This is a genomic window from Pseudomonas sp. LAIL14HWK12:I7 (genome assembly GCF_000483465.1).
Classification (GTDB): Bacteria; Pseudomonadota; Gammaproteobacteria; order Pseudomonadales; family Pseudomonadaceae; genus Aquipseudomonas; species Aquipseudomonas kermanshahensis.
The window spans coordinates 112,702-170,372 of the sequence record NZ_AXYZ01000013.1; the positions used below are offsets into that span (position 1 = coordinate 112,702).

At 59.6% G+C, this 57,671-nt stretch carries 49 protein-coding genes and 1 tRNA gene; 20 read left to right on the forward strand and 30 right to left on the reverse strand.

What is annotated here, in order from left to right:
• Positions 1–60 precede the first annotated feature (60 nt).
• From mksB to mksF, 3 genes are read left to right on the forward strand one after another with little or no spacing between them, the layout of a single operon-like run.
• A complete protein-coding gene (gene mksB / locus D886_RS0113915) occupies positions 61–1,350 on the forward strand; it encodes an Mks condensin complex protein MksB (RefSeq protein WP_027594514.1) in 1,290 nt (429 codons plus the stop codon).
• Positions 1,340–2,047, forward strand: coding sequence for an Mks condensin complex protein MksE (gene mksE, locus D886_RS0113920; RefSeq protein WP_027594515.1), 708 nt, complete (start codon positions 1,340–1,342; stop codon positions 2,045–2,047). Before mksB ends, mksE begins: the two co-directional genes overlap by 11 nt.
• Entirely contained in the window at positions 2,044–4,875 is a 2,832-nt protein-coding gene (gene mksF / locus D886_RS0113925) for an Mks condensin complex protein MksF (RefSeq protein ID WP_027594516.1), read from the forward strand. Before mksE ends, mksF begins: the two co-directional genes overlap by 4 nt.
• 123 nt (positions 4,876–4,998) lie before the next feature.
• Here mksF and D886_RS0113930 read toward each other — a convergent pair whose 3' ends face one another.
• The 5 genes from D886_RS0113930 to rplU form a co-directional block, all read right to left on the reverse strand.
• Positions 4,999–5,454, reverse strand: coding sequence for a CreA family protein (locus D886_RS0113930; RefSeq protein ID WP_172960338.1), 456 nt, complete (start codon positions 5,452–5,454; stop codon positions 4,999–5,001).
• Positions 5,455–5,464: 10 nt separating this feature from the next.
• Positions 5,465–6,583 (reverse strand): glutamate 5-kinase, encoded by a 1,119-nt coding sequence (proB, locus tag D886_RS0113935; RefSeq protein ID WP_027594518.1) that lies wholly within the window; start codon positions 6,581–6,583, stop codon positions 5,465–5,467.
• Positions 6,584–6,668: 85 nt separating this feature from the next.
• Positions 6,669–7,895: an Obg family GTPase CgtA gene (gene cgtA, locus D886_RS0113940; RefSeq protein WP_027594519.1), complete on the reverse strand. Its 1,227-nt coding sequence runs from the start codon at positions 7,893–7,895 to the stop codon at positions 6,669–6,671.
• 188 nt (positions 7,896–8,083) lie between these two features.
• Positions 8,084–8,341 carry a 50S ribosomal protein L27 gene (gene rpmA, locus D886_RS0113945; RefSeq protein WP_008092023.1) on the reverse strand — a complete coding sequence of 86 codons (258 nt, stop codon included), beginning with the start codon at positions 8,339–8,341 and terminating at the stop codon, positions 8,084–8,086.
• Between the two features lie 38 nt (positions 8,342–8,379).
• Complete coding sequence (rplU, locus tag D886_RS0113950) at positions 8,380–8,694, reverse strand: 50S ribosomal protein L21 (RefSeq protein WP_003247466.1); 315 nt, start codon at positions 8,692–8,694, stop codon at positions 8,380–8,382.
• A gap of 244 nt (positions 8,695–8,938) precedes the next feature.
• On the opposite strand from rplU, the gene D886_RS0113955 reads away from it, so the two are divergent.
• From D886_RS0113955 to D886_RS0113965, 3 genes are all read left to right on the forward strand, one after another.
• Positions 8,939–9,907 (forward strand): polyprenyl synthetase family protein, encoded by a 969-nt coding sequence (locus D886_RS0113955; protein WP_027594520.1) that lies wholly within the window; start codon positions 8,939–8,941, stop codon positions 9,905–9,907.
• A gap of 183 nt (positions 9,908–10,090) precedes the next feature.
• On the forward strand, positions 10,091–10,432 hold the full coding sequence (locus tag D886_RS0113960) for a zinc ribbon domain-containing protein YjdM (RefSeq protein WP_027594521.1): 342 nt from the start codon (positions 10,091–10,093) through the stop codon (positions 10,430–10,432).
• Positions 10,433–10,583: 151 nt separating this feature from the next.
• Positions 10,584–10,829: a hypothetical protein gene (locus D886_RS0113965; RefSeq protein ID WP_010951938.1), complete on the forward strand. Its 246-nt coding sequence runs from the start codon at positions 10,584–10,586 to the stop codon at positions 10,827–10,829.
• A 117-nt stretch (positions 10,830–10,946) separates the two neighbouring features.
• Here the strand turns inward: D886_RS0113965 and D886_RS0113970 are convergent, their stop codons facing one another.
• From D886_RS0113970 to D886_RS0113990, 5 genes are all read right to left on the reverse strand, one after another.
• Positions 10,947–11,564 carry an FKBP-type peptidyl-prolyl cis-trans isomerase gene (locus tag D886_RS0113970; protein WP_027594522.1) on the reverse strand — a complete coding sequence of 206 codons (618 nt, stop codon included), beginning with the start codon at positions 11,562–11,564 and terminating at the stop codon, positions 10,947–10,949.
• An 85-nt stretch (positions 11,565–11,649) separates the two neighbouring features.
• Entirely contained in the window at positions 11,650–11,955 is a 306-nt protein-coding gene (locus D886_RS0113975; protein WP_027594523.1) for a DUF6482 family protein, read from the reverse strand.
• 112 nt (positions 11,956–12,067) lie between these two features.
• On the reverse strand, positions 12,068–12,556 hold the full coding sequence (locus D886_RS0113980) for a TIGR00645 family protein (RefSeq protein ID WP_016501546.1): 489 nt from the start codon (positions 12,554–12,556) through the stop codon (positions 12,068–12,070).
• A 245-nt stretch (positions 12,557–12,801) separates the two neighbouring features.
• Positions 12,802–13,140: a hypothetical protein gene (locus D886_RS0113985; protein ID WP_027594524.1), complete on the reverse strand. Its 339-nt coding sequence runs from the start codon at positions 13,138–13,140 to the stop codon at positions 12,802–12,804.
• Between the two features lie 162 nt (positions 13,141–13,302).
• A complete protein-coding gene (locus D886_RS0113990; protein ID WP_027594525.1) occupies positions 13,303–15,741 on the reverse strand; it encodes a Lon protease family protein in 2,439 nt (812 codons plus the stop codon).
• 256 nt (positions 15,742–15,997) lie between these two features.
• Here D886_RS0113990 and D886_RS0113995 point away from each other — a divergent pair, with 256 nt between their 5' ends.
• From D886_RS0113995 to D886_RS0114010, 4 genes are all read left to right on the forward strand, one after another.
• Positions 15,998–16,486 (forward strand): DUF3015 domain-containing protein, encoded by a 489-nt coding sequence (locus tag D886_RS0113995; RefSeq protein ID WP_027594526.1) that lies wholly within the window; start codon positions 15,998–16,000, stop codon positions 16,484–16,486.
• Positions 16,487–16,561: 75 nt separating this feature from the next.
• On the forward strand, positions 16,562–18,415 hold the full coding sequence (locus tag D886_RS0114000) for a DUF4105 domain-containing protein (RefSeq protein ID WP_027594527.1): 1,854 nt from the start codon (positions 16,562–16,564) through the stop codon (positions 18,413–18,415).
• A 78-nt stretch (positions 18,416–18,493) separates the two neighbouring features.
• Positions 18,494–18,850 (forward strand): hypothetical protein, encoded by a 357-nt coding sequence (locus D886_RS0114005; protein WP_027594528.1) that lies wholly within the window; start codon positions 18,494–18,496, stop codon positions 18,848–18,850.
• Between the two features lie 66 nt (positions 18,851–18,916).
• On the forward strand, positions 18,917–19,414 hold the full coding sequence (locus D886_RS0114010) for a GreA/GreB family elongation factor (RefSeq protein ID WP_027594529.1): 498 nt from the start codon (positions 18,917–18,919) through the stop codon (positions 19,412–19,414).
• A gap of 202 nt (positions 19,415–19,616) precedes the next feature.
• On the opposite strand, the gene gdhA is transcribed toward D886_RS0114010, so the two are convergent.
• The 3 genes from gdhA to D886_RS0114025 all read right to left on the reverse strand — a co-directional run bounded on the left by gdhA (position 19,617) and on the right by D886_RS0114025 (position 23,620).
• Positions 19,617–20,957 (reverse strand): NADP-specific glutamate dehydrogenase, encoded by a 1,341-nt coding sequence (gdhA, locus tag D886_RS0114015; protein WP_027594530.1) that lies wholly within the window; start codon positions 20,955–20,957, stop codon positions 19,617–19,619.
• A 323-nt stretch (positions 20,958–21,280) separates the two neighbouring features.
• Entirely contained in the window at positions 21,281–22,948 is a 1,668-nt protein-coding gene (gene ettA / locus D886_RS0114020; RefSeq protein WP_027594531.1) for an energy-dependent translational throttle protein EttA, read from the reverse strand.
• Positions 22,949–23,209: 261 nt separating this feature from the next.
• Positions 23,210–23,620, reverse strand: coding sequence for a hypothetical protein (locus D886_RS0114025; RefSeq protein ID WP_027594532.1), 411 nt, complete (start codon positions 23,618–23,620; stop codon positions 23,210–23,212).
• 270 nt (positions 23,621–23,890) lie between these two features.
• On the opposite strand from D886_RS0114025, the gene D886_RS0114030 reads away from it, so the two are divergent.
• From D886_RS0114030 to D886_RS0114060, 7 genes are all read left to right on the forward strand, one after another.
• The gene (locus D886_RS0114030; protein WP_027594533.1) at positions 23,891–27,721 is read left to right on the forward strand and encodes a bifunctional diguanylate cyclase/phosphodiesterase; all 3,831 of its coding nucleotides are present in this window, start codon (positions 23,891–23,893) and stop codon (positions 27,719–27,721) included.
• Between the two features lie 301 nt (positions 27,722–28,022).
• Positions 28,023–29,276 carry a serine hydroxymethyltransferase gene (glyA, locus tag D886_RS0114035; RefSeq protein ID WP_027594534.1) on the forward strand — a complete coding sequence of 418 codons (1,254 nt, stop codon included), beginning with the start codon at positions 28,023–28,025 and terminating at the stop codon, positions 29,274–29,276.
• Positions 29,277–29,419: 143 nt separating this feature from the next.
• Complete coding sequence (locus D886_RS0114040) at positions 29,420–30,010, forward strand: hypothetical protein (protein ID WP_027594535.1); 591 nt, start codon at positions 29,420–29,422, stop codon at positions 30,008–30,010.
• A 70-nt stretch (positions 30,011–30,080) separates the two neighbouring features.
• Complete coding sequence (locus D886_RS0114045; protein WP_027594536.1) at positions 30,081–31,040, forward strand: arsenic resistance protein; 960 nt, start codon at positions 30,081–30,083, stop codon at positions 31,038–31,040.
• A gap of 99 nt (positions 31,041–31,139) precedes the next feature.
• Positions 31,140–31,673, forward strand: coding sequence for a sigma-70 family RNA polymerase sigma factor (locus D886_RS0114050; RefSeq protein ID WP_027594537.1), 534 nt, complete (start codon positions 31,140–31,142; stop codon positions 31,671–31,673).
• A complete protein-coding gene (locus D886_RS0114055; RefSeq protein ID WP_027594538.1) occupies positions 31,666–32,634 on the forward strand; it encodes a FecR domain-containing protein in 969 nt (322 codons plus the stop codon). Before D886_RS0114050 ends, D886_RS0114055 begins: the two co-directional genes overlap by 8 nt.
• Before the next feature lie 78 nt (positions 32,635–32,712).
• Positions 32,713–35,142 (forward strand): TonB-dependent siderophore receptor, encoded by a 2,430-nt coding sequence (locus D886_RS0114060; RefSeq protein ID WP_050580754.1) that lies wholly within the window; start codon positions 32,713–32,715, stop codon positions 35,140–35,142.
• Positions 35,143–35,213: 71 nt separating this feature from the next.
• Here D886_RS0114060 and D886_RS0114065 read toward each other — a convergent pair whose 3' ends face one another.
• From D886_RS0114065 to D886_RS0114080, 4 genes are all read right to left on the reverse strand, one after another.
• Complete coding sequence (locus tag D886_RS0114065) at positions 35,214–35,630, reverse strand: hypothetical protein (RefSeq protein WP_027594540.1); 417 nt, start codon at positions 35,628–35,630, stop codon at positions 35,214–35,216.
• Positions 35,627–36,109: an ImmA/IrrE family metallo-endopeptidase gene (locus tag D886_RS0114070; RefSeq protein ID WP_027594541.1), complete on the reverse strand. Its 483-nt coding sequence runs from the start codon at positions 36,107–36,109 to the stop codon at positions 35,627–35,629. The genes D886_RS0114065 and D886_RS0114070 overlap by 4 nt, the downstream gene beginning before the upstream one ends.
• Positions 36,110–36,272: 163 nt before the next feature.
• A complete protein-coding gene (locus tag D886_RS0114075; RefSeq protein WP_027594542.1) occupies positions 36,273–37,202 on the reverse strand; it encodes a malate dehydrogenase in 930 nt (309 codons plus the stop codon).
• Between the two features lie 142 nt (positions 37,203–37,344).
• Complete coding sequence (locus D886_RS0114080) at positions 37,345–37,572, reverse strand: hypothetical protein (protein ID WP_027594543.1); 228 nt, start codon at positions 37,570–37,572, stop codon at positions 37,345–37,347.
• A gap of 585 nt (positions 37,573–38,157) precedes the next feature.
• On the opposite strand from D886_RS0114080, the gene D886_RS0114085 reads away from it, so the two are divergent.
• The 3 genes from D886_RS0114085 to D886_RS0114095 all read left to right on the forward strand — a co-directional run bounded on the left by D886_RS0114085 (position 38,158) and on the right by D886_RS0114095 (position 40,189).
• A complete protein-coding gene (locus D886_RS0114085) occupies positions 38,158–38,793 on the forward strand; it encodes a hypothetical protein (protein ID WP_027594544.1) in 636 nt (211 codons plus the stop codon).
• A complete protein-coding gene (locus D886_RS0114090; protein ID WP_027594545.1) occupies positions 38,790–39,497 on the forward strand; it encodes a nucleotidyl transferase AbiEii/AbiGii toxin family protein in 708 nt (235 codons plus the stop codon). The genes D886_RS0114085 and D886_RS0114090 overlap by 4 nt, the downstream gene beginning before the upstream one ends.
• A gap of 92 nt (positions 39,498–39,589) precedes the next feature.
• The gene (locus tag D886_RS0114095) at positions 39,590–40,189 is read left to right on the forward strand and encodes a hypothetical protein (RefSeq protein ID WP_256215086.1); all 600 of its coding nucleotides are present in this window, start codon (positions 39,590–39,592) and stop codon (positions 40,187–40,189) included.
• A gap of 432 nt (positions 40,190–40,621) precedes the next feature.
• Here the strand turns inward: D886_RS0114095 and D886_RS0114100 are convergent, their stop codons facing one another.
• The 13 genes from D886_RS0114100 to D886_RS0114160 all read right to left on the reverse strand — a co-directional run bounded on the left by D886_RS0114100 (position 40,622) and on the right by D886_RS0114160 (position 57,600).
• Positions 40,622–40,867: a hypothetical protein gene (locus D886_RS0114100; protein WP_033694201.1), complete on the reverse strand. Its 246-nt coding sequence runs from the start codon at positions 40,865–40,867 to the stop codon at positions 40,622–40,624.
• Positions 40,868–41,342: 475 nt separating this feature from the next.
• Positions 41,343–43,457, reverse strand: a complete 2,115-nt coding sequence (locus D886_RS0114105; protein WP_027594548.1) for a family 16 glycosylhydrolase — start codon at positions 43,455–43,457, stop codon at positions 41,343–41,345.
• A 24-nt stretch (positions 43,458–43,481) separates the two neighbouring features.
• Positions 43,482–44,315: a glycosyltransferase family 32 protein gene (locus D886_RS0114110; RefSeq protein WP_027594549.1), complete on the reverse strand. Its 834-nt coding sequence runs from the start codon at positions 44,313–44,315 to the stop codon at positions 43,482–43,484.
• 102 nt (positions 44,316–44,417) lie between these two features.
• Positions 44,418–45,977 (reverse strand): carbamoyltransferase C-terminal domain-containing protein, encoded by a 1,560-nt coding sequence (locus D886_RS26975; protein ID WP_256215079.1) that lies wholly within the window; start codon positions 45,975–45,977, stop codon positions 44,418–44,420.
• Positions 45,978–46,745: 768 nt separating this feature from the next.
• On the reverse strand, positions 46,746–47,660 hold the full coding sequence (locus D886_RS0114120; RefSeq protein ID WP_027594550.1) for a CFI-box-CTERM domain-containing protein: 915 nt from the start codon (positions 47,658–47,660) through the stop codon (positions 46,746–46,748).
• 734 nt (positions 47,661–48,394) lie between these two features.
• Positions 48,395–50,080: a class I SAM-dependent methyltransferase gene (locus tag D886_RS28215; RefSeq protein ID WP_155951422.1), complete on the reverse strand. Its 1,686-nt coding sequence runs from the start codon at positions 50,078–50,080 to the stop codon at positions 48,395–48,397.
• Between the two features lie 519 nt (positions 50,081–50,599).
• Positions 50,600–51,412 (reverse strand): HNH endonuclease, encoded by an 813-nt coding sequence (locus tag D886_RS0114135; protein ID WP_027594552.1) that lies wholly within the window; start codon positions 51,410–51,412, stop codon positions 50,600–50,602.
• A 161-nt stretch (positions 51,413–51,573) separates the two neighbouring features.
• Positions 51,574–51,861, reverse strand: a complete 288-nt coding sequence (locus D886_RS27850; protein ID WP_081717498.1) for a hypothetical protein — start codon at positions 51,859–51,861, stop codon at positions 51,574–51,576.
• Positions 51,858–52,838: an integrase domain-containing protein gene (locus tag D886_RS0114140; protein ID WP_027594553.1), complete on the reverse strand. Its 981-nt coding sequence runs from the start codon at positions 52,836–52,838 to the stop codon at positions 51,858–51,860. The genes D886_RS27850 and D886_RS0114140 overlap by 4 nt, the downstream gene beginning before the upstream one ends.
• 877 nt (positions 52,839–53,715) lie before the next feature.
• On the reverse strand, positions 53,716–54,870 hold the full coding sequence (locus D886_RS0114145; protein ID WP_027594554.1) for a Fic family protein: 1,155 nt from the start codon (positions 54,868–54,870) through the stop codon (positions 53,716–53,718).
• A 249-nt stretch (positions 54,871–55,119) separates the two neighbouring features.
• Positions 55,120–56,541: a group II intron reverse transcriptase/maturase gene (ltrA, locus tag D886_RS0114150; protein WP_027594555.1), complete on the reverse strand. Its 1,422-nt coding sequence runs from the start codon at positions 56,539–56,541 to the stop codon at positions 55,120–55,122.
• Between the two features lie 502 nt (positions 56,542–57,043).
• Positions 57,044–57,119 (reverse strand) — tRNA-Thr (locus D886_RS0114155).
• Positions 57,120–57,189: 70 nt separating this feature from the next.
• Positions 57,190–57,600, reverse strand: coding sequence for a pilin (locus D886_RS0114160; protein WP_027594556.1), 411 nt, complete (start codon positions 57,598–57,600; stop codon positions 57,190–57,192).
• Positions 57,601–57,671: the final 71 nt, after the last annotated feature.

The following is a 57,671-nucleotide window of genomic DNA, read 5'->3' on the forward strand; positions in this document are numbered from 1 at the left end:
AATCCTCCCCCCTGGATGCAGTACAATCGCCCCCTTTTTCTTGGCAACGAGTCGAAGCCAATGATCGAACCCAAGCGCGTCCTGCGCGCCCTAGCCGAACACTGGGCCCTGATCGAGCCACTGTGCGAACGTTTCGACCAGGGCACCCTGAGCCTGGTCGAACTGCGCCAGCATGTGGCCCGCCAGCAGGTCGAAAGCACCCCGCAGGACATCACCCAGCTGCTCGACGTGTGGATCCGCCTGGATATCCTGGTCCCGGTGGCCAAGAGCCCGAACCGCTTCGAGCTCAACGCCCAGATCCACGACTTCCTCGCCTACCTGCGCCGTGAACACCGCTTGGGCCTGTGCCTGGAGATCGAAGCCTACCTGCGCCACCTGGAGCGCCTCGCCGGGCACATCCAGGACGCCTTCGACAACCGCGACAGCGACGACCTGGCGCGCCAGCTGCGCCTGCTCGACATGCGCGTGCGCGATGTGCTCAAAAAGCTCGACAACGACGAGCAGGCACTGGTGGCCGTGGCCGAACGGGCCAAGACCAGCAACCGGCAGATCCCGCTGCGCCAGCGCTACGCCGAAGTCCTCGCAACCTGGGACGAATACGTCGAGCCGATGATCCAACTGGTCAACGCCGACGGCGCCTTCGAACAAGGCGTGCGCAAGGTCGAGACCGTGCTGCTGCGCCTGCTGGGCGAACAGGCGCGCCTCGGCCACCTGGTCGACGACGACATGCTGCTGCGCACCCACGCGCGCATTCTGGAAATGCAAACCAGCGCCCAGCTGACCCTGCGCCACGCCCGTGAATTGCTGCTGCCCCTGCGCGAAGAAGCGCGCCGGCACAACGCCGTGACCCGTGGCGCTGCGTTGGCCCTGTCGGTGATCCGCCGCAAGGGCATCGATGCCGTGCCGCAAGCGGCCATGCCGATGTTCACTCGGCCGCAGAGCACCTTCCTCGGCAGTGCCAGCCAAGTCGAGGCTTATGTTTACGCCCTGGCCCGTTTCGAGCCCAAGCCTGCGCGCTTCCCCAAGGCGCACAAGACCGACAAAGACCCGCTGCCGCGCGCGCCACGCACGGTCAAGGAAATGCTCGAACGCTGCGAGCAGGCCCTGCCGCTGCCCGACCTGATGGTCTGGCTGCTGGACCAGGAGCCCGAAGGCGCCACCGACGAACTGCTGTACTGGTTCTCGCGCCTGTCCCGAGAAAAGCGCTTCAAGCGCGAGCGCCTCGAGCGCCGCGACTACACCACCCACGAACACCTGGTCAGCCTGCGCTCGTTCGCCCTGACGTCCAGCCGTGAAGACGTCGCCCGAACGACTGCCGAATCCAACGCGAGCCCAGCCAATGCATCTTGATCTTTCCGAACTGTCCCAGCTCGCGCCGATCTTCCGCGAGCTGTTCAAAGGTTTCCACGTCAGCCGCCGTGACCCGGAGCTGTACGCTCAGCTGTCGAACTTCCAGGACCAGTACCGCACCCTGTTCAAGGCCCTGGGCTTCGAGCTGGTGTGCGACACCCGTGGCTTCTATTACTTCGTGCCCGAGCTTGCCGCCGCGCAGGTCAACAAGACCGCCCAGCGCCTGTCGTTGTTCACCTTCATCCTGGTCGAGCACCTGGCCGACCAAGGCCGCGACCCGATGGCCGTGCTCGACGGCGGCAGCATCGGCCGCGACGAACTGCCCTCGCTGCTGGACAAGTACCGCGACCTGTTCCTGCAGGCCGAGGTGCAAACCGTCGACGAACTCGAAGAGAAGATCCTCCGGCGCATGACCCAGCTCGGCTTCGCCCACGAGGAAGGCGGCATCTACCGCTTCCTGCCGCCGATGCACCGCTTCCTCGATGTGTGCCTGTCGGTCCAGCAGGACCGCGACCTGGCTGCCACCCTGCACAGCGACCTGCCCTTGCCGACACCGGTACTGGTCGAGGAAGAAAGCCCGGAACAACTCAACCGCACCGACGACCCACTCGACCTGTCGCCGTTCGAAGGCGACGAGAGCGAGGAGGACGCCCTGGCCCGGGCCATCCGCGAAGAGCAACAGGAGATTGACGCATGAGCCAGGAACGCTACGGCATCCGCCGCTTTGCATTGCTCAACACCGCCGGTTACAGCCTCGGCCTGTTCCCGCTGGAACACCCGCTGTCGGTGTACGGCGCCAACAACCTGGGTAAATCGGCGTCGATCAACGCCCTGCAGTTCCCGATTTTGGCGCGCATGTCTGACATGAGCTTCGGCAAGTACAGCCTGGAGCAGTCGCGTCGTTTCTACTTCGCCAGCGATACCTCGTACATTCTCTGCGAACTGAACCTGCCCCACGGCCCGCACGTGATCGGTGTGGTCGGCCGCGGCCCGGGTGGCGGTTTCGGCCACCAGTTCTTCGCCTACAAAGGCGAGCTGGACCTGGCCCACTACCAGAAGAACGACACCTGCCTGCGCCAGAAGGAGCTGTTCACCAACCTGGAGCGCCTGGGCCTGAAGGCCTACGAGCTCAAGCCCGATGAACTGCGCCGGCTGCTGGTCGGCGGCCACACCTCGGTGCCGCTGGACCTGACCATGATCCCGCTGCGCTCGACCAGCGAGCAAAGCCTGAAAACCTTCCGCGCGCTGTTCATCAACCTGCTGCACATGCGCGAAATCACTGCCGCCAAGCTCAAGCAGCTGTTCCTCGACGCCTTCGAGCACAGCCTGCGCTCGGGCAGCGTCGACTACATCGCAGCCTGTGAAGAAGCCTTCCGCGACGTGCGCCGCATGGAGCAGGACTACAACGCCCTGGTCGCCGCCGGCCCACTGGTAGAGGCCCTGGCCGGTGGCGTGGCCCAACGCGACATCCTGCGCGGCAAGCTGCACCGCCTTTCGCCACTGCTCGACAACCTGCTGGGCACTTGGCAGGAATACGCCATGGCGCGCAAGGAAGAGCTGGTCATCCAGTCCGAGCACTACCGCGGCGAACAGGACCGGTTGCAGAACGACCAACGTGGCGGCACCCAGGAACTGATGCGCCTGGAACGTGAAATCACCGGCATCCAGCGCTGGCTTGGCGAGTTGTCAGTGCTCAAGCACCGCTTCGCCCTGGTCGATGACGTCAAGGTGCTGGAGCAGCAGTTGCTGGCCGCCAAAGACGCCCACGACGAACTGGCCGGCGCCCTGGCCCAATCGCGGCAGTTCTCGGCCGAAGACCTGGACGAGCGCGTACGCGACCTGGAAAAACGCCTCAAGCAGGTCCGCCAGCAGCTCGACCACGCCGACAACAACAGCTACGCCCGCCTGCGCGAAGAATTCTCGCAGCAGGATGTCGACCGCCTCATGCGCCTGTTCAACGGCGCCCTGTTCAGCCTGCCGCTGGGCGAGCGCGGTATCGAACTGGACGACAGCGACCTGTGGGTAAAGTCGCTGGAAGCCGTGCTCGATGGGTTCAAGGGCGAGCGTTTCGAAGCGCCCGGCCTGTCCATCGACCTGTCGCACATCGACCCACCGGCCCTCCAGGCCCTGGCCGACCGCGCCGCCCTTCGCGACCAGAAAGAGCGCCTGGAAAAAGAACTCAAGCAGCTCAAGACCCAGCAGGCCGTGGCCGCTGACCGCTCCGCCTCCAAGGCGCAGACCGAAACCCTGTACCAAGCGGTACTGGACGCGCAAAAAGCCCTGGAAGACTTCCGACGTAGCGAAACCCTGGCCGCCGAAGAGCCCGAGAAACTGGAGCAGCTGTCGCAACTGGAAGCCGCCCAAGACGAGCTCAAGCGCTCCAGCGACGCCTTCACCGAACGCGTCCAGCAACTGTCGGCCAAGCTGCAACTGGTCGGCCGGCAGATCGGCGACCTCGAATCCAAGCAACGCACCCTGGAAGACGCCCTGCGTCGCCGCCAGCTGTTGCCGGCCGACCTGCCCTACGGCACGCCGTTCATGGAAGCGGTCGACGACTCCATGGACAACCTGCTGCCGATGCTCAATGACTACCAGGACAGCTGGCAGGGCCTGCAGCGGGTGGATAACCAGATCGAGGCGCTGTACGCCCAGGTTCGCCTCAAGGGCGTGGCCAAGTTCGACAGCGAAGACGACATGGAGCGCCGCCTGCAACTGTTGGTCAACGCCTATGCGCATCGTACTGACGAGGCCCTGACCCTGGCCAAGGCACGCCGCGCGGCCGTCACCGACATCGCCCGGACCCTGCGCAACATCCGCAGCGACTACGACAGCCTCGAGCACCAACTGGCCCTGTTCAACCGCGAGATCAACAAGCGCCAGGTGTCCAACCTGGAGAGCTTCCGCGTGGTGCTGGCGCCGAACAAAGAGGCGCTCAAGCACATCGACCAGATCATCCACAGCGCCGGCCAGTACGAGGAAGGCGAGACCCTGTCGGTGTTCGACCTGACCCAAAGCTCGGACCAGGACCACAAGAACGAAGAAGCCAAGGAGTACCTGGCACGGCTGGTGGCGGCCAACCACAACCAACTGGGCCTCAAGGACTTGTTCGAGCTGGCGTTCGAGATCACCAAGGTCAATGGCCAGCCGGTGATCCACGCCGACATCGACGGCGCCGCGTCCAACGGCACCACCATGACCATCAAGGCGCTGACCAACATGTACTTGTTGCTGCACCTGATGGACCGCGACCTGGCCGGGCGCATTCGCTTGCCGTACTACCTCGACGAGGCGGCAGACATCGACGAACGCAACCAGGCGGCACTGCTGGAGACCAGCTTGCAGCTGGGCTTCGTGCCGATTCTGGCGAGCGTGAAGCCGCAGGTGTCGGCCAAGGTGGCGATCGACCTGGAAGGTGGCAGCGGGCCGAATGGCATCTACATCGACGAGGCGGACTGGAAGTTCATCAGCCGGCTGGATGAAGTGAAGGCGGACGTGCGGGAGGATCAGGCTGAGGCGTTGGCCTGATTGTTGTGAACGGGGGCCGCTTTGCGGCCCTTTCGCAGCACAAGGCTGCTCCTACAAAATCTCTGTAGGAGCAGCCTTGTGCTGCGAATGGAGGCCAAAGGCCTCCCAGTATCTACCAGGCTATCAGTGAGCCCAAGGCAAGATCGGAATCGCCGTCACCGCATTCTGCGGGCTGCCTTCGATCATGCGGTCGCTGTACACCAGGTACACCAGGGTATTGCGCTTCTTGTCGAGAAAGCGCACCACCTGCATGGTCTTGAACACCAACGAGGTGCGTTCCTTGAACACTTCCTCGCCATCTTTCAACTCACCCTTGAAGTTGATCGGCCCCACCTGACGGCAGGCAATCGACGCCTCTGCCCGGTCCTCGGCCAGGCCCAAGCCACCCTTCACGCCGCCGGTCTTGGCCCGCGACAGGTAACAGGTCACACCCTCGACCTTGGGGTCATCGAATGCCTCGACCACGATGCGGTCGTTCGGCCCGACGAACTTGAACACGGTCGACACCTGGCCGACCTCCTCGGCACCGGCCAGCATCGGCAACGCCAACGCTGCCACGGCGATCATCCTTTTCAACATGCCCACGCCCTCAGACCAGAACCAGGTTGTCACGGTGCACCAGCTCGGGCTCCGCGCTGTAGCCCAGGATGCTTTCGATGGCATCGGACGGCTGGCCAATGATTTTTTGCGCCTCAAGGGCGCTGTAGTTGGCCAAACCGCGGGCCACTTCCAGGCCATCAGGGCCGACGCACACCACCATCTCGCCACGACGGAAACTGCCCTGCACGGTCTTCACGCCCACCGGCAGCAGGCTCTTGTTGGCCTGGCGCAGCGCCTGCACGGCACCGGCGTCCAGCACCAGCGTGCCACGGGTTTGCAGGTGCCCGGCCAGCCACTGCTTGCGCGCTGCAAGCATGCCGCGCTCAGGCGACAGCAAGGTCCCCAGGCGCTCGCCCGTCTTGAGGCGGTCGAGCACGCGCTCGATACGGCCACCGATGATGATGGTGTGGGCGCCGGAACGTGCCGCCAGGCGCGCCGCGCGCAGCTTGGTCTGCATGCCGCCACGGCCCAGGGCACCGCCGGTGCCACCGGCCACAGCGTCGAGCGACGGGTCGTCGGCGCGAGCTTCGTAGATCAGCTGGGCTTCGGGGTTGTTGCGCGGGTCGGCGTCGAACATGCCGTCACGGTCGGTGAGAATCACCAGCAGGTCGGCTTCCACCAGGTTGGCCACCAGCGCGGCCAAGGTGTCGTTGTCGCCGAAGCGGATCTCGTCGGTGACCACGGTGTCGTTCTCGTTGATCACCGGCACCACGCCCAAGTCGACCAACGTGCGCAGGGTGCTGCGAGCGTTGAGGTAACGCTTGCGGTCAGACAGGTCGTCATGGGTCAGCAGAATTTGCGCGGTGTGCTTGCCGTGCTCGCCGAAGCTCGACTCCCAGGCCTGCACCAGGCGCATCTGGCCGATCGACGCGGCCGCCTGCAGCTCGTTCATCGCGCTCGGTCGCGAGGTCCAGCCCAACTGGCTCATGCCAGCTGCCACGGCCCCCGAAGAGACCAGCACCAACTCCACGCCTGCTTCACGCAGCGCGACCATCTGCTCGACCCAAACGGCCATTGCGCCGCGGTCAAGGCCCTTGCCATCGGCGGTCAACAGAGCACTGCCAATCTTCACGACCCAGCGCTTGGCGCCCGTCACCTTGCTTCGCATCTTCTTCCAACCTATGTCGAATCTGTAGAGACCGTAGATACAAAAACGCCGCTCCAGAGAGCGGCGTTTAGTGTACTGCAACCGGTCAGTCGCGCACGTAAATGATTTCTGGGCCGTCTTCGTCGTCCTCGAAATCATCATCCCAACCGTCATCGTCGCCGATGTCGTGGACGCTCTTGACGCCAGTGCGACGCAGGGTGCGGGCGTCGTCCAGGGCCTGCAGCTGAGCACGGGCTTCGTCTTCGATGCGCTGATCGAGGTCGGCCAGCTCTTCGGCGTAGGCCGGGTCGTTGGCCAGGCGATCGGCGCGGTCTTCGAGGTAGCGCATCAGGTCGTGGCTGAGCTTGTCGGTGCCCTGCTTGGAGATCGCCGAGATCACGTAGACCGGGCCTTCCCACTGCAGACGCTCGACCACTTCCTTGACCCGCTCGTCGCGCTCGTCTTCCATGACCATGTCGGCCTTGTTCAGCACCAGCCAGCGCTCACGCTCGGCCAGCGACGGGCTGAAGCGGGTCAGCTCGTTGACGATCACTTCGGCGGCATCGGCCGGGCTGCTTTCGTCCAGCGGCGCCATGTCGACCAGGTGCAGCAGCACACGGGTACGTGCCAAGTGCTTAAGGAAGCGGATACCCAGGCCGGCACCGTCGGAAGCGCCTTCGATCAGGCCGGGGATGTCGGCGATGACGAAGCTCTTCCAGCGGTCGACGCTGACCACACCCAGGTTCGGCACCAGGGTGGTGAACGGGTAGTCGGCGACTTTCGGCTTGGCGGCCGACACCGAACGGATGAAGGTGCTCTTGCCAGCGTTCGGCAGGCCGAGCAGGCCGACGTCGGCCAGTACCTTCATTTCCATTTTCAAGTCGCGCTGATCACCCGGCTTGCCTGGAGTGGTCTGGCGGGGCGCACGGTTGGTGCTGGACTTGAAACGGGTGTTGCCCAGGCCGTGCCAGCCGCCTTGGGCGACCATCAGTTTCTGGCCGGGGGTGATCAGGTCACCGATCACTTCCTGGGTGGTGGCGTCGATCACCGTGGTGCCGACCGGCACGCGCAGGAACAGGTCTTCACCCTTCTTGCCGGTGCAGTCGGTGCTGCCACCGTTGGCGCCACGCTGGGCCTCGTGGTGACGGGTGTAGCGGTAGTCGACCAGGGTGTTGAGGTTTTCGTCGGCGACCATGTAGACCGAACCGCCGTCACCGCCATCACCCCCGTTAGGGCCACCGTTTTCGATGAATTTTTCGCGACGGAAGCTCATGCAACCGTTACCGCCGTCACCGGCTTTGACTCGAATCGATACTTCGTCAACAAACTTCATTAAAACCGCCTCTCGTCGGCAGACGAGCTGAATACTTAAAAAACCTGAGGCTCTTGCAAAAATGAGCGCGGCGGCCCCGTACGACCGTAGAAACCCACGCCGGCAGCCCATACAAACAGCTTTGCAAGAGGCTCACCACAAACGAAAAAGCCCCGTCGCATGACGGGGCTTCTGGAGCGACGTCGCGATTAAGCGGCGACGATGCTCACGTAACGGCGGTTGAACTCGCCTTTCTTCTCGAACTTGATCACGCCTTCGATCTTGGCGAACAGGGTGTGATCCTTGCCCATGCCAACGCCGTAACCGGCGTGGAACTGGGTGCCGCGCTGACGGACGATGATGTTGCCGGCCTTGACGACCTGGCTGCCATACATCTTCACGCCAAGGCGTTTCGATTCTGAGTCGCGACCGTTACGGGTACTACCACCAGCCTTCTTGTGAGCCATGGTTCAATTCTCCAAATAAATTCAGGGGATCTAGGGGATTAAGCCTGGATGCCGGTGATTTTGATCTCGGTGAACCACTGGCGGTGGCCCATACGCTTCATGTGGTGCTTACGGCGACGGAACTTGATGATGCGGACTTTATCGTGACGGCCTTGCGAAACGACTTCTGCAACAACTTTAGCGCCAGCGACGACTGGTGCGCCGATGGTGACTTCTTCACCGTTGGCAACCAGCAGAACGCGATCGAAAGTCACGGATTCGCCAGTGGCGACTTCCAGTTTTTCGATCTTGAGGAATTCACCTTCAGCGACTTTGTACTGCTTGCCGCCGGTAACGATTACTGCGTAAGACATGGTATTTCTCCGATAATCCTGCTCACCCAGCGCTTTATATATTGAGTATTGGCTGGCATGGCTGCATGGGGCTGGAACGGCCCGGTGCAATTGCGTAAGGCAGGTGCTGCCCAGGAAGTTAGGGTGCGCGATTGTACGCAACCCCGGTTTTGCTTGCAAGTACCGCCCCGGTGGCGCTGGCACCGCGCCTTGACACACCGGGACCCGCGACCTAGCATGCCGCGCAACGTCAATGGAGCAGCCGATGCAACCCCAAACCTTCTACCGCGCGGTGGCTGATGATTTCAGCGCCGTCGACGAGATCATCAAGAAGCAGCTGACCTCGCGCGTGCCGCTGGTATCGAAGATCGGCGACTATATCACGTCGGCCGGTGGCAAGCGCCTGCGTCCCCTGCTGGTCCTGCTCTGCGGCAAGGCCCTGGGCCGCGAAGGCGACGACTTGCGCCTGCTGGCAGCGACCATCGAATTCCTGCACACCGCCACCCTGCTGCACGACGACGTCGTCGACATGTCGGGCATGCGCCGTGGCCGTTCCACCGCCAATGCGCTGTGGGGCAACGCGCCAAGCGTGCTGGTAGGTGACTTCCTTTATTCGCGCTCGTTCGAAATGATGGTCGAACTGGGTTCGATGCCGGTCATGCAGATCCTCTCCAAGGCCACCCGCGTCATCGCCGAGGGTGAAGTGCTGCAGCTGTCGCGTGTTCGCGATGCCAGCACCACGGAAGAGGTGTACATGGAGGTCATCCGCGGCAAGACCGCCATGCTGTTCGAAGCCTCGACCCACAGCGCCGCCGCGCTGGCCGGCGCCAGCGAAGCACAGCGCGAGGCCCTGCGCACCTTTGGTGACCACCTGGGCGTGGCCTTCCAGCTGGTCGACGACCTGCTGGACTACAAGGGCGATTCGCAGACCCTCGGCAAAAACGTCGGTGACGACCTGGCCGAAGGCAAGCCGACCCTGCCGCTGATCTACACCATGCGCGAAGGCACGCCTGAACAGGCTGCACTGGTGCGCAAGGCCATTCAGAAGGGCGGCCTGGAAGACCTCGAGCAGATCCGCGTAGCGGTCGAAGCCTCGGGCGCGTTGGACTACACCGCGCAGATGGCACGCGACTACGTGGCCAAAGCCATCGAGTGCCTGGAAGTGCTGCCGGCCAGCGAGTATCGCGATGCATTGATCGAGCTGAGCGAGTTTGCGGTAGCGCGTACGCACTAAGACAGCGTCGCCCTCTTCGCGGGACAAGCCCGCTCCCACAGGTACACCACTGCCCTTGAGCTGGGTGGAGAACCTGTGGGAGCGGGCTTGTCCCGCGAATGCTTTTGTACGGACAAAAACACTTCCCGCTTAAAACCTTATACAATATGGGCCTTTAACCGCCTGTCTGTTTAAGGAACCGAAGTGAGCACTCTGCCGCCCTGCCCCAAATGCAATTCCGAATACACCTATGAGGATGGCAGCCAGCTGATCTGCCCCGAATGCGCCCACGAGTGGTCGGCCAACGGCGAAGCCGAAGCCGCCAGCGATGACGTGGTGAAGAAGGATTCGGTCGGCAACGTCCTGCAGGACGGCGATACCGTCACCGTGATCAAGGACCTCAAGGTCAAGGGCTCGTCCCTGGTGGTGAAGGTCGGCACCAAGGTCAAAAATATCCGCCTGTGCGACGGCGACCACGACATCGACTGCAAGATCGACGGCATCGGCGCCATGAAGCTGAAGTCCGAGTTCGTACGCAAGGTCTGACAACGCTGTGCGACGGGGCTGCCTTTCAGGCGGCCCTGACAGATCCTGCAACAGGGTCACTGCACCATCCGGCAAAAATACGCCAATAGCCCCTTGCTATTTTGATAATAAGAATTATTCTCATTGGAATTGCTGTCCAAGGAGAATAGCCATGACTTATCTGATCGACGCCTGGCTCGAACGCCCTCACCCTTACCTGCGCATCCTGCATCGCGAGACTGGCGAAGTCTGTGCCGTGCTTGAAGAAGAAGCGCTCGATGAACTGCGAGACCAGGGCGACCTGGACATGAGCGGGCTGAATTCGAGTGAGCCTGGGGTGCTCAAGGAGCTGGTGCGGAATTTGTTTCTGTTTTGCTATGCGCGGGCGTTGCGCCCTGGGGGGACAGACTGGAATTGATGTTTGCAGGCCCGACGCATTCGCGGGCAAGCCCGCTCCCACAGGTTGATCACTGGCCTTGAGTGCCGTGGCGACCCTGTGGGAGCGGGCTTGCCCGCGAATGGGCTTGAGCAGGTCTTACAGTACGTCGAGCAGCTCGACGTCGAACACCAGGACGCTGTGCGGCGGGATGCTGCCAACGCCTTGGGCGCCGTAGGCCAGCTCGCTCGGCACGTACAGGCGCCATTTGCTGCCAGCGTTCATCAGCTGCAGGGCTTCGGTCCAACCGGCGATCACGCCGCCAACCGGGAATTCAGCCGGCTGGCCACGGTCGTACGAGCTGTCGAACACGGTGCCGTCGATCAGGGTGCCGTGGTAGTGAGTGCGCACGTTGCTTTCGCGGGTCGGCTTGGCGCCTTCACCTGCGGTCAACACTTCGAACTGCAGGCCGGAAGCCAGGGTGGTGATGCCTTCGCGCTTGGCGTTTTCGGCGAGGAATGCCTTGCCAGCGCCAGCAGCGGCTTCAGCCTTGGCTGCAGCTTCGGCTTGCATGATGTCGCGGATGACTTTGAAGCTGGCCGACAGGTCGGCTTCGCTGACGCGGCTGTCGGCGCCGTTGAAGGCGTCGGTCAGGCCGGCCAGGATGGCGTCCAGGCTGACGCCTGGTGGCGGGTTGTCACGCAGTTGGCCACCCAGCTGACGGCCGATGCCGTAGCTGACGCGGGTTTCGTCGGTAGACAGGTTGAGTTCGGACATTGTCGTGCTCCACTGCAGGGCGCAGTGCAGCCGCGCCCTTGATGAAAAGGGCGAGCAGCCTAGCACACTGGGGCGCCGCGAGCAGCTACCAGGCCGAACGCTGGGAAATCGGCACTTTCAGGTCTTCTTCCGGGTGCGTGCCCATGCCACACATTTCGTCCTGCACAGACCAGTGCAACAGGTTCAGCGAGAGCAAGGGAAGGTCCTTGAGCAGGCTCCGTGCCTCTTCCACGGAGTGCACGCGCAAGCGTTGCCCACGGCTGTCGGAAAGCGGATGCGCACGGCCCTTGACCCGGGCCTCAAGCAGATAATCACCACCTTCGATGGCAATCAGGTTGAGTTCGTCGACATGGCCGACCCTGGCCTCGGTATTGAGCTGATGCAGGTTCATGAGAGCACCTCGCAGCGGGAACCGCGTGAGTGCTCATTTTTTGTACAAGGCTTGCGAATACACAAGGTAAAACTGACGCCACTGGTCAGTTTTACCCTCAAGCCGCGTGGGCTCAGTGCTTGGTGAGCTTGTCCAGGTAGCCCATGCAGAAGGCCGACACCACGAAGGTCATGTGGATGATCACGTACCACATCAGGTAGTCGGTGGAGATGTTTTGGGCATCCATGAACACCCGCAGCAGGTGAATGGACGAAATGGCCACGATCGACGCAGCAACTTTCATCTTCAGCGACGAAGAGTCCATTTTGCCGAGCCAGTTGAGCTTTTCTTTGCTGTCGTCGATGTCCAGTTGCGAGACGAAGTTCTCGTAGCCGGAAATCATCACCATCACCAGCAGGCCGCCCACCAGCGACATGTCGATCAACGATAGGATCACCAGGATCAGGTCAGCTTCGCTCAAGGCAAAAACGTTGGGCAGGACGTGGACGACTTCCTGGAAGAATTTCAGGGCCAGGGCCAGCAGGCCGAGCGACAGGCCGAAGTAGATAGGGGCGAGCAGCCAGCGCGAGGCATACATCGCGTTTTCGAGAATACGTTCCATGGAGGGTAAGGGACTCGTCAGGTGACTAAAAAAGCGACGGCGAGTATAGCCAGCCACCCGCTGCAGCAAAAGCCCGGGGCTGCCGTGCAGCCCAATCGCCGGCAAGCCGGCTCCCACCCGACTGTGTAGCCTCAAAGGCAAGCGCCGCACCTGTGGGAGCTGGCTTGCCAGCGATGAGGCCGGCACAAGCACCACAAGGCAGTTGCTCCCACAGGGACCGCGTCCTGTAGGGTCACCCGGCCTGTTCAGCTTTCAGGATGAAACTGATAATCCCCCAGGTTGCGGCAACGCTCGCCATTGATGCGACGCAACTGCGCTTGCAGGTGCAGGCACCAGATCTGCGGGTCTTCGGTCACTTGATAGCCATGCAGCGTGAGGCTGTCGACGATGGCATTGAGCACCGATTCGGCAACCAATGGCCCGTGGAACGGCCCCTGAGCCTTGATGGCCGAGGGTTGCTCACCGGCCATGCCGGCGGCGAACAGCAGCGTCCACATGCCGTTGTCACCGGCGAGTGGGCGAATGCTGCATTCAATGCGGGTCACCAGGCCCAGGCACTGGCGAGTAAGGCTGAGGTTGCGCATGGCCGCGTCCCCTCCAATGAGCCCTGTTCAGCCTGAAACCCTCAGGCTGTTTCCATCCTGAACCCTGATTGCTCCCTAAGTTCCAGCATAGAAGAACAACTCAGAAAGTTGGAAAACCGGCGCTGAACGGTAGCACATCGCCGCCAGCGCCGATTTATTGACTCAGGCGGGTTTAGCCTGCGCAATCATCTCTTCCAGGCGTTCCTTTTCCGCCTCTTTGATGTCTTCTTCGCTGATCATTTCGGCGATTTCCCGCAGGCGCTCCACCACGCGGGCATTGACGCTGCCCTCGGTGAACTCGCCCTTGTCATCCGCCACACCGGCCTCCTCGCCTACCAGCAGGCTAAGCGCTTCGTCAGCCTGGCTGACCGCGTAAACGTGGAACTGCCCGGCTTCGACCGCCTGCAGCACGCGTTCGTCGAGCATCAGGGTGGCCACGTTGGCCCGTGGAATGATCACCCCTTGGTCGCCGGTCAGGCCGCGCGCATCGCAGAGCCGGAAGAAGCCCTCGATCTTCTCGTTGACCCCGCCCACCGCCTGCACTTCACCGAACTGGTTGATCGAGCCGGTGATGGCAAAGCATTGCTTGAGCGGCGTGCGCGACAAGGCCGAGATCAGTGTGCAGACCTCACCCAGCGAGGCGCTGTCACCGTCGACGTAGCCGTAGGACTGCTCCAGGGCGATGCTCGCCGAGATAGCCAGCGGGAACTCCTGCGCGTAGCGACTGCCCAGGTAGCCAGTCAGAATCATCACCCCCTTGGAGTGGATCGGCTGGCCCAGGTTGACCTCACGCTCGATGTCGACGATGCCGCTGCCACCGGGGTAGACGCTGGCAGAGATACGCGCCGGCATGCCGAACGCCGAATCGCCCACTTCCAGCACCGTCAGGCCGTTGCACTTGCCGATGGCCGCGCCTTCGGTGTCGATCAGGATGATGCCGGCGAGCATGTCGTCCAGCACCCGCTGCGACACACGCCCGGTACGGGTGGCCTTGGCCTTGAGTGCGCGTTCGATGTGGCCGGCATCGGTCATCTCGTCGCTGGCCAGTTGGCGGATGAAGTCGGCCTCGCTGACCAGCTGGAACAGGTCACCGATGCGCGCCGACAGCCGCGATTGGTTCTCTGCCAGCCGGGCACTGTAGGTGGCCAGGCGCGCCACGGCGTCGCTGGTCAGCGGCGCCATGCCTTCTTCGTTGGTGCGGGTACGCAAGAGCTGGGCGAACTGCTCCAGGTTCTCGTCGACCATGGGCATGTCTTCGTCGAAGTCCACCAGCACTCGGAACATTTCCTGGAAGTCCGGATCATGGTCCTGCAGCGCGTAGTAGAGCTGACGCGAGCCAATGATCACCAGCTTGACGTTGAGCGGGATCATCTGTGGCGTCAGGCTGACGCTCGCCACCCGGCCCAGTTCACCCAGCGGCGACTCCATCTTCAGCTTGCGCGACTGCAGCGCACGCTTGAGCGCATCCCAGACGAAGGGCTCGCCAAGCATCTTCTCGGCTTCAAGAATCAGGAAGCCGCCGTTGGCCCGGTGCAAGGCGCCCGGGCGCAATTGGCGATAGGAGGTGTACAGCGCGCCTTGGTCGGTGCTGTATTCGATCCGGCCGAACAGGTTGTCGTAGGTCGGGTGCGGCTCGAACACCACTGGCGCGCCGCCATCGTGGTGATGGCCGACCACCAGGCTTGGGGCGTATTGCTCTTCGAGCATCTTGCGCGCCACGGCGTCGGTCTTGCTGTCATCGACCAACTGCTCGACCACGGTGCGCAGCAGGTTCAGTTGCACCGACTGCAGGTAGGCGCACACCGCAGCGTTCTCGGCGTACTTTTCAGACAGCGGCGCCAGCAGCGGCTGCAGGGACAGGGTGATGGTTTCTTCGTTGAGCTGACGCAGCTGGTTGTTCGACTCACGCTTCCACTGCGGCAGGCTGGCCAGTTCTTCGTTGAGGCGCTCCTCGAGCAGGGCGATGTCCTCGTGGAACTGCTCGCGCACCGCTTCAGGCAGCTGTGCGAACTCGGCTTCATCCAGCGCCTTGCCTTCGGCCATCGGGGTGAAGGCAACGTTGCTGGCGTCGCGGTACAGGGCCACGTCTTTTTCCAGCGACGCCCGCTCGATCACATCCAGGGCGCGGTCATAGCGCTGGTTGAAGGCGCGGTCGATGGCGCCCTTCTTCTGCTGGTACGACGGGTGCTCGAACACTGCCGGGAAGGTCGACAACAGGTTGTCGATCAGCCCCCCCATGTCGGCGATGAATTCACCGGCACTGCCCGAGGGCAGCTCCAGGGCACGCGGCTCGCGGGTTTCCTCGAAGTGGTTGACGTAAACCCAGTCGGCTGGGGTGTGCTGGCGCTTGCCCTCGGCCTTGAGGTAGCGCTTGACGAACGAGAAACGGCCCGTGCCGGGCTCGCCCATCACATACACGTTGTAACCAGGGCGAGGCATGGCCACGCCGAATTGCAGGGCCTCGACTGCTCGCTCCTGGCCCAGAACGCCTCGAAACGGCTCCAGATCGTCGGTATGGGTAAAAGCAAACTGCTCGGGGGAAAAACGCCGGGTCAGGGCTTCAGGCGCAAGACGCAGGCGCGCAGCGACAGGATCGGGCATTGGGTTTCCTTACTTCGGCGGGGCGGATACGGAGCATTCTGGCGCTGCCCGCGCGCGCCTTGCAAGGCTCACCGGGACTTTATGTCGCAGTCGCGATAACACAGGCCTCCAGGCAAATTTTTCGCAATCAACAACGCAACCTTTAGATCGTGCCTAAACTCCAAGCTGCGCGGGTGGGTGAAAAGCTTTCCCGACCTGGCAACCGAGTTGCCAGAAACCCTGACCCTTGGTTTAAGACAAATAGAGAACAAATGCTATGAAACGGATTCTTCTGGGTACTCTGTTCACCGTGGTCTCCCTCAATGCCATGGCTGAAGCGCCAGGCGGCCCGAACTGCGGCTGGGGCAACATGCTGTTCGAAGGCCAGCGCGGTACGCCGGCTCACTTCCTGGCTTCCACCACCAACGGCACCTCCGGTAACGCCACCTTCGGCATGACCTCCGGCACCAATGGCTGCTCCACCAAGGCTTCGCTGACCTATGGCGGCAAGTCGTGGTTTGCCATGAATGGCATGATGAACGAACTGTCCGAAGACATGGCCATGGGCAAAGGCGAGGCGCTGACCACCTATGCCGTGGTACTGGGCGTAGCGCCGGAAGACCGTACTTACTTCGAGTCGGTCACTCACCAGCACTTCAGCCAGATCTTCAGCAGCGCCGACGTCACGGCCGAAACCGTGCACAGCAATACCCTGGCTGTTCTGAAGAACGACCCACGCCTGGCCAAATACGCCACCGAGGCTTAAGCGCAGCATCCCCGCCCCCCTGTCGGGGCGGGTTTCGCCCTTTCTTTCGGCATCGTGAAGAAGTAGTTGCCCGATATGCTCAAACGCCTCGCTTACCTGGCGCTGTGTGCCTGCGCCCCTGTTCATGCTGCGCCTGCGCTGGATGAAGGCCGTCTTCAGCAATTGGCCAATAACCCCTACTGGATCGCCCTGGGCCATTACGAAACCGCCAAGCTGGGTGGTTGGCGCAGCTATGTGGACGATACCCAGTTCTTTCTCGCCGACGATGGCGCGCACCACCCGGACCAAGAGCTGCGGGCCACGGTGCAGGCCCTGTATGCACCCGCCAGCCTGGGCGACAAGCATGCCCAGTGCGTTTTCCCAGCGCGTACCCGCTGGCTCAAGGAGCAACTGGGGCTGACCGACCTGCCACAGCCCGACTGCCAGGAATTCAAGACCTGGTACACCTCAATCGACCCGCACAGCGCCGCGCTGATTTTCCCGGCGGCCTACCTGAACAGCCCTTCGTCGATGTTCGGCCACACCTTGCTGCGCATCGACCAGTCCAACACCCACAGCGACGACACCACGCTGCTGAGCTACGCGATCAACTTCGGCGCCTACATCGAAGGCAGCGACAACAGCATCCTGTATGCCTGGAAAGGCCTGATGGGCGGCTACCCAGGCCTGTTCGCGCTGATGCCCTACCAAGAGAAGCTGTCCGAGTACCGCAGCCTGGAAAACCGCGACCTGTGGGAGTACCAGCTGGACCTCACCCCGCAAGAGACCGGGCGCATGGTCGAGCATGTGTGGGAGCTGAAGCAGATCCAGTTCGACTATTTCTTCTTCGACGAGAACTGCTCGTACCGCCTGCTCGAATTGCTGCAGGTGGCGCGGCCAGGCCTGGATTTGACGTCGCAGTTCCCGCTGACCGCCATCCCTACCGACACGGTCAAGGCAGTGCGCCAGTCTGGCCTGGTGTCCAGCGTCAACTACCGGCCTTCGCGCGAGCGCGAACTGCTGGCCCGCGCCGAGCCGCTTGACCCTCACGAAAAGCAGCAGGTGCTGGCTGTCAGCGCCGATACCGCACAGCTGCAAAGCCCTGAGTTCACTGCCCTGCCCCGCGAGCGCCAGGCGCTGGTACAGGATGCCGCCTACCGCCTGGAGCGTTACCGCGCCAATGGCCAGCAACGCGACCCAGGCCAGGCCACGCGCAGCTTCGAGCTGCTGCGCGCAATCAACCGCAACCCGCCGCCGGCGCTGGAAATCGAGCGCCCGGGGTTGCCCGAGGATGGCCACGATTCACGCACCTGGCAGCTGGGTGTCGGTACGCGGGAAGACCGCGCCTACGCCGAGTACGGCCTGCGCATGGCGTATCACGACCTCAACGACAACGCCTACGGCTTCCCGCTGGGCGCGCAAATCGAGATTCTGCAGCTGAAAGTCCGCCAGTACGAAGGCAACGACTGGCAGGTACAGCGCCTGGACCTTGCCACCATCCGCTCGCTGACACCCCGCAATGCGCTGCTCAAACCGTGGTCATGGCAGGTGACCGGTGGCCTGGAACGGGTGCCGGGCAAGCATGACGACGAAGTGCTGGTCAGCCATGTGAATGGCGGCGCTGGCGGCACCTGGCAACTGGCCGACGAACTGCTGGGCTTCGCCCTGGGCACGGTGCGGGTCGAACACCACAATGATTTTGCCGAGTTCATCTCCCCGGCAGCCGGGTTCAACGGCGGCCTGCTCTGGCGCAACGGGCTGGGCAACATGACACTGGAGGCGAAGGGCGACTTCTTCACCAACGGCGAAGTGCGGCGCAGCGTGAGCCTGAATCAGCAATGGGAGATCAGCCGCAACCTGGGCCTGCGGTTAAGTGCCTCGCGCGAATTCAGCCACCTGGCGACGGCGCAGAACGAAGTGATGCTGGAGCTGAAGTGGTACCACTACTGACTCTTTGACACTGTTTTGACAGCTCGCCGACAAATCGCCCCCTAGACTCTCCAGCATCAATTGGAGGGTCTGGTGTTCATGTCGCGGTACTGGTTAGGCCTGTGCGTTGCCTTTTTGCTGTCAGGGTGCGAAACCACCCACGAACAGATGCTCGACCACGGTTACCCCCCCGCCTACGCCGATGGCTTCCAGGATGGCTGCAGCAGCGGCCGGCAGGCGGCCGGGGTGATGGCCGGCGACTTCCGCAAGGACGTGCCGCGCTACCTGCACAATCGCCAGTACGAAAGCGGCTGGGACGATGGCTTTCGCCAATGCCACGCCCTGCAGAACAGCGAAGAGCAGCGTCAATACCGTGACCGCTACTGGGACCAACGCGACCGTGACTGGGAGCACGAGAAGAACCGCGATGCCGCACGGGCCTATCGCCACGACTAGGTCGCAAACTGACATCCCTTGAAACCGGCGGCCTGCCATCATGGTCTCCTGCACAAGGAGGCCACCATGAGCCGAGCGTTCGTCAACGAAGACCAAGCTGCAGCCCAGGCCGACCAACCGGTTGAGCGACGGGTGAGCGAGCAGCCCAACTACGTCACGGCCAGTGGCCTGGCGCAATTGCAGCAGCGGGTAGCCGAACTCAATACATTGCGCAGCCAGTTGCAAGCCCAGGGCGAGCGTGCCGACAAGCAGCGCCTGGCCGATGCCGAGCGCGACCTGCGCTACTTCAGCGCACGGGTGCAGAGTGCCCAGGTGGTGCCAGCCGCTACCTCGCGGGACAAGGTGCAGATCGGTAGCCGGGTAAGCTTTGTGGATGAGCAGGGCCAGGCGCATGAGGTGCAACTGGTGGGGGAAGATCAGGCCGATGCGGGCCACGGGTTGATCAACTGGGGCTCGCCGCTGGGGCGGGCGTTGCTGGGCGCGGGGCCTGGGGATGAAGTGGTGTGGCGGCGGCCGGTGGGAGATCAGATGATCGAGGTGGTCGCTATCGCGGGTGAGGCTTGAGGGCCAATCGCCGGCAAGCCGGCTCCCACCCGAACCGTGTAGCCTCCAAGGCTAGCGCCGCACCTGTGTGGAGCGATGAGGCCAGAACAAGCACCACAAGACAGTTGCTCCCACAGGTACAGCGCTGCCTTGAGGCTTGTACTTGACCTGTGGGAGCTGGCTTGCCAGCGATTGGGCCGCAAAGCGGCCCTTTACTGACTGATCAGACCACGCCCTGCGCCAGCATGGCATCAGCCACTTTCACAAAGCCGGCGATGTTCGCGCCCTTGACGTAGTTGATCGTGCCATCCGCCTCTTCACCATAGTGAACACAGGCATGGTGGATCGACTGCATGATGTTGTGCAGCTTGCTGTCCACTTCACCGGCCGTCCACAGCAGGCGCATGGCGTTCTGCGACATTTCCAGGCCCGACACGGCCACGCCACCGGCGTTGGATGCCTTGCCCGGGGCGTACAGAATGCCTGCCTCCAGGAAGATATCCACCGCCTCAAGGGTGGTCGGCATGTTGGCCCCTTCGGCGACGCAGAAGCAGCCATTGCGCAGCAGGGTGCGGGCGTCTTCGGTGTCCAGCTCGTTTTGCGTGGCGCACGGCAGGGCGATGTCGCACGGCAGGCTCCACGGGGTCTGGCCCTTGCGGAACTCAAGGCCAAATTCACCGGCCAATGTGCTGAGGCGGCCACGCTTGACGTTTTTCAGCTCCATCACGGCGTCCCACTGGGCGTCGCTGAGGCCGGCTTCGGCGTACAGGGTGCCTTCGGAATCGGACAGCGAGATAACCTTGCCGCCCAGGTCCATGACCTTGCGCGCAGCATACTGGGCCACGTTGCCGGACCCGGAAATGGCCACGCGACGGCCATCGATGCGCAGGTCACGGCGCTTGAGCATTTCTTCAGCGAAGTAAACGCAGCCGTAGCCGGTGGCTTCCGGGCGAATCAGGCTGCCGCCATAAGTCATGCCCTTACCGGTCAGCACCGAGGTGAACTGGTTGGCCAGGCGCTTGTACTGGCCGAACATGAAGCCGATTTCGCGCGCGCCCACACCGATGTCACCGGCTGGTACGTCAACGTCGGCGCCGATGTGGCGGTACAGCTCGCTCATGAACGCCTGGCAGAAGCGCATCACTTCCGCATCGCTCTTGCCCTTGGGGTCGAAGTCCGAGCCACCTTTACCGCCACCCATGGGCAGCGAGGTCAGGGAGTTCTTGAACACCTGCTCAAAGGCCAGGAACTTGAGCACGCTCAGGTTCACCGACGGGTGGAAGCGCAGGCCGCCCTTGTACGGGCCGATGGCGCTGCTCATTTGGATGCGGTAGCCGCGGTTGACCTGGACCTTGCCTTGGTCATCGACCCACGAAACACGGAACAGCACCGCGCGCTCGGGCTCGACCATGCGCTCCAGGATACCGGCCTGCAGGTAATGAGGGTTGGCTTCGAGGAACGGCCACAGGGTACGCAAGACTTCTTCCACCGCCTGGTGGAATTCAGGCTGGGCAGGATCGCGTTGCTTGAGGCGCGCGAGGAAATTGTCGACAGATTCGATCATGGTAGACATCTCACCAAGAGGGATTGGACTTATTGGTTTTTTTTCGAATGTACCAAGAAGCAATCGCACGAGAACAGGGCGTAATGTCGTTTTTTTGAAATTATTTGGTGCGTTTTATATAAATGTATACAAAACGATGAAAATATTGTTAGCAGAATCGGCCTCTTCGCGGGCAAGCCCGCTCGCACAGGGCCCTGTGCAAGACTGAGATTGCGGGTGATTCAGTGGGAGCGGGCTTCCCCCGCGAAGGGGCCAACGCCGATGCCTGCCAGGCACAAAAATGGGGCCCCTGAGGGCCCCATTCTAGTGCAGCTAAAACCGGCTTACTGGGCCAGCTTCTTGTGCCGTACACGGTGCGGCTGGGCAGCAGCATCGCCCAGGCGCTTCTTGCGGTCGGCTTCGTACTCGGTGTAGTTGCCTTCGAAGAACATCACGTTCGAGTCGTCTTCGTACGCCAGGATGTGGGTCGCCACGCGGTCCAGGAACCAACGGTCGTGGGAAATCACAATGGCGGCGCCCGGGAAGTCCAGCAGGGCTTCTTCCAGGGAACGCAGGGTTTCGACGTCGAGGTCGTTGGACGGTTCGTCGAGCAGCAGGACGTTACCGCCCTCCTTCAGGGTCAGGGCCAGGTGCAGACGGCCACGCTCACCACCGGACAGGTCCTTGACGAACTTCTGCTGGTCGCCGCCCTTGAAGTTGAAGCGGCCCACGTAGGTGCGCGACGGGATCTCGTAGTTGCCGATGCGGATCTGGTCGGAACCGTCGGAGATCTGCTGGAACACGGTCTTGGAACCGTCCAGGTCTTCGCGGCTCTGGTCGACGCAGGCCAGTTGCACGGTTTCGCCGATTTCGATGCTGCCCGAGTCCGGCTGCTCCTTGCCCATCAGCATGCGGAACAGGGTCGACTTACCGGCGCCGTTACCGCCGATCACGCCGACAATGGCGCCCTTCGGCATGGCGAACGACAGGTTGTCGATCAGCACGCGATCGCCATAGCCTTTGGAAACGTTCTTGAACTCGATGACCTTGTCACCCAGGCGCGGGCCGGCCGGGATGTAGATCTCGTTGGTCTCGCTGCGCTTCTGGAACTCTTGCGACTGCATTTCTTCAAAGCGCTGCAGACGTGCCTTGGATTTGGACTGGCGGGCCTTGGCGCCTTTGCGCACCCACTCCAGTTCCTCTTTCATGGCCTTTTCGTGGGCGCTCTGCTGCTTGGATTCCTGCGCCAGACGGTCCGACTTGGCTTCCAGCCAGCCCGAGTAGTTGCCTTCGTACGGGATGCCGGCGCCGCGGTCCAGTTCGAGGATCCAGCCGGCGACGTTGTCGAGGAAGTAACGGTCGTGGGTAATCGCTACCACGGTGCCCGGGAAGTCGTGCAGGAAGCGCTCCAGCCAGGCCACCGAGTCGGCGTCCAGGTGGTTGGTCGGTTCGTCGAGCAGCAGCATGTCGGGGGCCGACAGCAGCAGGCGGCACAGGGCCACACGGCGCTTTTCACCACCGGACAGGTGTTCGATTTTCGCGTCCCAGGCCGGCAGGCGCAGGGCGTCGGCGGCGACGTCCAGCTGGCGCTCGAGGTTGTGGCCGTCGGCAGCCTGCAGGATCGACTCGAGCTTGGCCTGTTCGGCGGCCAGCTTGTCGAAGTCGGCGTCGGGTTCGGCGTAGGCGGCGTAGACCTCGTCCAGGCGAGCCTGGGCGTCCTTGATCACGCTGACCGCTTCCTCGACCACTTCACGCACGGTCTTGGCGGGGTCGAGTTGTGGTTCCTGCGGCAGGTAGCCGACGTTGATGTCGGGCATCGGACGGGCTTCGCCGTCGAATTCCTTGTCGACGCCCGCCATGATGCGCAGCAGGGTCGATTTACCCGCGCCGTTCAGGCCGAGTACGCCGATCTTGGCGCCTGGGAAGAACGACAGGGAGATGTTCTTGAGAATTTCGCGCTTCGGCGGCACGACCTTGCTCAGCCGATGCATGGTGTAGACGTATTGAGCCAAAACCAAGCCCTCTAAATAGGTAAAGACATCGACCAACGCCCCGGCAGTGGGCCAGGGGGATGTGTTTACGGGGTGTCATTGAACAAAGTCGACCATTCTACGCCAACGCGCGGCGTTGCATAGGAGGGTCGGATGGGGGATGAACAGGGGCCGCTGTGCGGCCCATTCGCGGGCAAGCCCGCTCCCACAGGTCCGTAAGTTTGGCAATACCTGTGGGAGCGGGCTTGCCCCGCGAAGAGGCCAGAACTGACCTTGAAAAGCTCAGACGTGACGCTGCTTTACCTTGCCCCGCGGCAACCGGCAACGGTCGCCCTGCTCGGCCAGGCGCGCGGCCCAGGCAGACTTGACGCTGAACCCGCCACTGCGAGCAGGCTGCTCAACGGCCTTGGCCGGCTGCGCCGCAGGCACGCTAACGACCTTGGCCGCGACCGCGGGTGCTGCCGGTGCTGCCGGTGCTGCCACGGCTGCCGGTGCTGCTGCCGCCTTGGCGGTCTTGCGCAGTTCGGCCAGCGACGGGGCCTTGCTTTTCGAGGCGGCGGCCGCCTCCGGTTTGACCAGCGAACGCTGGCACGACTTGCAGGATACGTCCGCGGTCACGGCAGTGCTGACAAGGGTCTGACTGCTGCGCCCACAGGCGGAATCGAGGCCATTGGAGGAAAAGTGAGTAACCAAAACCGAACATCTCCGAAGCGTTGTCATTGAAGCGGGCGGCATTCTCGCACAGGTTGCAGGGGCTTGCCGAACCACAGGGCGCCACCACGACCGTCGGCAGGGCGACCATCACCGGACAAGGGGACTGGCACTTTGCCATAATCCTAGGCATGCTAGCCCGTTTAGGGTGTCCGGCCTTATAGTGCGCCACCGCGGTCTGGCAACCAGACACCGGCACCAACCGTGCATGATCAATCCCTGCCATCGCCAGCCCAATCGCAGGACCAACGCTTGACCAATCTCTCTCAACCGTCGTCGCTGCGTCCCGCACCAATGGCCCCCGTCGCTTCCCTGCGCGGGTCGATCAAGGGTGCGCTGGCCCTATTGGCCCTGATTCTGCTGGGCCTGTTGCTGTGGCAGCTGTTCGCCCAGTTCCGCCACACCCAAGCCGACCTGCGCAAGCAAAGCCTGGAGGCCACCGCGGAGCTGGCCGACCACCTCAGCCTGAACATGGCGTTGAAGGCCCAGCAGGCCGTGAATGTGGTGCAGCCCTACGTCAATGCGCCGACGCCGGCAGCCCTGCCCAGCCTGCTCGATACCCTGCGCACCCGCCTGCCCGCCCTGCGTGACCTGGCCTGGCTAGACACCAGCGGGCAGATCCGCGCCGACAGCCTGGCCGGCAGCCCTGACCGCCAATTGATTGGCGAGCTGCTGACGCTGAACCAGGGTCGCCCGTATTTCTTTGCCAACTCGGCGGACAACCGCACCATTTACCTGTTGCTGCGCCAGTCCACCGAGCAGGATCGCGGCTACTGGCTGCTGCGCCTGTCCGACGCGTATTACCGCACCCTCACCGTGCACCTGGACAGCCCAGGCCACCCCTTGTGGCTGCTGGAAAACAGCCGCAACGGCGCGGTGCTGGACCGCCACGCCATCGCGCAGACCAGCCCGGCACCGCTGCAGAGCGTGATGCTGGCGTTCATCGACAACAGCACCTGGCAACTGCGCGGCCTATTTGACGCCCAGCGGGCCCAGCAGAAGCTACTACCGGCACTGATCGGCAAGTGCCTGCTGGTGCTGTTCTGTGCCCTGCTGCCGGTGCTGGCGTTGATCAACATGCGCCGCCGCCAGCGCGCACTGCAGGAAGACCGCCGGCGCTATCAAGAAATTTTCGAAGGCACCGGTGTTGCCTTGTGCGTGCTCGACCTTTCCAGCCTGCCCGGCCAGCTCGACCGCTACCACCTGCGCAACCACGCTGCGCTCAAGCACAGCCTGGCCCTGGACCCTAACCTGCGCCGCTCGCTGTTGCAGGAGCTGAAGATCACCGAGATCAACCAGGTGGCGCGCCAGTTGCTCAACGTCGAATGCCACGAAGGTGCCTGGCAGCGCCTGATCGACGGCAGCGGCGATGGCCGCGACAGCATCGGCATGCAACTGATCGATGCACTGATCGAACAGCGCTCGCTGCTGGAATTGGAAGTGCGCCTGCCGGCGCCACTGGGCGGCGAACTGCACCTGTGGCTGATGGCCCGCCTGCCGCTGCAACGCCGCGACTACCAGGCGGTGATCCTCAGCATCAGCGACATCACCAGCCGCAAACAAGTGGAGCTGTCCCTGCTCGAACGCGAGAGTTTCTGGTCGGACGTGGTGCGTACCGTGCCCGACCAGCTCTACGTGCAGGACGTGCCGAGCCAGCGCATGATCTTCAGCAACCGCCACCTCGGCCAAACCCTGGGCTACGACCGCACCGAGCTGGCACAGATGGGCGACCGCTTCTGGGAGCTGCTGCTGCACCCCGAAGACGCCACGCACTTCCAGGCCCTGCGCCAGCATCAACGAGCTACCGGCCACAGCCAGCCGCTGCACTGCCAACTGCGCTTCCGTCACCACGACGGTGGCTGGCGCTGCTACGACATTCGCGAACAGGTGCTGACCCGCGACCACGACGGCCAGGTGATGCGCATCATCGGCGTGGGCAAGGACGTTACCGTACAGATCGAGGCCAGCCAGTCGCTGCGCGACAGCGAACAGCGCTACCGCATGCTGGCCGAAAGCATCAGCGACGTGATTTTCTCCACCGACAGCCAACTGCAGCTCAACTACGTCAGCCCCTCGGTCAAAGCGGTACTGGGTTATCAGGCTGAGTGGATTTTCGACAACGGCTGGCAATCGATCATCGCCAACCCGGCCCAGCTGACCGGCATCTACAGCCTGATGGAGCGCGTCAGCAATGCCATGGGCGACGGCGAGCAACTGGCCCAGTTGCGTGGCCAGTTGCCCACCCAACTGTTCCTGTTCGACTGCCTGCGCGCCGATGGCCGCAAGATCCCGATCGAGCTGCGCCTGGTATTGGTGTGGGACGACCAGGAACGCTTCGAAGGCGTGCTTGGGGTTGGCCGCGACATCAGCCAGCAACGCCGCGCCGAAAAAGACCTGCGCATGGCCGCCACGGTATTCGAGCACTCCACCTCGGCCATCCTCATCACCGACCCGGCCGGCTACATCGTCCAGGCCAACGAAGCGTTCAGCCGGGTCAGCGGCTATGCCGTCAGCGACGTGCTCGACCAGCTGCCTGGCATGCTCACCGTCGAGCAACAGCAGGAAGGCCACCTGCGCTACGTGGTCAAGCAGTTGCACCAGCGCGGCAGTTGGGAAGGCGAAGTGTGGCTCAAGCGCCGCGACGGCGACCACTACCCGGCCTGGGTCGGCATCACGGCAGTGCTGGACGACGAAGGCGACCTGGCCAGCTACGTGTGCTTCTTCACCGACATCAGCGAGCGCAAGGCCAGCGAACAGCGCATCCACCGCCTGGCCTACTACGACGCCCTCACCCACCTGCCCAACCGCACGCTGTTCCAGGACCGCCTGCACACGGCCCTGCAACAGGCCGAACGGCAAAAGGCGTGGGTGGTGTTGATGTTCCTCGACCTGGACCGTTTCAAGCCGATCAACGACTCCCTCGGCCATGCCGCAGGCGATCGCATGCTCAAAGACATGGCCCTGCGCCTGCTGGCCTGCGTGGATGACGACGACACCGTGGCACGCATGGGTGGCGACGAGTTCACCTTGCTGCTGCAACCGCGTGCGACCCGCGAGATGGCGTTGAACCGCGCCATCCATGTGGCCGAGAACATCCTCGCCAGCCTGGTACGGCCCTTCGTGCTGGAGAACCGCGAGTTTTTCGTCACGGCCAGTATCGGCATCGCCCTCAGCCCGCAAGATGGCAGCGAACTGAGCCAGCTGATGAAAAACGCCGACACCGCGATGTACCACGCCAAGGAGCGCGGCAAGAACAACTTCCAGTTCTACCAGGCCGAGATGAACGCCAGTGCCCTGGAGCGCCTGGAGCTGGAAAGCGACCTGCGCCATGCCATGGAGCAGAACGAGTTCATCCTCTACTACCAGCCGCAGTTCAGTGGCGATGGCAAACGCCTGACCGGCGCCGAAGCCTTGCTGCGCTGGCGCCACCCCACCCGCGGCCTGGTGCCGCCGGGCGACTTCATCCCGGTGATCGAAGAGCTGGGCCTGGTGGTGGATGTCGGCGACTGGGTACTGCGTGAGGCCAGCCGCCAGCTCAAGGCCTGGCACAAAGCCAAAGTGCGGGTGCCGAAGGTGTCGGTGAACATCTCGGCGAGGCAGTTCTCCGACGGCCAGCTGGGCACGCGCATCGCCACCATCCTGGAAGACATCGGGCTACCGCCGGCGTGCCTGGAACTGGAGCTGACCGAAAGCATCCTGATGCGCGAGGTGAATGAGGCCTTGCAGATTCTCGCCAGCCTGAAGAATCTTGGCCTGAGCATTGCGGTGGACGACTTTGGCACCGGGTACTCGTCGCTCAACTACCTCAAGCAGTTCCCCATCGACGTGCTGAAGATCGACCGCACCTTCGTCGACGGCTTGCCCGAGGGCGAGCAGGACGCGCAGATTGCCCGGGCGATCATTGCCATGGCCCACAGCCTGAACCTGGCGGTGATTGCCGAGGGCGTGGAAACCCATGAGCAGTTGGAGTTCTTGCGTGAGCATGGTTGCGACGAGGTGCAGGGCTACCTGTTCGGGCGGCCGATGCCGGCGCATCAGTTCGAGGCGCAGTTCGCCAACGAGACGCTGTTCATGTTCCAGTAGCAAACCACTGCCGTCTTTTTTGTAGGAGCAGCCTTGTGCTGCGAAGAGGCCGGCGACCGCGCCCTGAATCTTTGCTGCTGTCACCGGCCTCTTCGCAGCACAAGGCTGCTCCTACAGGCACAGCGCCGACGTTGTATTTTGCACCGCAAAAAAACGGACCTTGAAGTCAACTCCAGCCCAGGCAGGCCGCGGGATGCAACATGAAGGCCTTTGGTCCGCGACTTGACGTCACTTCATATGCCAGGCCCGAAGCAATCGGTTAGAATGCCCCCCCAATTCAGCCCGATCCTTGAGGACCGCCATGTTCAGCCGTGATTTGACCATTGCCAAGTACGACGCCGAGCTCTTCGAAGCCATGCAGCAAGAAGCTCTGCGCCAGGAAGAGCATATCGAGCTGATCGCTTCGGAAAACTACACCAGCCCGGCTGTCATGGAAGCCCAGGGTTCGGTTCTGACCAACAAGTACGCTGAAGGCTACCCAGGCAAGCGTTACTACGGTGGTTGCGAATACGTCGACGTGGTCGAGCAACTGGCCATCGACCGCGCCAAAGAGCTGTTCGGCGCCGACTACGCCAACGTCCAGCCGCACGCTGGCTCCCAGGCCAACGCCGCCGTTTACCTGGCCCTGCTATCGGCCGGTGACACCATCCTGGGCATGAGCCTGGCCCACGGTGGTCACCTGACCCACGGCGCCAGCGTCAGCTCTTCCGGCAAGCTGTACAACGCCATCCAGTACGGCATCGACGGCAACGGCCTGATCGACTACGACGAAGTCGAGCGCCTGGCTGTAGAGCACAAGCCGAAGATGATCGTTGCCGGCTTCTCGGCTTACTCGCAGGTGCTGGACTTCCCACGCTTCCGCGCCATTGCCGACAAGGTCGGTGCCTACCTGTTCGTCGACATGGCCCACGTTGCTGGCCTGGTTGCCGCTGGCGTGTACCCGAACCCTGTGCCGTTTGCCGACGTGGTCACCACCACCACCCACAAGACCCTGCGCGGTCCACGTGGCGGCCTGATCCTGGCCCGTGCCAACGCCGACATCGAGAAGAAGCTGAACTCCGCTGTCTTCCCAGGCGCCCAAGGCGGCCCGCTGGAGCACGTCATCGCGGCCAAGGCGATCTGCTTCAAAGAAGCCCTGCAGCCTGAGTTCAAGGCTTACCAGCAGCAAGTGGTGAAGAACGCCCAGGCCATGGCCAGCGTGTTCATCGAGCGTGGTTTCGACGTCGTTTCCGGCGGCACCCAAAACCACCTGTTCCTGCTGTCGCTGATCAAGCAGGAAATCTCCGGTAAGGACGCTGACGCCGCACTGGGCAAAGCCTTCATCACCGTCAACAAGAACTCGGTACCGAACGACCCACGTTCCCCGTTCGTCACCTCGGGCCTGCGTTTCGGCACCCCAGCCGTGACCACCCGTGGCTTCAAAGAAGCAGAGTGCAAGGAACTGGCCGGCTGGATCTGCGACATCCTGGCTGACCTGAACAACGAAGCGGTGATCGATGCCGTGCGTGAGAAGGTCAAGGCCATCTGCAAGAAGCTGCCGGTTTACGGCAACTGATTAGCGCCAGCCTGATGTGAAAAAGCCCGGCCTTGCGCCGGGCTTTTTTATGCTTGCCCGCTTCGCGGAACCTGTTCCAAATGGGTCCCCTGCGCAAGACACCCTAGCCTGCAGCCTCCCCTACGCCAAACCGGAGGCACCCCATGGCAGATAACAAAACACGTTCCTTTACAGCCACCCTGCAGATCGCCGAATCACCGGTGAACAGCTTGGACTGCCTGTGCACAGGGCCCGTGAGCCTGGTCACACCCAACGAAGTGCCGGGGTACGCCATTGAAGGTGCCCACGCACTCGGCATGCTCAACGGCACGGACGATGATTGGCAGCACGGTCAGGAGTTTGGGTTGATCCCGTTCGACAAAGGCGACGATCAGTGCGCGATGCTGCTGTATTTTCGCTACAGCGATGCGGGTTATCGACTGTATGTGCGCAGCGGGCCTCATTTCGGTAAAGGCATATTCACCACCGCCGAAGGCCTGGTGGCCGCTCAGGCCATCAAGGCGCAAGACCCTAGCCTGTGGACCTTGATCGATGCGCAGACCGGCGCCCCGTTCGACCTGGCACAACTTGAAGATGACCGGCGAGAAATCCAGATGATCGCCAGCAACGGCCACCCCATGGAGATCCACAACCTCTACCCAGTGGGCGGCTTTCTGGCGTGCTACGCCGCTGCCCAGCAATGCACCCTAAGCCTGTTGATCACGCAACGCGGGGTGGATTGGCTGAACACCTGATGTCGCCTGCACGGGCCTTCACGTATTACCCTGTGCCGCTTCAAAACCCGAGCGCGCACAGGACCCTGCCTTGACCAGAGAGCAACTCGAAACCCATCAAATCCCGGTCTACTTCGCAGCCGTGCTCGCAGCCCTTGCCTTCGGCCTGCTGGCCACCGACACCGCACACCACCTGCAAGCCCTGATCACCCCCGCCATTGCCGTGCTGATGTACGCGATGTTCCTGCAGATCCCCTTCCTCGACCTGCGCCAAGGCCTGGGCAACCGCCGCTTCATCAGTGCACTGCTACTGGCCAACTTCGTCCTCATCCCACTGCTGGTCTGGGCAATCACCCGCGGCTTGGTCGCGCACCCGGCCATCCTGATCGGCGCCCTGCTGGTGTTGCTAACCCCCTGCATCGACTACGTGGTGGTGTTCACCCACATCGGCAGAGGCGACTCACGCCAGACCCTCGCCGCCACGCCGCTGCTTCTGTTGGTGCAATTGGCCCTGCTGCCGGTGTACCTGGCGTTGATGCTGGGTGACGACAACGCTGTGGCAATTTCCATCGCCCCGTTCGTGGAAGCCTTTGCCCTGTTGATTGTGTTGCCGATGATGCTAGCCGTGCTGACCAGCGCCAGCGCCCGCCGCTCCCGCGTGGCATCGAAGTGGAACGACGCCTGGGCGTGGATGCCGGTGCCGGCGATGGCATGCGTGCTGGTGGTGGTGATCGGCTCGCAGATTGCCGCCGTGCTGCGCGATTTCGAGCGCTTGCTGCCCGTGATCCCGGTGTACCTCGGCTTCATGCTGCTGGCGCCGGTGATCGGCTTTGCCACCGCGCGGCTGATGCGTTTGCCAGTGGCCGAGGTGAGGTCGGTGACGTTCAGCGCTTCGACGCGCAACTCGCTGGTGGTGTTGCCGTTGGCGTTGGCGTTGCCGGAAGACCTGCGCGGGTTGGCGGCGGCAGCGGTGATTACCCAAACGCTGATGGAGTTGGTGAGCGAGTTAATTTATGTGCGCGTCGTGCCCGCATGGGTGCGAGACAGATGAGCTCATTGCGGTTCAGCAAACGCTGAACCTTTTGCTTGCACCTGGCCGAACGTATGCTGATAGAATGCGATGAATTCTCATTAACATCTATCGTATCCCGTGCAGTCCACCTCATCGGCAAATCATCACCCGCATCAGGCCATCGATCAGCTCTACAGCCACCACCACGGCTGGCTGCAGACCTGGCTGCGCAAGCGCTTGGGCAGTGCCGCCGATGCTGCGGACCTGGCCCAGGATACCTTCGTGCGGCTGCTCAGCAGCGCAACCGGCGAGGCGCTGAACTACACGGCCCCGCGCGCCTATCTGGCCACAATCGCCAATCGCCTGGCCCTCAATTTCTATCGCCGCCGCTCGCTGGAGCACGCCTACTTGGCCGCGCTGGCGGAAACGCCGGAAGCGCTGGCACCGTCGCTGGAACATCAGGCGCTGGTGCTCGAAGCCCTCGATGAAATCGACCAGGTACTCGCCCTCCTGCCCGCTCAAAGCCGACAGGCGTTTCTGATGGCGCAGTTGGAAGGCTATACCCAAGAAGAGATCGCCAGCCGGCTCAAGCTCAGCGTCCGTACCGTGCAACGCCACCTGGCGCGGGCGTTTGAAGAATGCATCGTGCTCGCCAGTACGCACGATGAGTAATGCACCCATCGACCGGCGCATTGCCCGCGAAGCCGCCAGCTGGTTCGTGCGCTTGCAGAGCAGCAGCGCCGGCGCCGCCGAACATGCCGCCGGCGCCGAGTGGCGGGCGCGGCACGCTGACCATGAACGCGCCTGGCAACTGGCCGAGCGCTTCAGCAGCCGTGCCCAGCAACTTAGCGGGGACCCCACCCGCGCGGCGCTGGAGCGCCCGCGCAGCCTGGAGCGCAGGCAGGCACTCAAGACCCTTGCATTGCTGATTGCCACCGCCCCGCTTGGCCTCGCAGCCTACCGCGGGCTGCCGTGGCGCGAGTGGCAGGCGGACGTGCGCACGGCCACCGGGGAGCAGCGCAGCGTGCCCTTGCCGGATGGCGGGCAACTACGCCTGAACACCGGCAGCGCGGTCGATATCGCCTACGACGACAGCGTTCGCCGCGTGCGCCTGATCGCCGGTGAGATGCTGGTCGAAGTACCCCGTGAGCCTGCCAGGCGCCCGTTTATCGTCGATACCGCCGAAGCGCACATCAGCCCGCTCGGCAGCCGCTTGCTGGTGCGTCAGTACCCAGGCAGCACATTCCTCGCCGCGCTGGAGGGCGCTGTCGAAGTGCGCCCGCGCCTGGCACGGGGTGACGACGGCCTGGTGCGCCTGGCGGCCGGCCAGCAAACCCAGGTCAGCCTCCAGGCTGTGCAGCCCCCCATGCCGCTGGCCGAGCAGCGCCTCGACTGGCTCAACCATGTGCTGCGGGTCGAAAAGACGCGCCTGGATGACTTCATCAGCGAGCTGGGGCGCTATCGGCCTGGCTTGCTGCGTTGCGACCCCGCCGTGGCCCGGCTGCTGATCTCCGGCACCTTCCAACTGCGCGACACCGATCAGATTCTGCGCGCCTTGAGCCAGACGCTGCCGGTGGACATCCACTTCCGCACGCCCTACTGGGTCACCGTCACGGCGCGCGCGAATACGTAACAAGAATCATTGTCGTGTTTTGCTCAGGTTGCGTGTCCCTTCCGTAAGCACATCACTTTTACAGGGCGGGACGAACACATGGCGACGACGCAGGGCATGCAACCATTGGCGCGGGCAGTACACGCTGCTGCATTGGGCCTGATCATCACAGGTGGAGGCCTGACTGCAGCCGTGTCGCAAGCCGCCGAGCACAGCGCGCAGCAGGGCCGGACCTTTCAGGTGCCCGCCGGCAACCTGAGCAGCGCCCTTTCCGATTTCGCCAGCCAAGCCGGTATCACCCTGCCCATCGAACCAGGCCTGGTCGAAGGTTTGCGCAGCCCAGGCCTGAACGCCGCCACCAGTGTGGAAGGCGGCTTGCAGCAACTGCTGCAAGGCACCGGCCTGCAAGCGTCACCGCAAGGCAATGGCCTTTACCTGCTGACACCACAGGCCACGGGCACTGGCCTGGAACTGGGCGCTACCAGCATTACCGGCCAAGGCCTGGCGGCGACCACCGAAAACAGCGGGTCGTACACCACCGGCACGATGCAGACGGCCACCAAGCTGCCCTTGAGCCTGCGCGAAACCCCGCAGGCCGTCAGCGTGGTCACGCGCAAGCGGATGGACGACAAGGCCATGACCACCATCAGCGATGTGGTCAAAAGTGCGCCGGGGATCTTCCTCAGCAACTCCGGCGGTGCCGGTCGGCCCTCATTCAGCGCCCGCGGTTTTGACGTCGACAACATCATGTACGACGGCTTCCCCACCAGCTTCCTGACTTACCTGCCCAGCGGCGAAGCCAACCTGGCCATGTACGACCGGGTCGAGATCGTGCGTGGGGCCACCGGGCTGGCCCAGGGCGCTGGCAACCCCGGGGGTGCCATCAACCTGGTGCGCAAGCGCCCGACCCATGAATTCCAGGGCACCCTCACCGGCAGTGCCGGCAGTTGGGACGATTACACCGGCACGCTGGACATCGGCGGCCCATTGAATGAAACCGGCACCCTGCGCGCCCGTACCGTGGTCTCCAAGCAGGACGCCAAAAGCTTCCGCGACTCGGTGGAGAGTGACCATGACCTGTTCTACGGCGTGGTCGACGCCGACCTGAGCGAAAGCACCACCATCACCCTCGGCGCCTACCGGCAGAAAAACCACACCAACTACATTTGGGGCGGTTTGCCCATGGCCCGTGGCGGCGGCCACCTCGGGCTGCCACGCGACACCTTCCTCGGCCATGACTGGGAATATTCCGACAACCGTACCACCGGCTATTTCGCCACCCTCGAGCAAGGCTTCGCCAACGACTGGACACTGCGCCTGGCGGCCATGCAGACCAAGACCGACACCGACGTGCTGGCCTCCTCGATATGGGAATACGACCGCCACTATCTGTGGACCGAAGCCATGGAGCAGAAGGAAAAAGGCTACGACCTGGCCGTCAGCGGCCCCTTCCAGTTGCTCGGTCAAACCCATGACCTGACCGTTGGCGTCAGCAAGCGCCAGCTGGATTATCGGTCTGGCAAGGCCTGGAGCGATTTCATCGACGACGGCAGCAACCTCTTCGAATGGAACCCCCGCGGCCATGCCAAGCCGGATTACGTCACGGGCCCCAACGGCCTCCCCGAGACCACCACCCAGGACAGCGTCTATGCCAGCAGCCGCCTGCGTTTGACCGACCCGCTGTCGCTGATTCTGGGTGGCCGTCTCGACTGGTACGAATTCGACGACAGCGAAAGCAGCGAAAACAACTACAAAATCACGCGCAACCTGACCCGCTATGCCGGCCTGGTCTACGACCTGGACACCAACCACTCGGTCTACGTCAGCTACACCGATATCTTCAAGCCGCAGACCAGCAAAGGCCTGGACAGTAAAGTGCTCGACCCTGTGGTGGGCGAAAACTACGAAGTGGGCATCAAGGGCGAGTACTTTGGTGGCGCGCTGAACGCCAGCCTGGCGGTTTTCCAGATCGACCAAAAGAACCGCGCCCAAGAGCTGCCCGACGTCAAAGGGTGCGGTTCAGGCGCCGCCAGTGCTTGTTACGAGGCGGCCGGCCTGGTGCGCAGCAAAGGCATCGACCTCGAAATCCAGGGTGCCCTCACCGACAACTGGCAACTGGCTGCCGGCTACACCTACACCCAGACCAAGTATGTCAGCGACGCCAACAAAGCCCGCGAAGGCGAAGACTTCGACCGCGCCAAACCGCGCCAGCTGTTCAAGCTGTCGACGATCTACACCCTGCCCGGCGAACTGCAGCACTGGCGCGTGGGTGGTGATATCTACCAACAGAGCCGCATCCGCACCTCGGGGGGCGCCGGTTCTACAGCATGGGAAAACCAGCAAGGCTCATACACCGTGGTGGGGTTGGTGGCAGGCTACAAAGCCAGCGAGCAGCTGGACCTGCAGGTCAACGTCAACAACCTGTTCGACCGCACCTACTACAGCAGCGTGGCCAATGGTGGGTGGAGCCCGTATGACATTTATGGCGACCCACGGAACGTGAAACTGACTGCGCGGTATAGCTTCTAGTCGCTATAAAAAGGGCCCACGCATTGCGGGCCCTTTGGCCGCGCGTGTTGGGTGTGGTTTGAGCGGCGACGCTAAGGCGCCTTCATCGCATCAGTCGTTGCCTTGATAATCTCTTTCGCTGCTTCAACGCTGATCGGCAAGGGGGCCTGTGAATCATCCTGCTCAGGCTTTGGCCGATGATGGAAGTAACGTAGCAACGCAATCAGTAGCAAGGTTGGGACAGTCGATAAAGCCACGATGATGGGAATATCACCCGTCGAATGAGGTTTGACGGAAGTGAAAAAGTACCAAGCGCCTGCGGAAATACGAATATTGCCGAGGAACACGAAACCTAGCAGTGCGAGATAAAAAATGATGACCAACGCCACGGTGACCGTGGTCAACCGCTTTTCCCATCTGAAACGCCAGGATTCACGCCTCAGATAGTCGCTGACCAAGCCGGTATTTTCCGCTTCTCCAAGAGACAGATCATCACTCGTGTCTGTCATAAGAACCCAATCGCTTTCAGCCTGAACTCCATGGCTGCCGTCGATACGCCGAAGGCTCTCGCCAACCGAGCAAGGTCAGTGACCCTCTGCTCCATAACCATATGTTTGACCAAGGCCGCAGGCATCAACAAAGCCGCAGCGAACCTATTGGCAGCAACTTCTTTGGGGTCTCGTGCTCTTGCACTGAATTGCTCGAAGGTATCCCGCGGAGCATCCAGATCACCATGCACATGGTGGCCGATTTCGTGAGCGATGGTGAAGCGCTGACGTACAGGCGCATCCGTGACGTTGTAGGTAATCAACGGTTTGCCATTCCGATAGGAATAGTGGCCGCTCTCGTTCGGACGCCAGCACTCCTGATCGAATGGGGTGAGCGGCTTGACCTCAATACCCATTGCCTGAGCGATGGCGAGAGGGTTTACCGGCAGTCGACCATCCCAATGCGCTTGCAGGACGTCGTTTGCAGTGCGGTACTCCATTCGGCCTCCTGAATCTGGGTGGGTGTTTATCAAAACTGAGGGGCGATTCTGCACAAGTCAAGAGGGGTGGTCAAATTCATGTTGACACACGATGTATCTGTCGTTCTCACGATGAGTGAGGGCCGGCGCTACACTCCCCTCCCGGCCCCTTATAACCCGCTGATTACAACGCATTCATCTCAGCAATATCCCGCGCCACCTGATCCGCAGAGTGGTCAAACATCGCCTGCTCCTGCCCATCCAGCGGCAACTCGATCACCCGCACAATCCCCTCCTCCGCCAGCACACACGGCACCCCCATGGCGATGTCGGTTCGCCCATACTCGCCCTCCAGCACCACCACCGCCGGCAAAATGCGGTTTCGCCCATTAGCGATCGCATCCACCATCTGCGCAATCGCCACACCCGGCGCGTCGCAGGCACTGCCCATTTTCTTCAACCCCAAAATCTCACCGCCCCCCTTGCGCGTGCGTTCCACAATCCGCTCTATCTGCTCGCTGGACAGGAAGTGCGACAACGGCACCGACCCCACCTGGCAGTAGCGCATCAACGGCACCATGCTATCGCCATGTCCGCCCAGCACCAGCGCCGTGATATCCCGAGCAGAAAACCCCGTATCCTCGGCAATGAAGCACTTCATGCGCGCGGTATCCAGCACCCCCGCCTGCCCGAACACCTTGTTACGGCCCTGCCCGCTGAGCGACCAGGCACGATAGGTCAGCACGTCGACAGGGTTCGACACCACCAGCACCGTCGCCGCTGGCGCATGGCGTTTGATATCCCGCATGACGCCATCGAGAATCGGCAGGTTGATACTCAGCACATCCTGCCGCGACTGCCCCGGCTTGCGCGGCACACCTGCCGTGATCACCACCAGCTCAGACCCCTCCAGCATTTCGGCCTTGGCCCCGCCGTAAACCCGCGTATCGGACCCAGCCTCGACCGCCGCCTGCCACACATCCAGCGCCTTGCCCTGCGCCAACTCACCCTGCACATCGATCAACGCCAGCTCACGGCAAAACTCATCCCGGGCGATGATCTGAGCCGCCGCCTCGCCCACCATCCCGGCACCCACGATTGATAGTTTGTTCACCTGACACCTCCCAGCGGCGCGTGCCACCAGGAACACGCCTGCGTATAGAGAGAAGTATTGCCTGCTAATGCCCAAAGGCCACCCTGAGGTGGCCAGTGGTCGTTTTAGAGGGGGGAACGTTGGCTTTCAGGCACTACGCCGGTTAATCGACCGGGCACTGTTCGCGCTGTGACATCACCTTCCCGCACTGCTCACTGGCCAGGCGGCTGATGATCTGGATCGCTTGATGGATGCCAGCCGTGTTGCGGAAGCTCAGGCGCGGGTTGTGTTCGCATTCCAGCATTTCGTCGTGCTGGACCAAGGCTTCACCGAGCAGTTCTAGGGTCCAGGCGTAGCTTTGAATGGTCGAGAGGCGTTCGTGGTCAGTCATGGGGGGCCTCCTGGGGTTTGGAGGTGGGGTGGGATTGGGTGTTGAGGGGGTAGAAACGGTGGGGGGTGGCGGCCGGAGAAGGGCGGCGGCGGAGAGCGGATGCGAGGATCCTTAACGGACTTCTGGTGGTCATGCATGAGTTCCTTTCGTTATGGAACTGCCACCGCTCGCGGCCAAGCAAGTTGGGGTGGCAGCAGTACGCGGGTTGGCCGACCGGGACGAAAGGAGCCCGGCACACCCGAAGGTGTCCCGCGCACCACCGCCATAACGCGACATCGCGGGCACAAAAAAAGCGCCTGCGATGAAGACTGGGCGCTGATGCGCCTTTCGATTCCGACCGGCCAAGGTCGCGTCGCCGATGCTTCGACGACTGGGGCAATTTATCCCTGTGAGGGGGCTATTGCAAGGTTCGGGGCTGTGTGAATGTTCGCCCTGTGCTGTAGGGCTCACAGCGGTCACCAACTTCCTCTCGACGCTGCACCTAGCGGTTTCGAAGATTTTCATTTTCCTGCTTGCACAACAGCAAATTGCATGTTCTTGTTGTCCCGTGTCCCAGGATGCGGGACAACAAGAACAGGTTATGGCATGAAAGGTCAAGACATCGGTTTACTACTCAAGCTGGTTTGCCTGCAACGGCATGAATCGAGCGACAGGGCTATGGCGGCCTGGCCGCACGACTGGAAAGACTGGGAGGACCTGGATGATGACCAGTTGCCTGCATACCCGGGCCAGCTACATGTTGAGATGCGTGCGTCCGCCTACACCGCCCGTGCATTGGAGCTTCAAACTGGCATTAGCAAGACACAGATAAACCTCTCTCTGAAGCATTGCATTGAGATCGGCCTGGCCAGAACCGACCGCAAGCTGGGCGTTCCTAGAGCGAACACCAAGGCGCTGTATGAGTTCATCGTCTACGGCCTGAAGTACGTGCTTCCAGCCCGTGCCGGCGAGCTGACACGTGGTATTACAACCGGCTTCGCAGCACCAGTACTGCACAAGACCTTGACCAGCGCCGGTGAACACGTGCCAGTGTGGCCATACGCCCGCGGCAATACCCTGGGTATGAAGGTCGAGCCGCTGTTCAAGACTGCGGCCGACGCAGCTAGAAAAGACCCGGAAATGTACGCCTTGTTGGCGCTGGTCGATGCCATACGGCTGGGACAGCCCCGCGAACGAAACCTTGCAGCTGAACTGCTGCAGGATCGATTGGAGTCGCTATGAGCGTTTTCAGTACCCTAAAACGCATGCTGTGCGAGGTTGCCAACGCATTGGGGCCAGAGTTGCGCCAGCAGATGACCTTTGTGGGTGGTTGCACCACGGGTTTGCTCCTGACCGATGCCTTCACGCGTGAGCAAGTACGCAGCACCGACGATGTGGATCTGATCGTACACGTCATGGGCCCCGTAGGCTTCATTCGTTTGCAGGAGACTCTAAGCGCTCGCGGCTTCCGGGTTAGCCCACAAGAAGATGACGATGACTTCCCCATTTGCGCAATGAAACTTGGCGACCTTCGCGTTGACTTCATGCCGGACGACGATTCCCTGGGGTTCAGCAACCGCTGGTACAAGGACGCAATGGCCACCTCCACAACCTATGACCTAGACGAGGGAACCACAATCAATCTGGTCAGCCCCGTGTACTTTGTGGCCACTAAACTGGAGGCATGGAAAGGGCGTGGCCGGGGAGATGCGCTGTCCAGTCGTGACATAGAGGACATCCTAAACTTGATTGACGGGCGTCCAGAGCTACAAGACGAAATCAAGTCAGCAGCCGACGAGGTACGCGACTACATCAGCCAGGAGATTGGCAAGTTGCTTCGCGATGGGAACTTTGAATATGCCGTCAACGCCCAAGCGAGAGGCGACGCAGATCGCGAAAATCTGCTATTCGAGCGGCTGGAAGACCTCGCAGGCGACAAACACTGATGCGGATTGGTTGGACCAGTCGCCAAGGCAGAGCCAGGCTCAGCAATAACGATGCTGCAGCTTTCGGGCGCAAGGATCATCACGTGCTGGCCATGCTCGTGGATGCTGCAGAAAAAGGCGACGGGCAAGGCCTTGCCAGACACTGGTCTCGTACCGTGATCGACGTTGCGCTTAGAGAAGCGCATCAGCTGAGTCTCGCGGGATTGGTCGGCATCATGCGCACCGAACAACAGCGACTACGCGAACAATACCTGCACGCCATCGCAAGCTATTACTGCGTTCTCGTCGACCTGCAGCAGCAGTTGCTCCATGTCGCACATGTTGGCGATTGCCTGGTAGGGACCCACCGGCCGGCGGAAGCCATCAACTGGTTGAGCCGCCCACATAATCTGCAAGAGCAGGCTATCTGGCAGGCGGGGGCTTCGGGGGTTGAGGAATCACGACATCTGCTTACCCGATCTCTGAACGCGAGGCGCTTTCACTCTCCGTACTGCCTTACAACAGACCTTCCAACGGATGCGCGGCTACTACTCTGCAGTGACGGTTATTGGCATGAACACCTGCAATCGGGTACCGATCTGCAGCGTGTCAACGATGACTCAAGCGTGTTGAGCCTAGGGTATGGGGAACCGATCATCGAGCTACAGTCGGACTGCGATAACTTCTGGGATTGCAATGAAGAGCGGTGTTAGAGAGTTCGTCGCTGATCCATTCGGGAAATCCACATTTAACATTTCAAAACGTGGGGTTCCTACGAACAGTGTCTGCCCTGCCTGACGACCAAAACTTGCTGGATCTGATCCAAGCGAACAACCAACCCTAGGCTCTGTACAAAAAGTTTTGCGGGAGCGGGCTTGCCCCGCGATGGAGTGCGAAGCGCTCCCACACCCGATATCGACTAGCGTCAAAGTCGCCGCGAATTCAGGCTTTGCTGCCGCGTTGCGGCAGATCGCGGGGCAAGCCCGCTCCCACAACGATGGATGACCATACTTTTCGTACAAAACCTAAAACTGCTTCCGTCAACGGGCCCTGCTAGCGCAGCGGCCCTTTTTTTGTGCTGTCGCTTCTACCAGATGGGGCATGGTGCCCTGGCGCACCCAGCTTCCAGTACGTCCCGGCGCTTTTCAGCGGAGCAAGCTACGAATCACCACAAACAGTACCACCGAACCCACAACCCCAGAGGCAACCAGCCAGCCCGTTGAGGCCATCGCGTGGAAAAACCCTGGGAAGAGTGGCGTCTTCTCAAGCTTCACAAGCACAAGGCAGAGCCATGGCATGAGGATGACGTAAAACAGTGGAACGTAAACGATTGCCTGAAGGACCAGTGTCAGTCCGCCAGCCCAGTCGTTCCAGTCGTGTGGTTTGGCCATGGTGTTTTCCTTTTCTTGAATGGGATGAGTGAATCATCCGCTTCTTATTGCCTCAACCCCAGTATTTACGTTTTAGGTACTGAGACAGAACGAGCCAAGCAGAAACAGCAAAGCCCGCGATAGGCGGGCTTTGCTGAGGGTGTTTCGCAACAGTCATGGACTGCTACCAAATGCTTTACTGGTGCGGAGACAGGAATCGTATCAACACGAAAGCGGCTGAATTCAATGGGTATTATTCTTCAGGGCACAATTCTTTATCTCTAAAATTATCCTCAGCCTGTTTCTAGGCTGCGAAACGCCGTGAGAAAAACCCTGACAGGATGATGGAAGGTGCTCATGCATTCTGCTCCCCGTGAGCCAAAGCCCGCCTCAAGCGACCCACGGGAATGTCAAGATATTAATCAAGCTTAAGGCCGCTCCAGCGAGCGGGTTTTTACCTCACTTTGCGCATACCGCTGTGTAACCACGATTGGAGTCACGCCCACACCGAAACCTTTTTGAAGATCGCTGTCGCTGGCAGGGCATGCGGATCGAGCCGTCCGGCGAGTTCTTCGGACCGAGGAGCCCAGAGGTTTGCGTGTAGTCGCATTGGAAGATGTGGAATTGGAGTAGGGTCCCACCCTACACGCTCATGCACGACGTGGCCGTCCACTAACCACGTGATACGGTCCGGCCGCCAGTCAATCGTGTAAACATGGAAGTCCGAAGTAGCATCGAAGCCGAGGTCGATACGACAAGGCGAACCCCTATAGCCGAAGTTTATTGCTGCACCATCGTCACCTGGGTTGAAGTAGACGTTTACCAGCATGCTTCGAGGATCATCGCCTGCCAGTTCTACATCAATCTCTTGCCTTGGTGCATCTCGGTGAAGAAAAAAGCCAGTAATAAGGCCGAAGCCTCTGGCGGCCTTTATCTGAGCCTCAAAGCGACCATAGCCGAACAGTTGTTTTGACGCGAAGGCTCCCGAACGGTACTGCCTGGTTCCAGTGGCAACCTTGCTAATGATGAGATGGGCACCGTCTTTATCATGAACGAGAGCATCGTGGGAAAACGAGACCAAATTCCCCGGGAAAGTCTCCACGAGCGCGGGAAAAGACGAGGTCGGTGTAGTCATTTCGGAGAAAACGAGCAGTTCCCCTACAGGATGTATGGGGCGATTCGAGGGTAATCTGGGCTGCCACCCATATTTTGCCGGGAGGACCCAAGGTGACTCATCTAGCAAAGAAATTTGCTGGGGATGCGACGGAGCAATCCCGTGCGCGCCATCTGCTCTACCGTCTCGAAACATCCTCAGGCACCGTGGCGTTCCAACAGGGAACGACTGCACGGGCTCGGCGAGGCTGAGAAGACTGCACAGCGGCTCCCACAATCCCCTGTCTGACTCGTCACACGACAGAATCGCGGTGCGCGAAGGCGGTAGAGCCCCCTGCCGTGTCTCGGACCGAAACACTGTTTTCGCTTCCATGAGAAACCTAACGTCAGTTCTTGCGGTTGCAGCTTCCATCGCCTCCGGCGTTAGTGGAGCGTCAACGAGGGCGTCGAACATCTCGAAAAGCTCCCACAAGTCCCGCGGGCGAATAGCTTCTTCATCACCATCGAACACCCGCACTCGCAACCCCAACATCGACAAAGCCATTGCGAGCGCTTCATGCTCGCCGCGGATAGTCCAGGCCAATACCGACACAGCCCCCGCCCGCTCGGGTGCCATAGGGCCCGAGCCTGCATCAATAATCCCCGCTCGCGCTAGGTAAGGAAGCACGGAATAGGAGTTGTCCGAGCCGCTGTCCTGTCGCTGTAATATAACCGGCGAGGAGAGGGCAAGTGCTCCGAGCTCACCAAATCGATAGTTTAACCACATGTCCACTGGGCCAATCACGGGCATTGCCCGTAGCAGAGCCGCCGCACCTTCACGCGACAAGATGTAGCCGGAGAGAAACCAAAGTCCCCTCACCGGTCGGAAAAGAGCATCGCAGAGGTCAACACGTTCTGCTGTTCCCCCGGCATCTTCATAAGACAGGTACAACAAACGCGGACCTCCTTCAGCAAAACAACGCTGAATGGCGGCACGCCAACCACAGGAGATTGCTGCCGCTGCGCCTGTCTTGAACCAAACGTCGTCCTCGAGCACCAGCACATATTTGTCTGCCCCGCATGCGATGGTCTTCCAAACCTCCACGTGCGACCTCGCTACAGCTATCTCCTGCCGCGTCATTTTTACCGGCTCGTTGATGTGAAAGCACTCCTCAAGCCTTGCATCCGGCTGGACGTAAAGTTGGTCACCAATGCGGTATGTCGAGTCAACATCTGCTGTTGCGGCGACGGCGCGGCCGTCGCGAGCATCCACTGCCGAGAATCGTCGAGCTATAGAGGCAAGGGAAACATCGTCGGCCGTTCGGAACCGCCGGAGTTCTCGGACCACGCGCCGCCATCTACGCGGTTGCCGGTCAAGGTTGACGATTAGAATCGAGTTGATCAGTCCTTCGCCCGTACCAAAGGCCGAGATTTTCCCTCCCGGGAAAATGCTCGCTATGGCACGTTGCAAACGAAATGCTATCCCACGCAATATGCCAGAGGCGTCCCTAAGATTCATCGAAACTTCCTTCTCCAGATAGCCTCATTGAGAGTCCATGTTGCGCCAGTTGCGGGCGTCGTTGCGGTAGGAAAGGTCCCAACGTGTTTCCGCAATGGCCTCCCAGTTATTTAACAACTCAAAGTCGGGGGAAGCCCCCCTAATCAGCAGGTCACGTGCGTGCGCAGCTAACGATGCGGTGAGATTTCCTGGACCCGTCGTCTCTTGTATCTCTAGAAAGCGACCCTTGCTTAAAAGCTTCTCGGTCGAGCGAGACAGTGCTCGCTTGAGAACGGGGTGATTGGCTGGCGCAGCTATTGGATCGTTGTTGACATAAAATATGCGCTCATCTGTCGGTAGATCACTTCGCCAGATCTCTGACGCTGGCACCATGCCGCAAGATGGAATGTCGTAGCAAAGCGGCTGTACCTTAAGTGCGCTGTCATGGAAAAGGTATTTCCAGTTGTCTCCAAGCAGTACATCATCTGCGTCGACATACAGTCCACCTTCTGCAACTAAGACGCACATCCGCAGATAGTCACAGCGCATTGCCGGATGCCGGCATCGCGCGAATGCCTCTTGCTCCGAAACTCCATACCACTTAGTAATGTACTCGGCAGCGGATACGTCGTTAAACATCCGGAACGCGAAGCCCTCCGCACTAAGCCTCTTCCAACTGTTTATACAGTCTTGAACGTCGTCCGGCACATTATGCGGATCGTGCCAGTATTGTACGAGTGTCTTCGGAATACTCGAAGCCAGGCTCGATCCGACAACACTCGAAACTGCCGAGCGGCCCAGCTGATGCAGCGTGAGGTTTCGGATAAAGGCGGATCGCAGACGATCGTCCTCCTCGAATCCCAGTGGGTATGAATCCATATTGTTCGCTTACTCAGTAAAGGTCATACATCGGATTGGGGCATCCGATTGATGCCCCTTCCGCAGTGACGCGTGGCGCAACTAGCGCTAGGCTTTGCCCGGTTAGCGGGTCGCCAAAGCTGAAGAGTCCGCGACCGCCTTGTATGTTTGATATCGCTGGGAATCCTTTAGCAGATACGCCCGCCCTTCAACCACGAACCCGTCCAATCCATGTTCCACGCTATAGGAAGCGAGATCAGTAATGTTGTTGATGAATCCTTTCCCGTTGAAGTTTAGGGACGTGTTACACAACACTCCATACCCAGTGCGATTTTTAAACGCGACAAGCAGATCATGAAGCCTTTTGTTGGTTTTAGAGGTGACGGTCTGGATACGGGCCGTCCCATTCACATGCGTGACCGCTGCTAGGGCGTTCGTCGTTGCACGATGAGTGAAAAGCATGTGTGGACTTTCGTGTGCGCATCCGAACCATCTCTCTGCATCATCCTGGAGGCATACAGGAGCAATCGGACGGAACTGTTCGCGTTGCTTGATCTCGTTCAGTCGGATTCGAGTGCTATCTCGGAACGGGGCAGCCAAGATAGACCTGTTGCCAAGTGCGCGTGGGCCGATTTCGTATCGACCATTTACCCATCCGAGAATGAGGTCGCTCGCCAGCATATCGGCAATTGCAGCGGAATCGACATCTCGGATGTCATATCTCTCAGCATTGAATGCGCCTAGAGCACTAAACGCCAATCCAGCATAGACATCCCATTCGATTTTCGGATTGCCAGTAAAGCGGAACTGCGCATCGACGGCCGTGCCTATTGCAGCGCCGGAATCGTTGGCGACTGGAGGCACGAATATCTCCGAAAAAAGACCAGTCTCCATCCATTTCGTGTTCCAGTCGCAATTCAACCCGCATCCACCGGAGATGATCAGTGGGAGCTTCTTCTTCAAGTGATTTTTTGCGAACCTATAGAAGATATCGAATAGCGCATCGCTATAAATCCCCGCAAAATTTCTAAACTCATGGTCTTCCAGCCCCACATTGAAGTGAGGCGCGCTCTCAATGCCCTCATAGGAACTGAGAGCTTGGCACGGGCCACCTAGTAGAAAATGAATCAACTTCTTCTCTTCAGAGGAAGGCGTGCTCCGATTCGAATATGAGGCCAGCGCCATGAGTTTCCCTGCATCGGAGTGCCGGGGATACGCTCCAGTTTTTGGAAAGGTCGGATCTGCCAATCCATAGAGCAGACCGTAGCGATTTCCCGGCTGATCTAGAACATCGGCAATTAGTGTGATATTCAGTTCTGAATCGATCTCGTAAAAAGCACCGAGGCCGCCCTCCCATACCAATGCATAGCACGCGGTTCCTTTTGGGAAAGCCGACATACCAAAGGCACAAAGTAAGTGAGCGCGTTCGTGCGAAGATGAAAAATACTTCACATCTTGTTTTAGGAAACGCCTTTGGCTAATGATGAAATCGTTCTCGGATACACCACGATATCCGACATTCGTTTTCGAGCCAAATAGATATTCATTATGATCACGAGGCCACCATCCTCCAGCACAGATGACATCTGGGATGTCCTCTAGTTCACCGATTGCATCCAGAACATCCGGGATAGCAAGCGAAGAATATCGATAGTTCGAATTTTTTTCCGCCTCGATAGACATTATTAAACGTCCATCTTGAAGTAGTGCAATAGCGCCATCGTGGCCCGGGTTATACGAGAGTATTTTCACGCGGTGGCAATCCCGTCATCCATAAACATCCATTTGCATGATGGCGCTCCACCTGCTGGGGTGAGCGCTCCACGCACCATTTATGTACAGTGTAGGACCGTACCACAATTTTAGTTATGTGGGCTTGCACAACATCGCGAGTGGAACCGCATCTCGGCTGTGCCAATGACTCACAGAATGGCGATTCGGGTTTTGGTCAGATAGGATAGAGATCCGAAGAGGCTGAAAGAAGCCCGCTCTGCAAGCTAGGTGTTCTGTCCCAAAGAGTCATGGTGCGTCCTTAACGGCGACCCAAGCTTACGTGAGGGGCTTGCCAGCGTGCCTTGACATCCAGGATGTCGACAGCTCACACCCAGCTAGAAGCCGATTTCACTACTCCCACGATTCGACAGAATGGACAAGTCAATTCCTGCCCGTCGCCACTGGCAGCTATCGACCCACAGCTGTCTTTCACGAAAGGGAAAAATCGGCCACAAGCAGTTGACAGCGAGCGGCGTACCGGGACGGAATGGTACACAAACGGACGCCAGTTCCATGGCCGTCACCTAGAGAACTGAAGCGTCGGGGCATCATGGGCAATGACTTCTCGATTGAGGGCAACGCGGACAGACTGGCAACTGAGTACGTCACTGCTTGATTTGATGTCAAAGCTTGACGGTGTTGAGAGGTGCAACCCCCAGCAACATCAAGCTCTTGATCTTATCGCTTTTTGGTTTGTGTGGCGTTGACAATCCAAGTGGCAATGAAGGCTAGAGGGGTAATGAATGCTCCTAGAACCAGCTTCTTTCTCAGTTCGCTATTTTCGATCTTGGAAGCAATCGAAGGGCTGAGCCTGTAGTAATAGGCTATGAATGCCTGACCAAGCCTGTGCTTTTGAAGGATTTCATCCCTGAACGACCTCAGCACTAGAACCTTTGGGTGGTCATAGCTGCCTGTCGCTGCTGTTGCAATGAAGCAACCTGATTTTGCAGGTGGTGCTGTGTTTACTTGAATGCCAGCCGCATTTGCTTTTGAGATTAGCGAGGTTCTCAGTTGCGACAGGTAGGATGTGGCTTCCGGCTCATCTTTTAAGTAGTCCATGTACTCTGATGAATGAGAGTAAAAGGAGTCTACGGCAGCTATGGTGGACTTCAATGAGGCTTCGTTCTCATTTAATGAGAGCGATTTCTCCAGAAGCTTAATTGCTGCGATGCGCTTGGGGATGAAGCCCTTCGCAGATAACCGTGCAAATCCTTTCTGAGCTACACGGTGGAGCACTGCTGAGCCGCCTGCAGGCATTGGCACCTTGTGGTGATCGATGATTTTTTCTTTGTGACTAGCTTTCAAACTTTTAATTATGTCTGCGTAACAGTTTTCTATAAGCGACTGAGTTTTTTCAATGCCGAAGCTTGGCGTGTGGTTCTTAAAGCCCCGATCTAGGCTGAAGATGACCTCTTCAACTTTGATGGTGTCGTCATCAACCATCATTGCTGCAGCAGATAGGCCTTTGATAAGCCAAGCCTCTGACTCAGTGGGATCGGCTTCGATTACTGAAGAACTGTATTTATAGGAGTCTCTATAACTACTTGCAAGAAATGAGGAGTTTGCCAAGTCTTTTAGAGTGTTGATATCCATTTCTCGATTCCATCATTAACGATAGGGGGGCAGGTCTGCGAGCAGAGGCAGGGCGTCCTGCATTGCAGTGACTTCATTATGATATCATCGCTGAAGGTCTTTCAAAGATAAAGGAATTTGGCACCGCCCTTCGAAATCTAAAGCCCGAGGTCGCTCGCAAACCCCAGCTAAACAAGCCACTACAGGTGCTACTTGATGTGGTCAGTTCTGTAGATCTCAAAAAGGCGTTTGACTGGGAAGTCGTGCAGTACGGGCCCCAAGCCTTGCTTGGCGTACCAGCGATGATCTGAGCTTGCTATCACGATGAAGGCAAGGTCATCGCCGCTGGTAATAAGCTGGAAGTGGTATCTGTTTCCTGAGGCTGAATAATCTCAGTTCGCTGAGTGGCGCTGTGGGCTGGTCATAAGGGAATGGCAGGCTGAGTCGCCCCAGCTTCGGTAGACACTCGAAGACTACTACTGGCCGCAAGCTGCCCCGACATGAAGGGCTGCTACGGGTCGATAGCAGCCGGTCACGGCTGACCGCTATCGGCCAGAAGCGGTCATTGAGTTACTACTGAATTAGCTTGTAATATACATATTTATCTAGTTGGCAATGAAATGCCAGCCAATGGCCAGATTGGCAATTTTCATACTCAGCAACCAGTTAAACCAGAAAAGACTCACACGAGCCTCTAATTTAGCCTGCCTGATACTCATTAAATTTCAGGAAGGCATGATGCACGGACTGCTAAATTAGGATGTAAGTTTTTCATTCAAGTCAATACGCTTTTTAAGCGAGCTTTCTTCAATGGAAGAAATTGGCAATGCATGCCCTCCATAAAGATAGTCATCTTGGTAGTTATGATTATTTTTAACCAAAGCATCCAGTGCAAGCCTGAAGGTCAACTGGGTAGACATCACTTCAAGGTCACTAGCAACCAAATGACCGGAAGATAGCCAGTCATAGATATACCTACACTCATCAAAAGGAAGGACATCAAGAAACATCCGGTTCTTTTTACCATCGGCGACATACGTAAACCGTTTAGCCTCTTTAATATTCAAATGCTTCGGATAGGAAAACTGTGCAAATAACGGATAAAAGCCTAAGCCCTCAGTGGGTACATCGCATAGCTGAGGCATTTCTAACCGATAATTGAAGTCCCGAACATCTAGCATCCCCGCCCGCCACAAACCCTTATCCTCTTTGCAAGCATAAAAAGCGAGAATAGTTTCGATGGCTTTTTTTTCGTTTCCACTGGTATCAACTAGTTGCTGCATCCACCGACGAAAAAAGTTCCGTTCGCCATCCGAATATGGAACATCTTGCCCCTCATAAACATCAAGAAAATCAATTGTTCTTAATAGCGAAAAATTGCCTCCCTCATGAACGTAGCCGCACTCATTCCCCAACAGATTTTTTTTGGCCGAGGCAATGATCTCTTCTTTTTTCAAAAACATATTATCCCACAGCTTGCTGTTGATCAGTCTCTCTGTGGGGGCGATAATAGACCCTATATCCATTATCTGCCGCGTTATATAAGAGCCATAATAAAAATCAAAGTTCGACTTTACCTTGTCGAATAGGAACTCATAACCTGGCTCCTCGTCCTCCATTATAGAAGAATCATCTTCGTGATCCACTTTATAAGAATCATCTACATCAAGATCGTGCATAGTCGTCTCGGAAACCCACATCCCATGCTCTTCCGCACTGGCTCCAGCATAGAATCTTTTTCCTGAGGTCGTGTCCAAAGTTCGCTTTGGGTAAAGATATGATGCTATCAAGTGCGAATATTTATGCAGGTCGGATTCTTTATTGGTGTCTGGCGCACTGAAGTTAGTAATAAGTACCCCCAAAGGGTTCAGTGACGAGTTCCGAAAAATTGAAGATACGATTTGTAGAGTTCTTTTATCGCTACTAGGAAATGTCGCACAAGCATCGTAGTATATAATATCAAATCTCCGGGGAGTGGCCGCGAAGTACTCCTCCATTTTCATTTTTATTAATTTGACGCCCCTAATATTACTATCACGAACCTCCTTGAGGGCTCGTTCAAATTCAATATCCGAAATTTCAAAGGCCCAAATATTTTCAGCGCTCACCCCTAGATCAATCAAAGTTTTTATGTCATTCATGGGCTCAGGCCCCGCGAGATATGCGATGGTTAGATCTCTCGCTTTTAATCGACCAACTACAGAAGCCCGGAAATCTTCCCATGCTGTCACATCACGATCCAAACAGCGATCAGCGGCCAACTGATATTCGCCGTAATCTAGGATGCTGCATAATTTTCTCGCTGTGCGCACATAAGCTCTAGGGGCTATAGTCGACTTCTGTCTACGAGTGGTTAAAAGTTTTACAGCGTGGGTCAGCGCATTGGATCGAGCCAAAGTTTTCGTGGGCTGCTTGTATGAAGTTGTATTTTTATCATCCATTCGTAAAAACCTATCCTGATTAAACCGATTTTAAGAAATTTCTTACTAACAATTCACAGGGTCGCACGCACAATTTTCGGGTTTGCCAAAGCTAGCAAGTATGAAAGCGTTCATCTGTGAGAAAACATGGCCTCCAGCTTGACATAATCTGTCAGTCGAGATTTTTTTCCAACTACGAAAACGCCTTAGCCTTCGTCTAATTCTGAACGGCGGCAGCTTGAAACCGCTAACCATGATGGCGGCGCGCACGAGCACAGAGCCTAATACGGGGTTAGGTAAGCACTGGGGAATGGCCGCCTTAAGAGCCAAGTTTCTCCCTTGCCGACAGGCAGCAATTGACCGAAAGGTGCCCCCTCGTTTCCCACGCGTGCTTGAAAGCCTGCTTTTTGCCTAGAAGAATGACAGGTTCTGGCCGTATGCAGACTCCGGCGAGGGTCTGCTATGGGTCGTAAGCGGTCTGTCGCGAACGGGAGCCTTCGACTCATAGCTGTCAATCACGAACCGTGAGCGGTTGGCTGCTCAGTCACCCACCCTATTACCATAGGACGTAATCAGCGCACGCAATTCTTCGATGGTAAGCGCGGGCTTTTTGCGATGAAGCATGGCATGGCAGTTAGGGCATACGGGCCTCAGGTCATTTACCGGGTCTACCTGGTACTGTTGGCCGATCTCTGCCAAGGGTTTGAGGTGGTGAACATGGATGTACCCCTTGCCCAAAGTCCCGTAAAAGTACTCAAAATGAAAACCACAGGCCGCGCAGCTGGCACCCCATTTGTTAATGCACTTTAGGCGAGCTTCCGGGTCGCGTTCGAAACGATTTACCGTAATAGTCTTCCGAGCACCTTCGAAGTATACTTCGCCATCCTCAAGTTCATCTGGAAAATGAAGCAGCGTTGTTCCTGTACGTTCAATCCAAAGCTTGGAGAGTGACGCTGCGGCGTCGAAAGGAATTTTTTTTCCTGAACCTTGAGCGTTCCAAATGGTGGGATGGAGCTCCATTAGCTCATCAATACCGATTTTGATTTGGGTTCGTGGGTCATACAGACTATCGAACGTTACGTCGACGTAGATTGCGTTTTTTCCCTGCTTGCGAAGTTCTTCGTTGTAGTGCGGCGCTTCGAAAGCTTCACTAGCAGTGAATCCTGAACCAAATATCCCTCGCGCCCCCACGCCTTGCCTAGTAAGGAACACGCGTGAGCCAAGGGGGATTTTTTTCGACGTGCCAGAGCTCCAACGTAGCGTTTTATTACCCTCTTCGAAACATTTAAGATAGTGTGAGAGTTGCTCGTACTCCCATTCCGTCGGTTTCCAAGTGAGCAGATAGGCGTCCATGAGTATCCTTGAACTGTAGAGAGTAAGGCCGAAGCCGGCGGATCACGAAATTTTCCGTTGCTTGCAGAAAATAAATGTCCAGAGCGGTAGCCACAAGAACTATTTATGCCGCGCTCACGAGCGGCCCCTTTGGGTCGGAAGCGGTAAGTCGTAACTATCAATCAGATCTTAGTTCGGCATTTGAAGACCCATGGCTTTTCTAAACGACGAGCTAGCAGCCGCACCGTCAGCAGGTAGTAATACCGAGTTGCTGCGCATCGCCCAGCTAGTCGGTGCTCAACAAACCAAATCACATGTTTTCTCTGCCAGACCCAAGGTGTTTCCAGCTGCCAGCGTTTAGATATCTCTGCTTGGATGAGCTTTGCTTGCCTTAAATGGCGCTGCCGGGTTGCGTACGAACCCGTCAGTACCGTCGCCAAGAACAGTTCCATATCGAATGACTTACTCATACGCGCCCTCCAATGTAGGCCCCAACCACATCGATCCGACCATGCCCCAGTTCATAGCTGATTTGCCTACGAGCCTCGCGGTCACGGTGCTGATCTAACCGACAGCATTGACCGCCGTTGATAGGCGCACGGTGCGGGGTGATTTGCTCGTAGCGCTCACACGCGTACGCCGCTCGTAGTTCATGAAAGCCGTTGAGGTTGTGTGCGTGCAGGATCTCCCGTGCAGGTCGGATTATGTCTTGCAGTACATTCAGATAGCTCTCGTGTGGAGCAATCATGTTGCGGCTACGGGCAGGCGACACATGCCATGCAAACCTGAGTGCTCTTCGAACGTGCTCATCGACCGAAATCCAGCGGGGTGCCGAGGCTCCGGCGCGGCCGCCTTTGGTGCCATCTTGAGTGTTAATTCTGCCTAGCTCTTTAGCCTCACGGCTCAGCCGTGGCAGGTCTGCCAGGATGGCCTCACGTACGCGCATGCCGGTGGCTCGCGCCAACAGAACAATCGCTGCGGCCCGTTGCTGATGATCGCGACAAAGCGCATCGACGATCTGCTTAACCTGTTCGCGGTCTTGGCCTTGCGGAGCCGAATGGCGAACTCCGGTGCGCTGCATTCCCAACGCCTTGCTCGGACTGGGCAATTTCACATACTGATCACCGCGAAGTGCCGCCATGGTTCTGTTAACGCTGGATAGACGATTTTGCGCGGTGCTGATGGCGAGGTCACCGCGCCTAACTACCTCGCGAAGATAATCCGCGTAGTCGGCCAACACCTTTCGATCAATCTGCCGCGCATCATTGATTCCGGGCCCCTGTTCGGAGCGGCACCACTTTACGAATGCCTGCCACCGATCACAGTGCGCCTTGACCGTGCCGTAATGGCCACCGCCAAACATGTCTTTCAACGCCTGGGGTCCTGCGTAGCTCAATTGCCTGCCATAGCCGAAATTACGACCATCGCGTCTACCCACCAGTGCCATGTCGGTTACCTCATCGTCCGTTCTCCGATCCTCGCGCCACGTCATCCCGCCAAGAATGCTGAGTGTTATCAGGGATCAAGGCCCCTGCGACCTGTGGGGAGTGTCCTCTACGAGGGACTGGCGGCTCCTTACGACCGGGAGCAAGGGCATCTCATGATCTGGCCTCCTGAACACCGTTACCGGTGGGCGGGTGGAGGCAGCATTGGCTGACGAGACCAGTACCTGAAGATCCTGAGCCATGTGCAAGCAGCAATGCGATGACCGGGGCATGCCTGACTGTCAGTCAGGTGCAGTCCATTCCTTGGTCTGCGGCACCATCATCTACATGGCTGTTGCTGGTGACATCGGCGTTTGTCACGCCGATTGTCACGAGGGGGGATGCCGCAAGGCCATGTGCGATCAGGGCTGCTGCAGTTACAGAAGCGCCCGCCTTTTTCCTGGATGTATAAACGGGCGCAATGCGCGGGGAATATTGGGCCAAACCCAGGGTTGAATGGCACAGGCTTCGCCCGTGTTCGCGGGTAAACCCGCTCCCACAGGGGGCGTGCAAGATTTGGAGAATTGAGTAAGGCAGGTGTCGCACACGAGCAGTGTGGATTTCCGAAATTTCGACGAGGCTTGTTTGCTCTGCTCGGCAATACATGCTCGGAAAAGCTGCTTCGAGGCATATGGAGGAGCTTTTCCTGGAAGCGGGGCCTGTGCCGCAACGCTCAGCGGTGATGCCGGAGTTGCAAGGGCCGCTTTGCTGCCCTTTCGCGACACAAGGCCGCTCCTACAGAGGGCCTAGAACGTTCAATCACGTTTTACATGCTGACCATCACCGATGCTCAGCATGCAAGACGACATCAAGCTGAATGCGGCACGCAAGTGCAATTGATCACGGCCTGTCCAGCGGCTCTGGAATGAAGCCCTGCTCTCTCAGCGCCTTGATGACCCCGCGCACAAGGTAATTATTGGAGAAGCCAAGCGTGTACTGCCTCGAACCTGGGTTGACCGGCAGAAGCATGCCTTGCTCTACCAAATTTTTAATCTGATACGTCCGTTGGTTGGGGGTAAGCGCAGGAAGCGCCTGAGCGATATCGCTCGACTTCATTACCTTCATCTTTATCACGCAGATGAGGATCTGTTCCTCGGTCTCGGTAATCCACTCCCGGCTGCGTGCAAAGCTCACCGCTGGCTGCAGAATGCACTTCGTGAGGTAGCTATAGTCGGTGAGCTTGTCGACTTTCTCCAGCTCGTCGCGAATGCCTTGCAGCACATAAGTACACCATGCCTCCAACCCTGCAGTGGTGCCGGTATCAGCTACGCCAAGCATGGTGTAGTACTTGTCTCGGTCATTGCAGAACACAGCCGTGGGGTTGAGCACCCTGCCACCTGTATTCACGTTGAAGCCGTACTTCATCAGCAGTGCATAAGTAAGCAGCCTTACCACCCGCCCATTGCCATTGCCGAATGGGTGAATCCAACCGAAACGGTGGTGCGCCAGGGCGACCTTCATCAGGGCGTATTTAGGCGAGTCGTCACGGTTGATGAAGCTCACCAGCTCCTGCATGTACTGCGGCACCAGCACACCTTCCGGTGGAAGATGCTCCGCCTGAGCGATCCTGACCGCGCCTTCCCGGTAGGCGCCAGGCGTTTTGTCGCCTTCGCGACGCAACCCCTGCACGGTCAGGGCATGCAGCTCTCGAATCGTATGCTCTGTCAGATCTTCTCCGGGCTTCATCACCGCTTCGATGTAGTCCATTGCCTTCTCGATGTTGGCAATTTCGAGCAGTTGGTCGGTGCTCTCGGCTTTGCCTTCGACCTTGCTGTCGATGTAGTCGGCCAGCGTGGTGTGGTTGCCTTCGATTCGAGCAGACCCCAAGCTCTCCAGCGTGTGGAACAGCGCCTTGAGCTGAAAGAACACCTGGGGTGGCGTGTCACCCTCCAACCTCAGCCGGCGAAGAAACTCGAGCTCGGCCAGGACGTCAACCAGGGGCGAGTCGAAGGATGGGTTCAGCAGCTGCAGGTCGTAGTGTGAGAATTGGGGCATCTGAAAATTATCTCTAAACGGAGAAATCATTATCTAGAAAAATTTTGGCTTTTCCCCCGTAAACGTTAGCCAAAACCGAATCAACAGATAACCACTATCTAGAAAATCGCGCAACCTTAAGTGGAAAACCTCGTTCCTTTAAGTCAAAAGCACGCAGATGAGCGGGGTAAAAAACAGGATCGAGTAGGAGGCGGGTTCACACCCGCCGTCCTCTCACATCACCGTGCGTACGGTTCCGTACACGGCGGTTCAGGTCATGCGACTAAGCCGGTTGACCGTATCCAGTATCGAGACCAGCCCTAGCCGATCCCATAGTTTCTTCGGCAGCGCCTGATTCATATGCGGTGCTCCCGAGTTCCACCATGGGCCTCGACCATTGAAGGCTGATTTGCACGCACGCTCCTCGCTAAGACCCAAACGCATCAAGTTGCGAGCCCTCGTGGAGGGCTGCTTCCATTGGCGCCAGATGGCGCAGCGAAGTTTATGCCTGATCCAGCCATCCAACTCCTCAAGCGGCCGCTTGCTCTGGCTGAGCTGGAAGTAGCCCGCCCAGCCTCGCAGAACAGGGTTTATCCACTCGATGACGTTTGCCATCTTGCGACCCCTCGCACCACGCAGCCATTCTCTCAGCCGGCCACGTATGCGACCTAAACTCATCGTCGCCACGCGCAGCCTCGGCTGCAGGTGCCGGCTCATTCCGTAGCCCAAGTAGTCACACCTCCAGGCCCTTGCGACACGGCTCTTCTTTCGATTCACCGTCAGCTTCAGGCGCTGGCTCAAGAAGCGCTCCACACTGTCCATCACCCGCTCGCCAGCACGAGGACTGCGTACATAGATGTTCGCATCATCGGCATAGCGCACGAAGCGATGACCTCGCCGCTCCAGCTCCCAATCGAGTTCGTCGAGCAGGATATTCGACAGCAACGGCGACAGCGGGCCGCCTTGCGGCGTCCCCTCCTGCCGCTGGCTGACGACTCCGCGCGACATGATCCCGGCTTCGAGGTAGCGACGGATGAGCCTGAGCACTCGCTTGTCTTCGACACGACGCTGCAAACAAGCCATCAGGATGTCGTGGTTGACCCGATCAAAGAACTTTTCAAGGTCAAGCTCCACGCACCAGCGATGCCCCGCCGCCACATGGGAGCGGGCCATTTCAACGGCTTGGTGAGCGCTTTTGCCCGCACGAAAGCCGTAGCTGTAGTCCGAAAACAGCGGATCAAAGAGTGGCGTGAGCTGTTGCTGCAATGCTTGCTGGATCAGGCGATCCACGACGCTGGGAATTCCTAGTTGCCGTGTGCCGCCCTGCGGCTTGGGAATTTCAACCGCTCGCACTGCTTGGGGATGGTATTCACCGGCCAGCAACCTGGCCTTGAGGGTTGGCCAATACTGTTTCACGTAGCCCGCCAAGTCAGCGACCGTCATGCCATCAGCACCCGGTGCTCCCTTGTTACTGACCACACGCTGATACGCACGCTTGAGGTTGGCCGGTGCAAGCACCCGCTCCATCAGCGTGTCCGGCTCCGCGTTCGTCCACGTTACTGACGCCGTCGATACCTTTGCACTGTCATGCATCATCCTCGGCTTCTGGCCGGGACTCGGGATGACAGTCTCCGCTGTGGGAAATTTCTGCATTACGGTTACCAACGAGACAATGACGCCTACTGACGGCATAACCTGTTCGGCCCTTGGTGACGCGGTTAACCGCCACTTACTACGGCTTCGGCTGACTTCTGCACGCTCATCCCGTCGCCTCTCGACGCTCGGTAGCACAGTGGCAAGCGTACAGATCTCCCAGGGTAATTCGCGCGACCTTCCTGCTTATGCCTGTCGGATTTACGTAACAGCGTTCCGTGCAAGTATCGGGCTTTGAAGATTGTGGCCTTCTTACCCTGCTGCGCCGCCTTGTATCCGCTTCCTGTTCGTCAGGCCAGCATTTTGCCTCGGGCTTCCTTCAGATTCGCAGTCACCCGCGACACCCTTGCCTCTGGCTAACACTTCCCCTTGCCGGGTGTGTAGAGGACTTTCACCTCCAAGTCGCCCGCTCGGCTACCACAGCCAAGCGGGTTGCGCTAACGCGCAACGCGCCATGCCTGGCGCACCACAAAAAAACCCGCACAAGGCGGGCTTCTCTGTGGTGCCTGCAAGCGAGAAATCGCCCGCTGGCCAATCTATATGGTGCCGGAGACAGGAATCGAACCTGCGACCTTCGCGTTACGAGTGCGCTGCTCTACCGACTGAGCTACACCGGCGTGTAGCGCAACGTACCACTGCCGCAGCCGTTACGCAAACCCCTGTTTCCCTTCGTTTATTGCCCTACCCTCACGCCCCTTTGCAACCCTTCGGCGCCAGGTCTGCCTCGATGTTGGTGGTGCAGGTCCATCCGGTCGCGGAGCGGGTCAGGGTGATGGCTTTGCCAACCACGGTGGCCGGGGCATCGACCAGGGTGCATTCGATGATCCCGGTGCCGTCAGCAGCCTTGCCTTCAGCTTTGATCGCGCAATGCGCCGTCGCTGGCTGGCCGCCTAGCGACCCTACATCCAGCACGTCCTTGCCTTCGTTCAAGCGCAGGTCCATGGGGGGCTTGAGTGAGGTGATCTCCAACAGCCCGGCCGCCGCCTTGGCGCGGGACTGGTGGTTGGTGTACATCGGGATGGCGATGGTCGCCAGAATGCCGATGATCGCGACGACGATCATCAGTTCGATCAGGGTGATACCGCGTTGCCCTTTCATGAACGTTTTCCTTGTTTATACGCATACACATTTGGGGTCACTCTCGACCCCAGGCTGGCAGCGGCGCAGTA

What these genes read in the sequence shown, in the direction of transcription:
- mksB (WP_027594514.1), top strand. Translation starts at nt 61, where the DNA reads ATGATCGAACCCAAGCGCGTCCTGCGCGCCCTAGCCGAACACTGGGCC.
- mksE (WP_027594515.1), top strand. Translation starts at nt 1,340, where the DNA reads ATGCATCTTGATCTTTCCGAACTGTCCCAGCTCGCGCCGATCTTCCGC.
- mksF (WP_027594516.1), top strand. Translation starts at nt 2,044, where the DNA reads ATGAGCCAGGAACGCTACGGCATCCGCCGCTTTGCATTGCTCAACACC.
- D886_RS0113930 (WP_172960338.1), bottom strand. Translation starts at nt 5,454, where the DNA reads ATGTTGAAAAGGATGATCGCCGTGGCAGCGTTGGCGTTGCCGATGCTG.
- proB (WP_027594518.1), bottom strand. Translation starts at nt 6,583, where the DNA reads ATGCGAAGCAAGGTGACGGGCGCCAAGCGCTGGGTCGTGAAGATTGGC.
- cgtA (WP_027594519.1), bottom strand. Translation starts at nt 7,895, where the DNA reads ATGAAGTTTGTTGACGAAGTATCGATTCGAGTCAAAGCCGGTGACGGC.
- rpmA (WP_008092023.1), bottom strand. Translation starts at nt 8,341, where the DNA reads ATGGCTCACAAGAAGGCTGGTGGTAGTACCCGTAACGGTCGCGACTCA.
- rplU (WP_003247466.1), bottom strand. Translation starts at nt 8,694, where the DNA reads ATGTCTTACGCAGTAATCGTTACCGGCGGCAAGCAGTACAAAGTCGCT.
- D886_RS0113955 (WP_027594520.1), top strand. Translation starts at nt 8,939, where the DNA reads ATGCAACCCCAAACCTTCTACCGCGCGGTGGCTGATGATTTCAGCGCC.
- D886_RS0113965 (WP_010951938.1), top strand. Translation starts at nt 10,584, where the DNA reads ATGACTTATCTGATCGACGCCTGGCTCGAACGCCCTCACCCTTACCTG.
- D886_RS0113970 (WP_027594522.1), bottom strand. Translation starts at nt 11,564, where the DNA reads ATGTCCGAACTCAACCTGTCTACCGACGAAACCCGCGTCAGCTACGGC.
- D886_RS0113975 (WP_027594523.1), bottom strand. Translation starts at nt 11,955, where the DNA reads ATGAACCTGCATCAGCTCAATACCGAGGCCAGGGTCGGCCATGTCGAC.
- D886_RS0113980 (WP_016501546.1), bottom strand. Translation starts at nt 12,556, where the DNA reads ATGGAACGTATTCTCGAAAACGCGATGTATGCCTCGCGCTGGCTGCTC.
- D886_RS0113985 (WP_027594524.1), bottom strand. Translation starts at nt 13,140, where the DNA reads ATGCGCAACCTCAGCCTTACTCGCCAGTGCCTGGGCCTGGTGACCCGC.
- D886_RS0113990 (WP_027594525.1), bottom strand. Translation starts at nt 15,741, where the DNA reads ATGCCCGATCCTGTCGCTGCGCGCCTGCGTCTTGCGCCTGAAGCCCTG.
- D886_RS0113995 (WP_027594526.1), top strand. Translation starts at nt 15,998, where the DNA reads ATGAAACGGATTCTTCTGGGTACTCTGTTCACCGTGGTCTCCCTCAAT.
- D886_RS0114000 (WP_027594527.1), top strand. Translation starts at nt 16,562, where the DNA reads ATGCTCAAACGCCTCGCTTACCTGGCGCTGTGTGCCTGCGCCCCTGTT.
- D886_RS0114005 (WP_027594528.1), top strand. Translation starts at nt 18,494, where the DNA reads ATGTCGCGGTACTGGTTAGGCCTGTGCGTTGCCTTTTTGCTGTCAGGG.
- D886_RS0114010 (WP_027594529.1), top strand. Translation starts at nt 18,917, where the DNA reads ATGAGCCGAGCGTTCGTCAACGAAGACCAAGCTGCAGCCCAGGCCGAC.
- gdhA (WP_027594530.1), bottom strand. Translation starts at nt 20,957, where the DNA reads ATGATCGAATCTGTCGACAATTTCCTCGCGCGCCTCAAGCAACGCGAT.
- glyA (WP_027594534.1), top strand. Translation starts at nt 28,023, where the DNA reads ATGTTCAGCCGTGATTTGACCATTGCCAAGTACGACGCCGAGCTCTTC.
- D886_RS0114040 (WP_027594535.1), top strand. Translation starts at nt 29,420, where the DNA reads ATGGCAGATAACAAAACACGTTCCTTTACAGCCACCCTGCAGATCGCC.
- D886_RS0114055 (WP_027594538.1), top strand. Translation starts at nt 31,666, where the DNA reads ATGAGTAATGCACCCATCGACCGGCGCATTGCCCGCGAAGCCGCCAGC.
- D886_RS0114060 (WP_050580754.1), top strand. Translation starts at nt 32,713, where the DNA reads ATGGCGACGACGCAGGGCATGCAACCATTGGCGCGGGCAGTACACGCT.
- D886_RS0114065 (WP_027594540.1), bottom strand. Translation starts at nt 35,630, where the DNA reads ATGACAGACACGAGTGATGATCTGTCTCTTGGAGAAGCGGAAAATACC.
- D886_RS0114070 (WP_027594541.1), bottom strand. Translation starts at nt 36,109, where the DNA reads ATGGAGTACCGCACTGCAAACGACGTCCTGCAAGCGCATTGGGATGGT.
- D886_RS0114080 (WP_027594543.1), bottom strand. Translation starts at nt 37,572, where the DNA reads ATGACTGACCACGAACGCCTCTCGACCATTCAAAGCTACGCCTGGACC.
- D886_RS0114085 (WP_027594544.1), top strand. Translation starts at nt 38,158, where the DNA reads ATGAAAGGTCAAGACATCGGTTTACTACTCAAGCTGGTTTGCCTGCAA.
- D886_RS0114090 (WP_027594545.1), top strand. Translation starts at nt 38,790, where the DNA reads ATGAGCGTTTTCAGTACCCTAAAACGCATGCTGTGCGAGGTTGCCAAC.
- D886_RS0114095 (WP_256215086.1), top strand. Translation starts at nt 39,590, where the DNA reads ATGCTCGTGGATGCTGCAGAAAAAGGCGACGGGCAAGGCCTTGCCAGA.
- D886_RS0114100 (WP_033694201.1), bottom strand. Translation starts at nt 40,867, where the DNA reads ATGGCCAAACCACACGACTGGAACGACTGGGCTGGCGGACTGACACTG.
- D886_RS0114105 (WP_027594548.1), bottom strand. Translation starts at nt 43,457, where the DNA reads ATGAATCTTAGGGACGCCTCTGGCATATTGCGTGGGATAGCATTTCGT.
- D886_RS0114110 (WP_027594549.1), bottom strand. Translation starts at nt 44,315, where the DNA reads ATGGATTCATACCCACTGGGATTCGAGGAGGACGATCGTCTGCGATCC.
- D886_RS26975 (WP_256215079.1), bottom strand. Translation starts at nt 45,977, where the DNA reads ATGTCTATCGAGGCGGAAAAAAATTCGAACTATCGATATTCTTCGCTT.
- D886_RS0114120 (WP_027594550.1), bottom strand. Translation starts at nt 47,660, where the DNA reads ATGGATATCAACACTCTAAAAGACTTGGCAAACTCCTCATTTCTTGCA.
- D886_RS28215 (WP_155951422.1), bottom strand. Translation starts at nt 50,080, where the DNA reads ATGGATGATAAAAATACAACTTCATACAAGCAGCCCACGAAAACTTTG.
- D886_RS0114135 (WP_027594552.1), bottom strand. Translation starts at nt 51,412, where the DNA reads ATGGACGCCTATCTGCTCACTTGGAAACCGACGGAATGGGAGTACGAG.
- D886_RS27850 (WP_081717498.1), bottom strand. Translation starts at nt 51,861, where the DNA reads ATGAGTAAGTCATTCGATATGGAACTGTTCTTGGCGACGGTACTGACG.
- D886_RS0114140 (WP_027594553.1), bottom strand. Translation starts at nt 52,838, where the DNA reads ATGGCACTGGTGGGTAGACGCGATGGTCGTAATTTCGGCTATGGCAGG.
- D886_RS0114145 (WP_027594554.1), bottom strand. Translation starts at nt 54,870, where the DNA reads ATGCCCCAATTCTCACACTACGACCTGCAGCTGCTGAACCCATCCTTC.
- ltrA (WP_027594555.1), bottom strand. Translation starts at nt 56,541, where the DNA reads ATGCCGTCAGTAGGCGTCATTGTCTCGTTGGTAACCGTAATGCAGAAA.
- D886_RS0114160 (WP_027594556.1), bottom strand. Translation starts at nt 57,600, where the DNA reads ATGAAAGGGCAACGCGGTATCACCCTGATCGAACTGATGATCGTCGTC.